Source organism: Pseudomonas sp. MWU12-2020, assembly GCF_023100605.1.
Taxonomy (GTDB): Bacteria; Pseudomonadota; Gammaproteobacteria; order Pseudomonadales; family Pseudomonadaceae; genus Aquipseudomonas; species Aquipseudomonas fluorescens_H.
On record NZ_JALMEX010000009.1, the window covers coordinates 172,505 to 227,139 of the forward strand.

Here is a 54,635-nt window from a genome sequence, read left to right on the forward strand (position 1 = left end):
GATCACAACATCAAGCTGTTGCGATGACTGCATATCCTTGCAAATCACATTTTTTGAAACCCTGAAGATTTTTCCGACATTACAGATCCGCAACACACCCACGGTTCTCACCGTCCCCACGACCCAGTAGGATTCCCACTTCACCCACCACCCTCCCCCTGCGCGGCCATCGACGAATACGCGTTTTGACTTTCGAGGGACTCCATGGCGCGGCCACTGTGCCGCTGATGACCGAACTCAAAAGAGCCACTCACTCATGACGCAAAACATTTACGACGACCCGGAATTTTTTCAGGGTTACAGCCAGATGAACCGCTCGATCGGCGGCCTCGATGCCGCGCCGGAATGGCCGGCGCTCAAAGCGTTGTTGCCGTCGATGCATGATCTTAATGTGGTCGACCTCGGCTGCGGCTATGGCTGGTTCAGCCGTTGGGCCAGTGAACATGGCGCCGCCCATGTGCTGGGGCTGGATGTCTCGGAAAAGATGCTGGAGCGCGCGCGCGAAACCACTGCGGCGGCGAACATCCGCTATGAACGCGCCGATCTTGAGCATCTCGATCTCCCAGCGTGCAGTTTCGATCTCGCCTACAGTTCACTGGCGCTGCATTACATCAAGGATCTGCCAGGGCTGTTCGCTCATCTGTACGCAGCGTTGAAACCGGGTTCGCATTTTGTGTTCTCCATCGAACACCCGATCTTCATGGCCCCGCGCAATCCAGGCTGGTTGATCGACAGCGACGGTCGCAAGCGCTGGCCGCTGGACAGTTATCAGATGGAAGGCGAACGGGTGACCAACTGGCTGGCCGAAGGGGTGATCAAGCAGCACCGCACGATGGGCACGCTGTTGAATTCGTTGATTGCGGCGGGTTTTGCCATTCGCCATGTCAACGAATGGGGGCCGAGCGATGCGGAGGTGGCGGCGCAACCGGCGCTGGCTGAAGAGCGGGAGCGGCCGATGATGATGTTGGTGGCGGTACAGCGCTAACTGGCGAAACATGCATTGTGGCGAGGGAGCTTGCTCCCGCTGGGGCGCGAAGTGCCCCGAAGACCTTGGGCCTGCTTCGCAGTCCAGCGGGAGCAAGCTCCCTCGCCACAGAATTGTTGTTTGCCTTTAGCGAGTCGCGACGATGAATAGCCGTGGAAACGGCAACAGCACCGAACCATCAGGCAACGCCGGATACGCCTCGGCAACAGCCGCCAGATACTGCTGCAGATACTGCGTCCGCTCCTCTTCGCTCAGCGGGCTCAGAAACGGAATCAAGCCACTGCCCTTGAACCACTCCACGATCCCCGCCGCTCCACCGGACAACTGATGGTGATAGGTGGTGCGCCACACATCGACCCGCGAGCAGTGCGGACGCAACATCGAGAAGTATTCGCTGGCGCTGGCCATGTCGGTGCGCTGTCCGGCGGCGCCTGCCAGTTTCGCGGCCCACGGGCCGTTGGCGGCGACTTCGCGCATCAGTCGATGGGAAGGTTCGTCGAGGTTGTCCGGCATCTGGATCGCCAGACTGCCACCGTCCGACAGCTTACCCACCAGCGCCGGCAGCAACGTCCCGTGATCCGGTACCCACTGCAATACCGCGTTGGCGAAAATCACATCGAACGGGCCTTGATCCGCCCAACTATCGATTTCTGCGACCTCGAACTGCAACTGCGGCATGCGCTTGCGCGCGGCGTTGACCATGTCCGGCGAACTGTCGAGGCCCCTGACCTGGGCCTGCTCAAAACGCGGCACCAGCAGCTCGGTGGAGTTACCCGGGCCGCAACCGATATCGACCACCGATCGCGCCTGAACCGTGGGGATCGCCGCCAGCAGATCACGGGCCGGGCGGGTGCGTTCATCTTCGAAAGCGACGTATTGTCTGGCGGACCAACTCATTGCGTTCTCCTGTCGGGACACTTCAGCGGTTCGTCACAATACAGGCAGCCATGCGAGCAGTTCCAGAGCGACTGATTGCAAACGATGTCAGCGGGCGGGCTGCTTATCGCCAATTGGGCGATTCTTATGCAATCAACGACCGTCCGTCGAACCATTAACACGCATTTTTGACAGCTAAAAAATCAAACCTATAGTCAATTTGCGGCAGTCGGAAGGAACCCGACTCATCTGATTTCGTGCAAGGAACACGGCCTGCGCGTCTCTCATGACCGATGGGTTCCCCCAGTAGTGTGCTCGCAAAAGCCATACGGCAAGCAAGCGTCGTCGTGCCTGGATTGCAGTCCGACGTTCACTATGAAAAAGGAGCCTCACCATGTCTCGAGTTACGGATATTCTGGTTTCCATCGACACCGAAACCATTTTGAAAAAGTATCCAAACATCAGTAAAAGCCCTGCCTCACCGACCATGATTGATGTCAATCATGTGTACATGGTCACTAATCAGGACAACGTGGTCAGTGGCCAGGCCGGGGGTGAACTGAACCTCAAGGCTCAAGTCGGCGATCTGATTCGCTGGCGTGAAACCAGTCTGTCGCAGAGTTTCGAAACAGCAGTAATTTTCTACAAATTCATCGGCAACAAAGGTAGTGAACTGATCTCGACACCGACCCCGCGTAAGGCAACAGCCTGCGTTGCAGTACCTAATACCAGCGATCCGTCAGTGCCGAGCTGCCAGAAAGTCGATAACCATTACTGGTCATCCGAGACTCTGGACTGTGGCAGCGTTACCTATCACTTCCACTTCCTGATCGTCGACCGTAGCTGCAAAATCGTCGGCTGCTGCTCCTGGGACCCATTCATTACCATCCGCAATTAATGCTATTCGAGGCCTTTTGGAAACAATGGGCCTCCTCTTTCGATTGACGACCCGTATGGAACAGGATGACTTCCTCGACCGAAGCGATTGCCTTCTCGCGCCACCATCATGAAAGGAATCCATGATGACTTCCGAACCGATCACCTCCCCCTCTTCCACCGTCGACAGCGCGCAGAATGTATTGCTGATCGTCGATGCCGAATCTCTGCTTGCGCACTATCCAACACCCAGCCAGGACCCCGCCAACCCTACAGACATTGCCGATGGATTTATCTTTTTCGCCACGGGTAATAACTCAAAAGAAATAGTTACAAATGACAGCACTAACAAAGTCTTAGTCGTGATGGACCGTGATGTTCACTTTCGCGTCAGAAGCGTCAGCCTGATCGCCGAGCACAGCGTGGTGGCCTGTCGCATGACCGTCGATGACAGCGGCGTTCTTACTGTGCCCAAACTGGAAATCCACACCGGCCTTACCGTCCCCGCGCCCAACCCCGAATCCCCCACCGTGCCGGGCAGCCGCAAGGCAGACGATCATTTTTGGGCCTGCACCCCGAAAACACCTGGCACTGTCCAGTGCGGATTAACGTTCATGCTGGTCAATCAGCAATGTGAAGTGGCGGGGTACTTTCAGTGGCAGGTGGGGGTCGAACTGACGTCCTGAGCCTACTCATGTATGAGCCGGTCGCAAGACCGGTTTTTCATGGACAGGCAACGAAAAACAGAATTTTCGCAACGCCCTCACTGTCTGAATTTCTAGCGTCTCCCAATAAGGAACACCGCAATGAAATTCGCAAAAATATCCCAGACCCTGGCCCTTTGGGCCGGTAGCCCAAAAACCTTCATGGGCGCGTTGATCCTGATTTTTCTGTGGGGGCTGAGTGGGCCGATTTTTCATTTCAATGACACCTGGCAACTGATCATCAACACCTCGACTACCATCATCACCTTTCTGATGGTGTTCCTGATCCAGAACACGCAGAACCGCGATACGGACATCCTGCATCTGAAGCTCGATGAGTTGTTGCGGGTAAACAAGGAAGCGCAAAACGCGATGCTTGGCTTGGAATCGCTGGACCTCAAACAATTGGAGGCGCTGCGCAAGCATTACCGTAGCCTGGGGGAAAGCGAGGTGTTCAATCTTGATGGACTGGGAGAGAAGAGCAAGCCGAAGCAGGATTTGAATGACTGCTGAGTAAAGTCAAAAAAGCAAAAGATCGCAGCCTTCGTCAGCTCCTACATGGAATGGTGCAGGAGTTGCCGCAGGCGGCGATCTTTTGACTTGTAAGCGGGATCAGCGGCTGGCTTGCAGCGCTCGCGCCATTTCCAGATGGTTTTGCAGTTTTGGCAACGTCTCGTCGGCAAATGCCTTGATTTCCGGAACGTCGGTTGACTGCGCTTCCTGCTGGATCTGCTGAATAGCTTCTTCGGTCGCTTTCACCTGGCTTGCGGCGTAGGCCTGATCGAAGGTTTCACCGTCTTTCACCTGCGGGATCATGGTTTTGGCCTTGTCGGCAATTTCTTCACGAGGTGCGACGGGCAAGTCGAGCTTTTTCGCGATCTTTGCCAGATGCTGATTGGCCGTGGTGCGGTCATTGATCACGACGATGGTGTAATCCTTGACCTCTTTGGAGTCGGATTTCTGGTGCGCCAGACGACTGGCTTCGATGTCGGCCATGCCTTTGGCGGACGCATCGTTGATGAAGTCGGCAGGCGACTGGGCGAATGCACTGCCAGCGAACAAACCCAACAGCGTGGCAAAACTGAAACGACGTATCTGGGTGGCCATCCGGCTCATGGTCGCGCCCTCCTATCTCTGCAAATTCAAGCGGGGGCTTGCGCCCCCGCCTCTCAATCAAAACTACCTCACCGACTACTTCGACTTCTGAGCTGGCTTGCGGCCCATTTCGGTTTTCGCAGGCTCTTTGTCGACTGTCGTGGTGGTGGTTTTCCCACCTTTGCGACCGGCTTCAGAGGCCTTGGTTCGATCATTGGCGAAGTTTCCCGAGTTCGAGTTTCTTGAATTAGGCATGATTCTCTTCCTCTTGGTGTTGATCGTTGGCGAGCAGGTGCCCGCCTAGATTGAGAATTGCCGGACCGATAAAGGTTTAGAAAAGTTGCCCGCGCCGCGACGAACGGCGTGCACTGTTTCAGCTATCCACTACCCGGTGATTGAGGCGTTTGGCGGCGTACATCGCCTGGTCGGCGTGCCGGAACAGTTGTTGCTCTTCGCGGCCATGTTCGGGATAACGGGCCACACCGATGCTCGGCTCGATGCACAGGTTGTGACCGTCCAGGCGCATGGGCTGCATCAGCACCTGTCGGATTTTTCCGGCCACGCTGTCGGCGTCTTCAGCGGCATGAACACTGTGCAACAGCACCACGAATTCGTCGCCACCAATGCGCGCCACGGTATCGGTATCGCGTATGCAGCCCTTGAGCCGACTCGCCACCGTTTGCAGCAGCATGTCACCGACCGCATGGCCAAAGGTGTCGTTGACCTGCTTGAAGCGATCCAGATCAACGTACAGCAGCGCCATGTTTCCCGACGCTTCGCGGGCACCGGCCAGCGCAGCTTTGAGGCGGTCTTTGAGCAATCCTCGATTGGGCAGCTGAGTCAATTGATCGTACTGCGCCATGCGCTTGAGCCGCGCGTGCAGTTGCTGGCGCTCGATGGCGGTCGCGACCTGGGCGCAGACGTATTGCAGCAGTTCCTTGTCCTGTTCGGTGTAACGCTCGCCACCCGGCAGGCTTTTGACGATCAGCGCACCGATGGTGCCGTTCTTCGAATTCAGCGGCACACCGAGCCAGCACGGTGAATCCTGCCCCGCCACCAGCGCCGCGAAGTCGGGTGGGGCGTCGGGGCTGTCCGGCGTCAGCAGAATCGGCTGACCGCTGCGGATAACCTCCGCACACAGGCGCCCGGTGACGGTGCCCGGTTGCTCGGGCTGCAATTCGTGATCGTCGACGTGATAGGGAAAATTCAGCTGCGCACAGTGCTCGTCGTACAGCGCCACGGAGAAATTCAGCGCCGGCAACCATTCGCCGATGATCAGGTGAATGCGCTTGAACAGCGCCAGCAAGTCTTCGGCGACATGCGCCGCTTCGGAAATCGCATACAACGCCGCCTGACGTGACTCGGCCTGCTTGCGTTCAGTGATGTCGCGGGCCACGGCGATGCGCAGTTGATCGACCTGCGACCAGCGCGCCGACCAGAGGATGTTGACGATGCGGCCATCCTTGCGCACGTAACGGTTTTCAAAATTGTGTTTGGGTTCGCCGCCCATGATGTCGCGGGCGGCGGCGAGGGTGCGCTGGCGGTCTGCAGGATGCACCAGCTCGATCATCGGCCGACCGATCAACTCGTCAGGCGTATAGCCGAAAATGCGCTCGCAGGCGGCACTGACAAAAACGAAACGGCCCTGCGTGTCCACCGCACAGACGGCATCGAGCAACAGGTCCATATAACTCGCCAACGGCGCGGAATTTCGGCTTTCCATGGTTCAGCGTGGGTGTCCGGACAATGCAGCACTGTTCAACCATCCCTGACCCTTTGTTCACGCATCCCTGCACACAACTTCAAGCCTTGTTCGGCAGCAATCCCGGTAGTGCGTGCACCAGTGCGTTTATGGCAAAACCGATGAACATCACGCCACACAAACGCGTGATCATCAGCTCGTGGCGCTGATACAGCGTGCGCACCCGTCGGGCGCCGACCACGCCGATCAGAATAGCGTAGGCCAGCAAACCGCCGAGGAAACTCAGGGCGATCAGCGCCGGCAGCATCGACCAGTTGAGCAGTTCGGCACGGCTCGACAGCAGCGCGGTAAACGTCGCCACAGCCACCGGATACGCCTTGGGATTGGTCAGGCCAAACAGGATGCCGTGCCAGAACGGCTGACGCGCTGCGCCCTGGGGCTGATCATCGCTGCGCCGTTTGGCCCGCACTGCGCGCCAGCCGAGCCAGAACAGGTACAAACCGCTGAGCACACCCAGCACATCGAACGCGGTGCTGCCGATTTCGCGGGCGCCGACGATAGCGATCAGCGCGGTGCTGCACCAGACCACATCACCGAGCAGGTGCCCGCAGAGAAACCCCGCCCCGGCCCGCCGCCCATGCGCCGCGCCAATGCCGAACACCGCCAGCACGCCCGGCCCAGGCGTGATGCCGTAAATGAAACCCGAGGCCAGAACGGCCATTAGCAGCGATGGAGTCATGAAAAACCTGCTGGCGCCAGTACAAATGATGGCCAGTCTATATCAGCCCGCAACGCCAGATCACGACGCGTCGTAAAAACGCATGCCCGCGTACGGTTTGTGCCGACAGGCTGCCAGTCGCGACGCGAGATCGCCGACGTGAGCCTCGAGCTTGTGGCCATCAGGGTCGAGAAAGTAGAACGATGCGCCTTCACTGCGGTTGTCGCGCCATTCCCTCACATTCGCCGCTTTTAGCGTCTGCACAAACAACGGAAAATCCGCCTCGGCGAGGCTGAACGCGTAATGGGTGTAGTCGACGGACGCCTCGGTGGCGCGCTGCGCATCCAGCGACAGACACAACCACAGCCCCGGCAGCGACAGGTAGGCACCGGCGTCCCATGTGGCTTCGACGCGCAGACTCAGCACATCGCGGTAGAACGCCAGGCTGCGGGGCAAATCACTGACGGCGAGGGTCAGGTGGTTAAGGCCAGTGAGCATGGGGTCAGTAACCTCTGAGGTCTTCAGGAACGTTGTACTGCTGACCATCGTACGTCAGGGTGATCTGTTTTTTCTTCAGCTCGGTGGTGTTCGATACGCACTGATTGCCGGACTTGGTGTTTTTCATTTTGCTGCCGCTGGTGGTGACGATCAGATCGGCGAAACCATTGTGGCTCGTTGGAGCGATCTCGAGGGTTCGGCGGATTTTTTTGCTGTAGCCCTCGCAGTCATTCACGAACTCACCGTTGTCCTTGAAGACCACCAGGCCTTCAAGCACCGGACGTAACTCGTCCCCCTCGCGCACATACAGCGCCAGATCGGTTTTCTCGTAGGGAATGGCATGGGAACTGTGGACGAACTTGGCTCGCAGCCCAAAAGCGCGGATATCCGGCGTCAGTCGGTAGCGCGCAGTGTCGATGCGCACATCATCCAGGCGCACGGCATCAGAGTTGTAGGCGCCCGGTTTACGGTAGGTGGCGATGGGTTTGGCGTTGCTCGCATTGAGCAGCGCCAGATCCAGATCGAACGCCCCGGCATCGTCGCCGCCAGAATCGGCCAGATAGGTGGACTTGACCGAAATCGCCTGACTCGGAAACGCCGGCCAGACGTTGCAGCGCGACATGGATTTGCCGTCGAAACTCTTGGTGGTGCAGGCGGCGTGGGCGTGGGGGGTGATGGCCAGGAATGCAAAAGCCAGGATGAAGGTGTTTCTGCAGGTCATTTTTCTTCCTTGATAAAAGTCATCTGCGCAACCGTTAGACGAATGGCAGGCTGGGGCCAAGTATGACGCTGTAGTATGTTGCACTACAAACCACTACACCGAGACCACCATGTCCGTCATGTCTTTGCGGCTTCCCGACGAAATTGCAGATACTCTGGCCAACCTCGCCAAAGCGACCGGGCGCAGCAAGTCCTATCTGGCAGTCGATGCATTGCGCGAGTACCTGGCCCGTGAAGCCTGGCAAATTGAAGAAATCCAAAAAGCGCTGAACGAAGCCGATGCCGGTGATTTTGCTTCTGCCGATGATGTCAGGGCGATCGCTAACAAATGGAATGCCAATGCGCGTTGAGTGGCTGCGTACTGCACTAAAGAATCTCGATGACGAAGCCGCCTACATCGCGATTGAAAATCCGCAGGCGGCCTCCGAGTTTGTTCAAGCCATTCTCGACTGCGTCGATCAGCTTGCCCGCTTTCCCGCCTCCGGGCGCGAGGGACGTTTGCCCGGAACCAGAGAATGGGCACTCCCTGATCGCCCCTATCTGATTCCTTACCGCGTTCGTCAGGGCAGGCTTCAGGTTCTGCGCGTTTTTCATACTCGCAGGCTTCCTCCCCGCACTTGGTAGCACATTCTCAATCGCAGATCCCGGATCGATCTAACCCCTCCTCAATCCTGCGATTCAACCAGTTCAACGCCTGATCCCCACCCCGGCGCTTATGCCACGCCAGCACAAACGTGAACGGCGCGATCTCGAACGGTGGCGGCAGCACAATCAATTCCTGTTGATCAATCTCGCGCACGCTGCGTGACGACACCGTGAGAATCAAATCCGTACCGCTGATCAACTGCGGCGCGACGTTCCAGTGCGGCAGGCTGATGGCGACTCGGCGGCGTTCGCGCAATGAGGTCAGCGCCCGTTCGATTTCCGGGGTGCCGCTGCCGCGCATTTCCAGCAACACATGCGGGCGCGACAGGTAGGTCGGCAAATCCAGAAGCCCCTCGGCCGGCAGGCTGCGGCGATCCAGCAAACAGACGTAGCGCTCTTCGAACAGCAGCGTGCTGCGCAATTCGTTGGGCATTTCCGGGAACACCCCGGCGGCCAGATCAATGTCGCCGTTGAGCACACCTTCGAGCATGCCTTCGCGACTGGAGTGGCTGATTTGCAGGTCGATGCCCGGTGCCTCGCGACGCAAGGTGCGGATCAGATCGGGCAGGATGATGGCCGCGCCGTAGTCGGACATCGCCACACGAAAGGTCCGCCGCGCAGTGGCCGGATCGAAAGTGTTCGGCGCCAGCAGCGACTGCACCTGAGCCAGTGCTTCGGCCAGCGGTGCGACCAGTTCCAGCGCCCGCGCCGTGGGTACCAGGGTCGAACCGGCGCGCACCAGCAGCGGATCGCCAAGCAAGTCGCGCAGACGCGCCAGCGCATGGCTGACTGCCGGTTGGCTGAGGTGCAGCCGCTCGGCGGCGCGGGTGACATGTTGCTCGCTGAGCAAGGCGTCGAGAACCACCAGCAGGTTGAGATCGATACGGCGCAGATCATTCATCTTGTGCATGTTCTGGATGACAAAACGGAATTTAAATCTGCGCGACGAATACTCTAGAGTCCAGCAAAATCTGTTGGAGAATGATCATGAGTACGTTGCAGTGGGTCGGTTTGTTGCTGCTGGCCGCGTTTGCCGGCGCGGTGGTGCCGTTTCAAAGTGCGATCAACAGCAATCTGGCGCGAGGACTGGGACATCCGCTGTGGGCGACCTTGGCCTCGTTGCTGGTGAGTGTGCTGGTGCTGTTGCCGGTGATTCTGGCGTTGCGCTTGCCGCTGCCGTCGCTGGGGTTTATCAGCAAGGCGCCGTTGTGGATGTGGGCTGGCGGTGCGTTCGGCGTGTGCTTTGTGGCGCTGGCGGTGATGTTGCTGCCCAAACTCGGCGCGTCCGGGTTTGTTGCGCTGGCGTTGGCCGGGCAGGTGATCGCGTCGATGCTGCTCGATCACTTCGGGCTGTTTGGATTGGTGGAGAAACAGCTGACGATGTCGCGGGTTTTGGGCGCGTTGCTGCTGATTGGCGGGGTGGTGTTGATTCAGTTTGGCGGGGTTTTCGAGAGGAATGTGGCGGCGGTTGGCTGATGTGAAAACGCATGGTTTTGTGGTGTTGACGAGTACGTCTTCGCGAGCAAGCCCGCTCCCACAGTTGATCGCATTTCAACTGTGGGAGCGGGCTTGCTCGCGAAGGGGCCATTGAGCTCAGCTAAAAAATATCAGAACGGCGCATCTCAAAACGCGTTACGGAAAATCTCCTCGATCTGCCGCTGATCCGCCGCCCGTGGATTGGTCAGGCCGCATGCATCTTTCAGCGCGTTGCTGGCGAGTACCGGGATGTCGCTGAGCTTGGCGCCGAGTTCACGCAGGCCGCCCGGAATCTCGACGTCCCTGGCCAAACAACGGATCGAGTTGATCGCCGCCTGGGCGCCCTCTTCCGGGCTGAACCCACGAATATCCGCGCCCATGGCGTGGGCGACGTCAGTCAGGCGTTCGGCACAGATCAACGCATTGAAGGTCTGCACGTGCGGCAGCAACACGGCGTTGCACACGCCATGGGGCAAGTCGTAGAAACCGCCCAACTGGTGGGCCATCGCGTGCACGTAACCTAGGGATGCGTTGTTGAACGCCATGCCGGCGAGGAACTGCGCGTAGGCCATGTTCTCCCGCGCCGCGAGATCGCTGCCGTCGCGCACGGCCAGGCGCAGATTGTTGCTGATCAGGGTCATGGCCTTCAGCGCACAGGCGTCGGTGATCGGGTTGGCGGCAGTCGAAACGTAGGCCTCGATGGCGTGGGTCAGCGCGTCCATGCCGGTGGCGGCGGTCAGGCTTTTCGGCATGGCGACCATCAGCGCCGGGTCGTTGACCGACAGCAGCGGCGTGACGTTGCGGTCGACGATGGCCATTTTCACGTGGCGCGATTCGTCGGTGATGATGCAGAAACGGGTCATCTCGCTGGCAGTGCCGGCGGTGGTGTTGATGGCGATCAGCGGCAACTGCGGTTTGCTCGATTGATCGACACCTTCGTAGTCGCGGATCTGCCCACCGTTGGTCGCACACAGGGCGATACCCTTGGCGCAGTCATGGGGCGAACCGCCGCCGAGCGACACCACGAAATCGCAGCGACTGTCCTTGAGCAGCGCCAGTCCGGCCTCGACGTTGGCGATGCTCGGGTTCGGTTTGGCACCGTCGAAGATCACCGAGTCGATGTCCTGCATCGCCAGTTTCTCGGCGACCATGGCCGCCACACCGGCCTTGGCCAGCCCCGCGTCGGTGACGACCAGCGCCTTGCGAAAACCGTAGTTGCGGATCGCAAGCATGGCCTCGTCGAGGCATCCGTTGCCCATGATGTTTACGGCTGGAATGAAAAAGGTGCTGCTCATGCGCGTCTCCTGACTGGGGCCGAATCGACTGCTCCGATACGGCGGATGTGCACAGGATCGACCGATCGGTCACCACCGATGTTGATCTGGCTCAATGCCCGCTCGTGATAAAGTCGCCGCCCATCTGCCCTTTGTTTTGAGACTGCCCACGCAATGACCGATTTTCTGCAAGTCGATGCCACCCTCGAAGACTGGAGCGCCCTGCGCGCCACCGCCGACTTCAACGGTCTGCTGGTGGGCAATGGCGCCAGCCGCGCGGTGTGGGACGATTTCGGCTACGACTCGCTGTTCGAAAACGCGCGCACCGTGGAAGAGAAACCACTGAGTCCGTCGGAGCTGAGCGTGTTCGATGCGATGCAGACGCGCAGCTTCGAGCAGGTGCTCGGTGCGCTGAAAACCACCAGCCGGGTCAACAAGGCGCTGGCGGTCAGCTCGGCCGCACCGCGCAATCGCTACTACGCGATCAAGGAAGCGCTGATCAACACCGTGCATGCGGTGCACATTCCATGGCGACTGGTGCAAGCCTCGACCCTGGCGACGCTCAACGAAGAACTGGCACGTTATCGCACGGTGTTCACCACCAATTACGACCTGCTCAGCTACTGGGCGATCCAGCACCGCAGCGAGGCGATCGACGACCTGTTCAACGGCCCCGACGCCAGTTTTGATCTGAGCGAAAGCGCCAGCGTAAAACCGCGTCTGCTGTATCTGCACGGTGGTCTGCACCTGGTGCGCAATCAGGACGGCACCGCCCGCAAACTGACTTCGACCGAAGGCACCCTGCTCGGCAGTTTCGCGATCAACAACACGATCAAGACCCTCGACGACGTGCCGCTGTTCGTCAACGAAGGGCCGAGTGCGGACAAGCTGAAGACCATTCGCAGCTCGGATTATCTGTCGTTCTGCTATGAGCAGTTATTGGGCCACGCGCAGAACCTGTGCATCTTCGGGCATGCGCTGGGCGAGCAGGATGCTCACATCGTCAAGGCGCTGCGCCTGGCGAAACCGGCGAGCGTGGCCATCTCGATCTATCCGCGCAGTGCGGCGTTCATTCAGCACCAGAAGCGGCATTACGCGAAGGTGTTCGATGGGACCGGGGTTGAGTTGCGGTTTTTTGATGCGAAGACGCATGCGTTGGGGAGTCCGAAGCTTTCGGTGCCCGTCGAAGTCTGAAGCCAATACATCACCTGTGGCGAGGGAGCTTGCTCCCGCTGGGCAGCGAAGCTGCCCCCAAATATCAAGCTGCAAAGCGCTGACTGCTGCGCAGCCAAGCGGGAGCAAGCTCCCTCGCCACAACAGCAGAATCGGCTCATTCTTCCGAGCTGTGCACCACCACCAGCAACTGCGCCTGCACCTCGCCCACCGATCTGATCCGATGCGGCTTCTGCGCATTGAAATGCAGCGCATCGCCGCGCTCCAGCAGCACTCGCTCGTTCATGAAATCCACTTCCACCTGCCCTTCGTGGACGAACAGAAACTCCTCGCCCAAGTGCTCCTTGAAGGTCTTATCGGTGAATTCGCGCGGCGGGTAGATGATGAACGGCAGCAGGTTGCGTTCGCTGACCTGATGCGCCAGCACCGCATACCCCGGGCTCTGATCGTTGGCCGCCAGTGACTGGCGTTCGTGGCTGCGTACCAGGCTATAACTGTCGAGGCTGACGTTGTCTTCGGAGAACAATTCCTCGACCTTCACGTTCAGTGCCTTCGCCAGTTTCAGCGCGGCCGCAATCGACGGGTTGTTCAACCCGCGCTCGACTTTCGACAGATAACTCTTGGTCATGCCGGATTTTTCGGCCAGCGCCTCAAGCGTTACCCCAAGTTTTTTTCTCAATAATTTCAAACGGATAGACATGCGCAGCAGTTATTCCATCAAGGAAACGACGATTGATGCTTGCTTATGACACTTTGTGTCATATAGGCTCTTTAGTGTCATTTACAATCACCCAAAGGACACAGACATGGCCAAGACATTAGCACTACCCAAAGAGCAACTGGTCAAGCAAGCGCTGACCCAGATGCAAAACACCCTGGCGGATAATACGTGGACTGACCGGCAAAAGCTGGCGCTGACCTGCCGGATCCTGTTCGAGAGCGGTCACGACTCCGGTCTGGCCGGACAGATCACCGCCCGTGGCCCGCAACCGGGGACCTATTACACTCAGCAACTGGGCCTGGGTTTCGATGAAATCACCGCGAGCAATCTGCTGCTGGTCAACGAAGACCTGGAAGTGCTCGAAGGCCACGGCATGGCCAACCCGGCCAACCGTTTCCACAGCTGGGTCTACCGCGCCCGGCCGGACGTGAACTGCATCATCCACACCCATCCGACGCACATTGCCGCACTGTCGATGCTGGAAGTGCCGCTGCAGATTTCCCACATGGACCTGTGCCCGTTATACGAGGACTGTGCGTTTCTCGAAGGCTGGCCGGGCGTGCCGGTGGGTAACGAAGAGGGCGAACTGATTGCCGGTGCACTGGGCGACAAGCGTGCGATTCTGCTGTCGCACCACGGCCAACTGTCGACCGGCAATACGATCGAAGAAGCGTGTGTCATCGCCCAACTGATCGAGCGCGCCGCCAGACTTCAGTTGCTGGCAATGGCCGCCGGCACCATCAAACCGATCATTCCGGCGCTGGGGCGCGAGGCCCATGACTGGGTGTCGAAACCCAAGCGCCACGCCGCCGCTTTCAACTACTACGCCCGGCAGAACCTGCGCCAGCACGCCGATTGCCTGAACTGATTTCAGCTTTTCAAGGAGACACCGCATGTCCAACATTCACGGCATCATCGGCTACACCATCACCCCGTTCGGCGCCAAGGGCGAAGGCCTGGATCTGCCCGCCCTCGGCCAATCGATCGATCGTCTGATCGACAGCGGCGTCCACGCCATCGCCCCGCTGGGCAGCACCGGCGAAGGCGCCTACCTGAGCGACGCCGAGTGGGATCAGGTCGCCGAGTTCAGCATCAAATACGTGGCCAAACGGGTGCCGACCATCGTCAGCGTGTCCGACCTGACCACCGCCAAAGCCATGCGCCGCGCGCGCTTCGCCGAAGCGCATGGCGCCGACGTGGTGATGGTGCTGCCGGCCTCGTACTGGAAGCTCAGCGAAGCGGAAATCCTCGCCCATTACCGCGCCATCGGCGACAGCATCGGCGTGCCCATCATGCTCTACAACAACCCGGCCACCAGCGGCACCGACATGTCGGTCGAGCTGATTCTGCGCATCGTCAATGGCGTGGAAAACGTGACCATGGTCAAGGAGAGCACCGGCGACATTCAGCGCATGCACAAACTGCAATTGCTCGGTGAAGGCCAGGTGCCGTTCTACAACGGCTGCAATCCGCTGGCGCTGGAAGCGTTTGCCGCCGGCGCCAAGGGTTGGTGCACTGCCGCGCCGAACCTGATCCCGCAACTGAATCTGGATCTGTACGCGGCATCGCTGGCCGGCGATCTGGAGCGGGCACGTGAGGTGTTCTACCGCCAGTTGCCGCTGCTGGATTTCATCCTCAAGGGCGGTTTGCCGGCGACGATCAAGGCTGGATTGCGCGAGACGGGGCTGGAGGTCGGCGATCCCCGGTTGCCAGTGTTCCCGTTGAGTGACACCGGCAGACATCACCTCAAAGCGCTGCTCGACGTTTCGCGCTGATGAAAAAAATCCCGCCCGGAACACTCCGGGCGGGATTTTTCCTGCCTGTCGGTCAAAGACTGGCGGCGTGCTTCATCGCTTCGCGGTGGAAGGGCTGATCCTTCAGGACCTGCGCAATGAACGTGTCAGTGATCAAGCGCACATGCTCGAACTGCCCGCCCGAGGCGTTGAAGGCGCCCCGCCAGGATTCAGTGTGATTGTGCACGGCATAGACACCCAGTATCTCCTTGCCATGGCTGAGACTGAACACCACTGTGCTGTCGAAGCTCACCGGTACCGGCACCAGGAACAGCGTGAAGGCACTCAGGAACAACTGAGGCTGAAGCGCGCCGACATCGCTGTTGGCGACGACCAGAACGTTGTAGCCATCCTCGCTTCGACCGGCGCGAACTTCGTCGAAAGTGCCGCGCCGACGCAGTTCGTCTCGCAACATCCAGCTCGGCAGACCGAGCACATTGACGTTGATCGCCGGCAGTTGCTGGCCGTAGTCGACGTCGGGGGCCTTGAGGCTGTGGGTCGCCTGACAACCACCCAGCAACATGAGCAATCCCAGAAACAGAAGCTTGAGGCGCATTAGAGTTTTCCTGACAGCATGGCTTTATAGACAGAGGCGCTGGGGCCGTTTTCTTCGCGAATGAACGGCGTGGCGGTGTCCAGATTCGGCAGGTCCAGACGCTGCAACCCCGGTACTTGCGGGTATTTGGCACGAACCAGCGCCGCATCACGTTCAAGATGATCGCTGTGCAGGAACAGGCATGACAGCTGGAGACCGATCAGGCACCCGGCGCGAAAATCGCCGATGTAATAAGCCTTGCCCGCCTCGAGTTGCATACCGATGGTGAAGTCTTCACGGCTCCACGTCACCGACTGCCCATGATCGAAACGCACGTTGTAGATCTCGTAACGACCGGGTTTGAGCGGCATCACAAACAACGTGCCGATGCCGTGATCGGTCTCGCGTACATCTCGCTCGGTTCGGGCGTAAAACTCGTTGTGCAGACGTGCAGTGGCGAAATCATCGCTTCCACGCTTACGGATCATCAGCATTTGTTCCTTCGCCGAAAACCTCGTCTTGGGCCAGATGCCGACCACACCTACCACATAAGCCACGCCGGAATCGGCGGTTGGCTTGAGTTCATCGTCAATGTGGGTCGGTGACATGCTGTAGCAACCACTCAGGCCGAGCAGCGCCGTCAGAACAGCGAAAAAGCGAATCATCAAAGGGAAAACTCTCGCGTAAACATTGAAAAACACACGAAAGAGTATTGAACGCCGCCCCTTCCATGGATTGGTCGCGAAGGATAAGCGATGTAGTGGCACATAGCCAGAATTCAGTCGCCATTGTTTTGGCGACTGAGTCGTGGAGTTATTTCAAAGCACCGGCAACGTCTTGTCCTTGATCACTTTGCTCGGCCCGTTGGCCTTGACGCTGGCGATGCCTTTGGCGCACGCGGCGTCCGTGGAGTAAGACTCGCTGCTGCCGATGATCTGATGGTTGGCGGCCTTGAGGTTGAAGTATGGGTGGCCATCCTTCGTCGATTTCTTCTCGTAGCGTTCATCCAGCGGGCTGTTGGTCTGCACCGAAGCAATGCCGTTGTCGACTGCCGCGCGAGTGGTGTAGAGCTCGCTGGTGAGAATGGTTTCAGCGTTGGCGGCCTTCAGCACAAACCTGAACTGGCCGTTGCTGCTTTTGCTCACTTCGTACCATCCGGACATGCTCGATTCTCCTTGGCGGTTGAGAGGTTTCGCGCCAGTGAGTAAAGACCAGCCCAGGATTTCTGTCGCCTGTGACGGCCTCTTCGCGAGCAAGCCCGCTCCCACATTGGTTACCGAGTGCTCACCTGTTTTTGTGATCACTGGAGATCCACTGTGGGAGCGGGCTTGCTCGCGAAGGGGTCGACCCGCAGTGGGCTATTTCACAACTGCTCGCACCACCGACAACTGCGGCTCCGTCACCCGCCGCTGACTCAGATACCGCGTGCAGCTCACCCGCAGGAAAGAGGCAAAATTCACCACCTCCCCGCGATAGTCCATCACCTCTTCATACAGCTTGGCGATCAACTGGTTAGTGGTCATGCCATCGACTTCGGCGATTTCGCTGAGGATGTCCCAGAACTGGTTTTCCAGACGCAATGTCGTCACCACGCCGCAGATGCGCAGCGAGCGCGAGCGGGATTCGTAGAGAATCGGGTCGGCCTTGACGTAGAGCTCGCACATCGGCGCATCCTCGTTACAGGGTGATTTGGGTGCCAAGCAGGCCGAGGAATCCGGACAGCCAGTTCGGGTGCGCCGGCCACGCCGGAGCAGTCGCCAGATTGCCCTGAACGTGGCCGTCGGTCACCGGGATATCGATGAACGTGCCACCGGCCAGGCGTACTTCCGGCGCACAGGCCGGATAGGCGCTGCATTCGCGACCTTCCAGAACACCCGCCGCCGCGAGCAACTGCGCGCCGTGGCACACAGCGGCAATCGGCTTGCCAGCCTTGTCGAATGCTCTTACCAGCGCCAGCACCTTTTCATTCAGGCGCAGGTATTCCGGCGCACGACCGCCGGGAATCAGCAGCGCGTCGTAATCGGCCTCGGCGACCTTGGCAAAGTCGAAGTTGAGGGCGAACAGGTGACCCGGTTTTTCGCTGTAGGTCTGGTCGCCTTCGAAGTCATGGATCGCGGTGCGCACGGTGCTACCGGATGGCTTGTCCGGGCACACGGCGTGCACGGTGTGACCGACCATTTGCAGGGCCTGGAACGGCACCATCACTTCGTAGTCTTCGACGTAATCGCCGACCAGCATCAGGATTTTTTTCGCGGCCATGGGGAGGACTCCTCTGAGAAAGGGCTTGCAGGAGTATTCAAGGTAGACCTTATCCGTTCGGGCGGGTAACAACCGGCTACTACGCCTCCCCGCCTTTGTGGCGAGGGAGCTTGCTCCCGCTGGGGCGCGAAGCGTCCCCTCGCTTTCCGTGAGTAAAGAATGCATTCAGGTTTGGCGCCTGCTGCGCAGGCGAGCGGGAGCAAGCTCCCTCGCCACAGGACTTGTTCCAACTGTATGGATAACTCTGTGCCTAGCTGTAACAGCCCGACCCGCCCGGTTTATGGCTAGATGAAGCCACCTCCCTGTCACCTTCAATTCTGGTCACTCACATGTCCTCGCGCGAAAACACCGGCATGGCCCTCGGCCTGCTCGGGGTTGTGATTTTCAGCCTGACCCTGCCCTTCACGCGGATCGTGGTGCAGGAACTGCATCCGCTGCTCAACGGCCTCGGCCGCGCGCTGTTCGCGGCGATTCCGGCGGCGGCGCTTTTGTTATGGCGGCGCGAGAAGTGGCCGAGCTGGCAGCAGATCAAAGGCCTGAGCCTGGTGATCGCCGGGGTGATTCTGGGCTTTCCGGTGCTGTCGGCGTGGGCCATGCAGACCTTGCCGGCGTCCCATGGCGCACTGGTCAACGGTTTGCAGCCGCTGTGCGTGGCGCTGTATGCCGCCTGGCTGTCCCACGAGCGGCCGTCGAAAGCCTTCTGGGCCTGCGCCGCACTGGGCAGTGCGCTGGTGCTCGGCTACGCGTTGTACACCGGAGCCGGGAGCATTCAGGCCGGTGACTTGCTGATGCTCGGCGCGATTGCCGTGGGCGGTCTGGGGTATGCCGAGGGTGGTCGGCTGGCCAAGGAGATGGGCGGCTGGCAGGTGATCTGCTGGGCGCTGGTGCTGTCGACGCCGCTGCTGATCGGGCCAGTGTTGTATCTGGCGCTGCAACATCAGGGCGCGGTGTCGGCCAAGACCTGGTGGGCGTTTGGCTACGTGGCGTTGTTTTCGCAGTTTCTCGGCTTCTTCGCCTGGTACGCCGGGTTGGCGATGGGCGGGATCGCGCGGGTCAGTCAGATCCAGTTGCTGCAGATCTTCTTCACCATCGCGTTTTCGGCGCTGTTCTTTGGTGAACATGTCGAGCCGATCACCTGGGTGTTTGCCTGCGGGGTGATCGCAACGGTGATGCTCGGGCGCAAGACCGCCATCAAACCCCATGTGGGAGCGAGCCTGCTCGCGAAGGGGCCATAACAGCCAGCAGCATCCTTGGCTGGCAGTCCGCCTTCGCGAGCAGGCTCGCTCCCACAAGGTCAAGGTCAGGCCAGGTAGCCGTCCGCGCGCAGCAGGGCTTCCAGACAGTGCTCGCTGATGTTGTAGAACGCCTTCAACTCAGCAATCTTCACCAGCAATTGAGCCGGGTCCACCGGCTCGGCGCGTTTCACCGCGAGAATCATCTTGTTCTTGTTGGTGTGTTCCAGCGAGATGAACTCGAACACTTTGGTTTCGTAACCGCAGGCTTCGAGGAACAGCGCACGCAGGCTGTCGGTGACCATTTCCGCCTGTTGCCCCAGGTGCAGACCGTATTGCAGCATCGGTTTAAGCAACGCCGGGCTCTGGATCTGCAGGCGAATCTGTTTGTGGCAGCACGGCGAGCACATGATGATCGACGCGCCGGAACGGATGCCGGTGTGGATTGCGTAGTCGGTGGCGATGTCGCAGGCATGCAGGGCGATCATCACGTCCAGTTCGCTCGGCGCCACGCTGCGCACGTCACCGCACTTGAACACCAGCCCCGGGTGCTGCAGTTTCGCCGCGGCGGCGTTGCACAGGTTGACCATCTCGTCACGCAACTCGACGCCAGTGACTTCGCCTTCGGCCTTGAGCGTATTGCGCAGATAATCGTGAATCGCGAACGTCAGGTAGCCCTTGCCCGAACCGAAGTCCGCGACCCGCACCGGTTTGTCCAGCGCCAGCGGTGACGAGGTCAGGGCGTGGCTGAAGACTTCGATGAACTTGTTGATCTGCTTCCACTTGCGCGACATCGCCGGGATCAGCTCGTGTTGCGCGTTGGTCACGCCCAGGTCCTTGAGGAACGGCCGGCTCAGGTCCAGAAAGCGGTTTTTCTCGCGGTTGTGCTCGGCGGACGGCGCCTCGCGCAATTGCTGAGGTTTGCTCTTGAACAGCGAAGGCTTGCCCTTTTTGCTGTATTCGAGCTGGGCCTCGTCGGTCACGGTCAGCAAATGCGCATTCTTGAACGCCGCCGGCAACAGCTCGGCAATCACCGCCACGCCTTCGCTCAGCGGCAGATTCTTGGTGATGTCGCGGGTCTTGTAGCGATAGACAAACGACAGGTTTGGCTGCGCCTTGACCGTCACCGCTTTGATGATGATCCGCTGCAGATCCGCCTCTTCACCCACGTACTTGGCCAGCACCAGTTTGATGAAGCCGTTGTGTTCGAGGCTGGTTTGCAGCAGCTCGATGAACTGGGCGTGATGATCGGGCGCGGGTTTGGCAGACGGCGCGGATGGGGCGGTAACGGACATGAACAAGCGGCCTCGGGCGGGGCGAAACGGGAATGGCGGGTATTTTAGGGGGGATGGGGGTTGGGGACACGTTCTTATTTACCCAACGGCACAAGAACCCAGTACACCGGGCTTCTGTGGCGAGGGAGCTTGCTCCCGCTCGGCTGCGCAGCAGTCGTTAAAACAGGCGATCACTAACCAGACAAACCGCGTTTACCGGGTTCAGGGCCGCTTCGCGCCCCAGCGGGAGCAAGCTCCCTCGCCACAGGGAATGACTGCGGCCAGAGAATCAACCCAACACAATCAACCGATTGGGCAATTCATTGCGTACCTGCGTCACTGGCACATGCACCTTGAGCAGTTCACCGCAGGCCTCGATGCAGGTCACGAACCCCTCAAGCGTGCGCCCCTGCCGCACTTGCTCGGTGAACGCGGCGACAATCGCGTCCCAGCTCTTGTTGTCCAGCCGCCGGGAAATTCCCTCGTCCACCAGAATCTCCACGTAGCGTTCGGCCTCGCAGACAAAGATCAGCATGCCGGTGCTACCCACGGTGTGGTGCAGATTCTGTTCGAGGAACTGGCGCCGCGCCAGGTTCGACGCACGCCAGTGGCGCACACGGCGCGGGATCAGATGGGTGGTGACTTGCGGCAGACGAAACAGCAGGCACAGGACAATGAACAGCCCCCACTGCACCAGCAACAGGCTGTGCATGGTCAGCCAGCCGGTCAGGTAATGGACGATGCCCGGCACCAGCAGCGCCAACAGGCTGGCCCACAGCAACGGGATGTACGCGTAGTCATCGGCGCGGGCCGCCAGCACGGTCACCAGTTCGGCGTCGGTGTCGCGCTCGACCCGGGCGATCGCCTCGGCGACTTTGCGTTGTTCGTGTTCGCTCAGTAATGCCATGTCGAAAAATGCCTGATCATTATTGTTGTGTGTTCACCAGCCGCCGGACGAACCACCGCCGCCGAAACTGCCCCCGCCGCCGCTGAAGCCCCCGCCTCCACCGCCGCCGCCAAATCCACCACCGCCGAAACCGCCCCCACCGCCGGAGCCGCCACGGCCGGCGGGAAGGATACCGAGCATCTGGCAGACAAACACGGTCAGGATGAACAACACCACCAGAAAAACAAACAACAGCGGATGGCGCGAGACAAAATCGCTTTGCGGATCGCCGCTCGACTCATACACCGTCGAGGGCTCGTCCAGCGGGTTGCCGCCGAGCACCACCAGCATCGCCGCCACGCCGTCACTGATGCCCTTGCTGAAATTGCCGGTCTTGAATGCCGGGGTGATCACTTGATGGATGATCACCGAGGTCTGCGCATCGGTCAGCCGATCTTCCAGCCCGTAACCGACTTCGATGCGCAGCTTGCGCTCATCACGGGCGACGATCAGCAGCGCGCCGTTGTTCTTGTCTTTCTGGCCGATGCCCCAGTGCCGGCCCAGTTGCACGCCGTAATCCTCGATGGTGGTGCCCTGCAGATCAGGCACCGTGACCACCACCAGTTGCTCGCCGGTCGCTTGCTCGTGAGCCTGCAATTGCTGGCTCAACTGGGCGCGAACCGAGGGCTCGATCATCTGCGCTTCGTCCACCACCCGCCCGCTCAGCGCCGGGAACGTCAACTCGGCCCGGGCGCTGACGGCGAACAGCCAGAGCATCAGCACCAGGCCAATCTTCAACACACGCATGGGCAACCTCGAATCAGAACTTCACTTCCGGGGCCTTTTCCGCACCGGGGGTGGTGGCTTCGAAGGTTTCGCGAATCGGCAGATCGCTGTACATCACGCTGTGCCAGAGGCGACCGGGAAATGTGCGGATCTCGGTGTTGTACTTCTGCACCGCCAGAATGAAATCGCGCCGCGCCACGGCAATCCGGTTTTCCGTGCCTTCGAGCTGCGATTGCAGGGCAAGGAAGTTCTGGTTGGCCTTGAGGTCCGGGTAGCGCTCGGAGACCACCATCAACCGGCTGAGCGCACCACTCAACTGATCCTGGGCCTGCTGGAACTGCTTGAGCTTTTCCGGGTTGTCGAGGGTGCTGGCATCGACCTGGATCGAAGTTGCCTTGGCCCGCGCCTCGACCACTGCAGTCAGGGTTGCCTCTTCATGCTTGGCATAGCCTCTGACGGTTTCCACCAGATTGGGAATCAGGTCGGCACGACGCTGGTACTGGTTCTGTACCTGGCCCCAGGCCGCTTTCGCCTGTTCGTCGAGGGTCGGAATGTTGTTGATGCCGCACGCGGTCAACAACGTAGCCATCAGCAGCAGCGTGGCGACCTGCAAACGCGAGCGGTAGGTTGGACTGACATTCATCAAAGTGATGCTCCCTGGCGTATTTCATAAAAAACCGACCGTGAAACCTTCTGCATCGGCGGTTGGGGCATAATCGGCGGCGCCACTGGATTGCAACGGGCCGATGGGCTAAAAAGAGGCCCTGCGCAAACGCTGCCGAAGGTCGGTGGGCGTTTTTGGCTCGGTCATTTTGAGCCTGCACCCGAACAACAATAGTCGCTCCCTAACTTTTGGCTGGCCGGCATTGCATTGCCGCTTTGGCCCTTGAGAAAAATATTCATGAAGAAGCTGTGTTTGCTGGGCCTGTTCGTCAGCCTGGCCAGTCATCAAGTATTGGCCGCCACGACCCCGGTACCCCTGGAAAACAAGGACGCGTTCATCAGCAATCTGATGAAACAAATGACCCTCGATGAAAAGATCGGCCAGTTGCGCCTGATCAGCATCGGCCCGGAAATGCCCCGCGAACTGATCCGCAAAGAGATCGCCGCCGGCAATATCGGCGGAACGTTCAACTCGATCACCCGCCCGGAAAACCGTCCGATGCAGGACGCGGCGATGCGCAGTCGCCTGAAGATTCCGATGTTTTTTGCGTACGACGTGATCCACGGTCACCGTACGATTTTCCCGATTCCGCTGGCCCTGGCATCGAGCTGGGACATGGACGCCATCGGTCGGTCCGGGCGCGTTGCCGCCAAAGAGGCTGCATCTGACAGCCTCGACATCACCTTCGCGCCGATGGTCGACATCTCCCGCGATCCGCGCTGGGGCCGCAGCTCCGAAGGCTTCGGTGAAGACACCTACCTGACCTCGCGCATCGCCAAAGTGATGGTCAAGGCCTACCAGGGCGACACGCCGAGCGCGGCCGACAGCATCATGGCCAGCGTCAAGCACTTCGCCCTGTATGGCGCGGTCGAGGGCGGTCGCGACTACAACGTCGTCGACATGAGCCCGGTGAAGATGTACCAGGACTATCTGCCACCGTACCGCGCGGCGATCGACGCCGGTGCCGGCGGGGTGATGGTGGCGTTGAACTCGATCAACGGCATCCCGGCCACCGCCAATACCTGGCTGATGAACGATCTGCTGCGCAAGGACTGGGGCTTCAAGGGCCTGGCCGTCAGCGACCACGGGGCGATCTTCGAGCTGATCAAGCACGGCGTGGCCGCCGATGGTCGCGAAGCGGCGAAGCTGGCGATCAAGGCCGGCATCGACATGAGCATGAACGACACCCTGTACGGCAAAGAGCTGCCGGGGCTGCTCAAATCCGGCGAGATCGAACAGAAAGACATCGATAACGCGGTGCGCGAAGTGCTCGCCGCCAAGTACGACATGGGCCTGTTCAAGGACCCGTACCTGCGTATCGGCAAGGCCGAGGATGATCCGGCGGACACCTACGCCGACAGTCGTCTGCACCGCGCCGACGCGCGTGACGTCGCGCGTCGCAGCCTGGTGCTGCTGAAGAACCAGAACGACACGCTGCCGCTGAAGAAAACCGCGAAAGTCGCGCTGGTCGGCCCATTGGCCAAGGCTCCGATCGACATGATGGGCAGTTGGGCCGCCGCCGGTAAGCCGGCGCAATCGGTCACGCTGTTCGACGGCATGAGCTCGGTGATTGGCGACAAGGCCAACCTGATCTACGCCCGTGGCGCGAACATCACCAGCGACAAGAAAGTGCTGGATTACCTGAACTTCCTCAACTTCGACGCCCCGGAAGTGGTCGATGACCCACGCCCGGCCAACGTGTTGATCGACGAAGCGGTGAAGGCAGCCAAGGACGCTGACGTGATCGTCGCCGCCGTTGGCGAGTCCCGTGGCATGTCCCACGAATCCTCGAGCCGCACCGACCTGAACATCCCGGAAAATCAGCGCGAGCTGATCCGCGCATTGAAAGCTACCGGCAAACCGTTGGTACTGGTGCTGATGAACGGCCGTCCGCTGACCATTCTCGAAGAGAACCAGTCGGCTGGTGCGATTCTGGAAACCTGGTTCAGCGGCACCGAGGGCGGCAACGCCATCGCTGATGTGCTGTTCGGCGACTACAACCCGTCGGGCAAACTGCCGGTGACCTTCCCGCGCTCCGTGGGCCAGATCCCGACCTACTACAACCACCTGAGCATTGGCCGGCCGTTCACACCGGGCAAACCGGGCAACTACACCTCGCAGTATTTCGATGACACCACCGGGCCGCTGTTCCCGTTCGGTTATGGCTTGAGCTACACCCAATTCGCCCTGAGCGACATGGCGCTGTCCTCGACCACGCTGAACAAGACCGGCAAGCTCGACGCCAGTGTCACCTTGAAAAACACCGGTCAGCGCGACGGCGAAACCGTGGTGCAGCTGTACATTCAGGACGTCACCGGCTCGATCATCCGCCCGGTGAAAGAACTGAAGAACTTCCAGAAAATCATGCTCAAGGCCGGCGAACAGAAAGTCGTGCACTTCACCATCACCGAGGATGACCTGAAGTTCTACAACGCCCAGCTCAAGTACGCGGCCGAGCCTGGCAAGTTCAACGTGCAGATCGGCCTGGATTCGCAGGATGTGACGCAGCAGAGCTTTGAGTTGCTGTAATTTTTCAGGCAACACATAAACCCTGTGGGAGGGGGCTTGCTCCCGAAGGCGGTGTATCAGCTACCTATATGCTGAATGACGCTCCGCCTTCGGGAGCAAGCCCCCTCCCACATTAGATTTCTGTAATTTTCGAAATTGACGTTATCCACGCCGATCGAGAATATTCACCACCACCCGATCCACCCAGCCCCAGATCCTCTGCTTCACCCGCCGCCACAACGGCCGGCGCTGCCACTCCTCCAGACTGACCTGCTGGCTCAGACCGAAATCCTTCTCGAAACTCTGCACCACCGCTGCCGTCAACGACGGGTCCAGCGCCTCCAGATTCGCCTCCAGATTGAAGCGCAGGTTCCAGTGATCGAAGTTGCACGATCCGATACTCACCCACTCGTCCACCAACACCATTTTCAGATGCAGGAAGCACGGCTGGTATTCGAAGATCTGCACCCCGGCCTTGAGCAGGCGCGGGTAGTAGCGATGGCCGGCGTAACGCACCGACGGGTGATCGGTGCGCGGCCCGGTCAGCAGCAGCCGCACGTCAACCCCGCGAGCAGCAGCCTTGCGCAGCGAGCGGCGGATGTTCCAGGTCGGCAGGAAATACGGGGTGGCCATCCAGATGCGTTTCTGCCCGCTGTTCAAGGCGCGGAACAGTGATTGCAGAATGTCACGATGCTGGCGCGCATCGGCGTAGGCCACACGGCCCATGCCCTCGCCCATGTCCGGCATCTTGGGCAGGCGTGGCAGGCCGACATGCGCCGACGGTTTCCAGGCCCGGCGATGGCGGTTGGCGATCCATTGGCGGTCGAACAATATCTGCCAGTCGAGCACCAGCGGGCCGCTGATTTCCACCATCACTTCATGCCATTCGCTGCTGTCCTGCTCCGGCGTCCAGAATTCATCGGTCGCACCGGTGCCGCCGACGAACGCCAGACGCTGGTCGACCAGCAGCAGTTTGCGGTGATCGCGATAGAAGTTGCCGACCCAGCGCCGCCAGCTCAGGCGATTGTAGAACCGCAACTCGACCCCGGCCTGAATCAGGCGCTGACGCAGGTGCAGGGTAAACGCGAGGCTGCCGTAGTCATCGAACAGGCAGCGCACCCGCACACCGCGCTCGGCGGCCTGCACCAGCGCCTGCACCACGGCTTCGGCACAGGCGCCCGCCTCGACCAGATACAACTCCAGCTCGACCTGTTCCTCGGCGCGGGCAATCTCCACCAGCATGCGCGGGAAGAATTGCGGGCCGTCGATCAACAGCTCGAAGCGGTTGCCGTCACGCCACGGGAACACCGCGCCGCGCATGTCAGCGCGCCGTGAAAATCAGCACCGCACCCACCGGCACCGACAGACTGATGGCCGAAAGACCGGCCAGGTTGCGCAGAGTTTCCAAACCCGGCACCAGGTCGAAATCCTCGGCGTTGATCACCAGCGGCTCCAGCGTCACCACTTGAAAACGTCGGTCATCGAGACGGGTGGCCAGCAACTCCGCCGGGTATTCATGTTGCTTGCCGTGCAGGTTGACGGTCAGCGGCAAGCGTAATTCCAGTTGCGCGCCGGGGGCCAGATCGTTGATCGGGCGCAGGTCGATCCGGGTGCTGATGGTCGCTTCGGGGAATTGCTCGATCTGGAACAGCTCCTTGCGCATGCGCTCGTCGCGCAGCGGGATGCCGCTGTTGATCGACTCCAGTTCGACTTCAACCTCGGCCCGACCGCTGGGATCGACCTTGCCGTGCAACACCAGAAAGCGCTGCACTTCGGAAATGTGAGCGTTTTTCGTGCTGACAAACGACAGCCGCGACGACTCGCCATCCAGATACCAATTGGCCTGCGCCGGCAGCGCGGCGGCGGCCAGCAGCAGACTGGCGAAGGCTTTATAGAGGGAGCGGTTGAACATTGAATACTCGTGGGGGCGATAAACCTGCACGAACCTTAACCGCCCACGCCGTTATTGCAAACTGATCGCCGCAAATCCATCGATTGGTGAAACCTCCTGTGGAAGCTGGCTTGCTCGCGAAGGCGGTGAATCAGTCAACACAAATGCTGAATGGCACACCGTATTCGCGAGCAAGCCCGCTCCCACAGGGTTGTTCATTGACTGAAGGATCGAGGATTTCAGGGATTGAGGCGGCAGCCCTGCCGTTCACTCAACCACTGCGCACTATTGCTGCGGCCAATGCCGCTGACGGTGATGGTTTTGCTCGCGCTGTCATCGGTAAAGCGGCTGGTTGGCAGCCACTGTTTCACATAGCCGCGGCAATATTCGGCGTCGTTGTTCATCACATAACGACACGAACAATATTCCTTGGCGGTGTACGCGCTGATGATATCGGGGAAGGCCCACAGGTTGTCCCGCTCGAGCCAGATCCAGCAGAGGAGCACGATCAGCACCAGCAGCAGCGCCCGTTTCAACAGCTTCATGGCTGCACCGCCTTGAGCACGCGCTTGAGCAGTTCGTTATGGCGATAGCTGCCGTCGCGATCATCGGCGTAACGCACGATCACCAGTTTCTCGCTGGGGATCACATACAGTGCCTGCCCCCAATGCCCAAGGGCGGCGAAGGTGTCGGGCGGCGCGTCGGGCCACGGCGCGGCGGCAGCATCCACCGGGCGATTGAGCCACCATTGGCCGCCGGGCACCGCTTCGTCCTGATGCGCCTTGTAGCCGGCGAAGGGAGTGCGGTTGAAGGCGACCCAATCCTTGGGCAGCAATTGCCGGTCACCCCAACGTCCATCGCGCTGCATCAACAGGCCAACCCGCGCCAGATCCCGCGCCGTGAGATACGCGTAAGAAGAGGCGACAAACGTGCCGCCGGCATCGGTTTCCCACACGGCATGGCGGATGCCCAGCGGCTCGAACAGCGCCGTCCACGGATAGTCGGGATAACGCTGGGGGCCAACCATGGCTTTCAACGCAGCAGCCAACAGATTGCTGTCGCCACTGGAGTAACGGAACGCCTGCCCCGGCGGCGCGTAGGCGTCGTGATCGGCGGTGAACCCTGGCATGTCGCGGTGCCCACGGGTGTAGAGCATCGCTACCACCGAGGATTTCAGCGGCGCGTACTCGTAGTCTTCCTGCCAGTCCAGCCCGGAAGCCCAGTGCAGCAGATCCGCCACGGTGATCGCCGGGTGTTTTTCCAGCGCCGGATAAAACCTCGAGACCGGATCATCCAGTTTGAACAGCCCTTCGCCATACGCCACGCCAAGCACCGTGGCCATCAGGCTTTTGCTGATCGACCAGGTCAGGTGCGGGGTCTCGACACGGGTCGGGCCGGCGTAGCGTTCGTAGATCAACTGACCGTCGCGGATGATCAGCAAGGCGTCGGTGCGGATGCCTTGGCGGGTGGTGTCGTCGCGAGGCGGGAAGGCGTAAGTTTCCAATGCCTCGACCGCGGCGCCGCTGATTTTTGCGCCAGTCGGCCATTGTTCATCGGGCCATTGCCCGGCCTGAACCGTGAAGCTGATCAGCAGCAGAAACAGGGACAGGCCTTTGTACATGTTGAGGGCTCTGGGAATGACTTTGCTGAGGGTAGTCGGGGTTTATGACAGGGGTGTGGTGATTTTGCGGCCGCCTTCGCGAGCAAGCCCGCTCCCACAGTTTGATCGCATTCCTGCTGAAGGAACTCGGTCAAATTGTGGGAGCGGGCTTGCTCGCGAAAGGGCCCGTCAGCCCACCGCCAAAGCCTTGGCCAAGCGCTTGGCCCGCGCGCCCGCCGCCAACTGCATCACCGACTGATCACGCTGCCACATCGCCGCCCACTCCGGATTACCCTCGGCCAACGCCCGATCGATCTCGGGTTTGAACGCATCGAACTGCGCAAACAACCCACCCAACAGCACATGTCCGGCCGGGTTGTTCGGCGGCTGGCGACTCGCTTCCGCACACCCACCCAGCAGCGCCAGCAAACGCAACAGCAGCGGCTGCGACCAGCCGCTGTCCTGACCGACGCCATACAGCCACGCGGTCATCGCGCTCAACACGTAAACATCTTCCAGAGTGCGGAACGGCTTCACATAAGCATCCCAGCCGTCCCCCGCGAGCAACTCGCACAAGGCGCCGTCCAGATACAGACGACCGTGGCTGATGTCCGGCATCAGCGGCAACGCCGGGAGTTTTTCCACGCGCACGCCGGGTTCGCCGGGATAGACCACCGCCAGACTCAGGCGCGGCGTTTCGCCGGGTTCGTCACTGCGCGCGGCGATCAATAGCCAATCCGCCGCATCCCCTGCGGTGACGAAATCCTTTTGTCCGTTGAGGCGCAAATCCGTCAGGCGCGTCTGCATGTCCGCCGGGCGCAAGCTGCGCTGTTCGGTCGCACACAACGCGCCAAGACTCGGCGGGGCGCTCGGCCAGAGCATGCGCAATGCCGCCTGATACCCCACCAGAAACGCCAGCCCCGGCGTCGCCATCCGCCGCCCTCCGGCCACCGCCAGTTCGAACGGCGTCACGCTGCCCAGTTGATGCAACAACGTGGCGAAACCTTCCGCCAGATCTGCGACGGCGGGCAGGCGTTCACGACTTTCGAGCAGGGTTGGCCAGGGCATAAGAGGCTCCTTGTGGGCTGTCATACAAGCATCACCAAACGTTCATGGCGATGACACCGGGGCTACATAGCCTGACTTTGCACAACATGGCTGCATAAAGAAAGTCGATCGGCTGCAACCCACGACGGGTTCAAGGCCCGTACGGAGATTCCAATGACTCAGATCGCCCGCATCAGCGACACCGGCAATGAACGCCGCCTGCAAGCCGAACGCCTGATCGGCGCCGAGGCCTTGCAGCAAGCCCAGGCCCTGCGCTTCAACGTGTTCAGCGGCGAGTTCAACGCCAAGCTGAAAGGCGCGGAGCTGGGTCTGGACATGGATGACTATGATGTTCACTGCAGCCACATCGGCGTGCGTGACCTGAACACCGGGCGCCTGGTGGCGACTACCCGTCTGCTCGATCACACCGCTGCCAGCAGTCTGGGCCGTTTTTACAGCGAAGAAGAATTCAGCCTGCATGGCCTCGCCCATCTGCAAGGGCCGATCCTCGAAATCGGCCGCACCTGCGTCGACCCGGCCTACCGCAACGGCGGCACCATCGCCGTGCTCTGGGGTGAACTGGCCGAAGTGTTGAATCAGGGCGGCTACAGCTACCTGATGGGTTGCGCGAGCATTCCGATGCAGGACGGCGGTGTGCAGGCCCACGCGATCATGCAGCGTCTGCGCGAACGTTATCTGTGCACCGAACACTTGCGCGCCGAACCGAAGAATCCGCTGCCGTCGCTGGATATCCCGTCGAACGTGATCGCCGAAATGCCGCCGCTGCTCAAGGCCTACATGCGCCTGGGTGCGAAGATCTGCGGCGAGCCGTGCTGGGACGAAGACTTCCAGGTCGCCGACGTGTTCATCCTGCTCAAGCGCGACGAACTCTGCCCGCGCTACGCCAAACACTTCAAGGCGGCCGTGTGATGAGCCGGTTGCGCGTCTACGCGCGGATCGCGCGGGTGCTGCTGGTGGTGGCGCTGGGCTTGACCATGGCCAGCGTCTTCGGGATGTTCGAACGTCTGGGCCTGGCGCACTCGATGCAACGTCGGCAGCGCTGGTCGCGGTTTTTCATGGCGCGTCTGAGCAATGCCCTGCCCTTTCGCGTAACCGTGCACGGCGAGTTGCCGAAGCAGCCGATGCTGTGGGTCAGCAATCATGTGTCATGGACTGACATTCCGCTGCTGGGCATGCTCACGCCGCTGTCGTTTCTGTCCAAGGCCGAAGTGCGCACCTGGCCGGTTGCAGGTTGGCTGGCGGCGAAAGCCGGCAGTCTGTTCATCCGTCGCGGCTCGGGCGACAGCCAGTTGATCCGCAAACAGATGACCCGTCACCTGCAAACGCAACATCCGCTGCTGATGTTCCCGGAAGGCACCACCACCGATGGCCGTTCGCTGCGCACCTTTCATGGTCGCCTGCTGTCGGCGGCGATTGATTCGGAGGTGATGCTGCAGCCGGTGGCGATCCGTTATCTGCGCGATGGCGAAATCGACACGCTGGCACCGTTCATTGGCGACGATGATTTGCTGTCGCACTTGATGCGTCTGTTCAGCAACGACTGCGGCGATGTCGAGATTCACGTGCTCAAGCCGATTGCCTGCGTGGGTCGCGAGCGTGCAGCACTGGCGTTCGAAGCACAGCAGGCGGTGCAGAAGGCGTTGTTTGGGGATATCGCCAAAGCGGCCGAACCACGGCGTGCCGGCGAATTGATCGCTGCCTGAAACACAGATCCCCCCTGTGGGAGCGGGCTTGCTCGCGAAAGCGGTGGTTCAGCCAATGCACATGTTGAATGACCTACCGCTTTCGCGAGCAAGCCCGCTCCCACAGGGGGTTACTGCGTTGCCGACGTTTGTGCAAATTCTTGAAGCTGCGGATAGAACAAACGGAAATCCTCACTCAGCGGCTCGTACAACCGCCGCAATTCCTGCATAGCCCCCGCCAGCTCCTCTGGCCGAGTCAGACGCCGCGAGATCCCGCGCAGCACCTGGTCCAGCACTTCGAATTGCTGGTACGAACCCAGCCAGTCATTGGCGACCATGTGCGGGGCGATTTTCGCCAGGCGTTCGGGCAATTGCGGCTCGCTCGACAGCACCCGGTAAACGTCGCGGGTGAAGTGCTCCAGCGGCTGCTCGGCGTACTGCGTCCAGTCCCGCGCCAGGCAATGGTCGAAAAACACATCAAGGACAATCCCGGCATAACGCCGCCGGGTCTCGGAGAAACGCCCGAGGGCGATGTCCACCAAAGGGTGGCGATCGGTGAACACATCGATTCGCCGGTGCAGCTGAATCGCCGCTTCGATCTGCGGAGCAAACTGCCCCTGCAGCCGTCCTTTGACGAAATCGCCATACAGGCTGCCAAGTAATTGCTCGGGGCGCTGGCCTCCGAGGTGTAAATGTGCGAGATAGTTCATGGGCGCAGCTTAGCACTGCGCGCTTTCATCGTTACAGCACACATATCGTTATAACCCGATATACCGATTTATGCGGTCGTCAGATCAAATTCATATTGGTATATCGCGAAATACCGATTTAAAGTTCGCCTCATCGCGATATAGCGCTACACATCACGAGCATAAAGCCATGAACCTCGACCTCGACGAAATAATAAAAGCCCTGGCACACCCGGTACGGCGAGACATTCTCATCTGGCTGAAAGACCCCAAAGCCCAGTTTCCTGAGCAGATTCACAACCACGAGTACGGCATCTGCGCCGGGCAGATCGATCAACGCTGCGGTCTGTCGCAGTCGACCGTTTCCGCCCACCTGGCGACCCTGCAACGCGCAGGTCTGATCAGCAGCCAGAAAGCTGGCCAGTGGCACTTCTTCAAACGCAACGAGGACGTGATCCAGGCGTTCCTCGACGCCATCGTCAAAGAGCTCAGCGCTCCCACAAGGAATTGATTCAAATGCCCCTCTCGCTACTCATTCTGGCCTTGAGCGCCTTCGCCATCGGTACCACCGAGTTCGTCATCATGGGCCTGCTGCCCGATGTGGCGGCTGACCTCGGTGTGTCGATCCCGGGCGCCGGCTGGCTGGTGACCGGTTACGCCCTGGGCGTGGCCATCGGTGCGCCGTTCATGGCACTGGCCACCGCCAGACTGCCGCGCAAGGCCGCACTGGTAGCGCTGATGGGCATTTTCATCGTCGGTAACCTGCTGTGCGCCATCGCCAGTGACTACAACGTGCTGATGTTCGCCCGTGTCGTCACCGCGCTGTGCCACGGTGCGTTCTTCGGTATCGGTTCTGTGGTAGCTGCCGGACTGGTAGCGCCGAACAAACGCGCATCCGCCGTGGCGCTGATGTTCACCGGCCTGACCCTGGCCAACGTCCTCGGTGTACCGCTGGGCACGGCACTGGGTCAGGAGGCCGGCTGGCGTTCGACGTTCTGGGCGGTGACCGTGATTGGTGTTGTGGCACTGATCGGTCTGATCCGCTTCCTGCCGGCCAAGCGTGACGAAGAAAAACTCGACATGCGTGCCGAACTCGCCGCCCTCAAAGGCGCCGGCATCTGGCTGTCGCTGAGCATGACCGCGCTGTTCGCCGCGTCGATGTTCACCCTCTTCACCTACGTCGCGCCGCTGCTCGGCGATGTCACCGGCGTCTCGCCCAAAGGCGTGACCTGGACCCTGCTGCTGATCGGCCTCGGTCTGACGGTGGGCAACATCATCGGCGGCAAACTGGCGGACAAGCGTCTCGGCGCGACCCTGATCGGTGTGTTCGTGGCGATGGCGGTGGTCTCCACCGTGCTGAGCTGGACCAGCGTTGCGCTGATCCCGACGGAAATCACTCTGTTCCTCTGGGCCACCGCCTCCTTTGCCGCCGTCCCGGCGCTGCAAGTCAACGTGGTGACCTTCGGCAAGGCCGCACCGAACCTGGTGTCGACCCTGAACATCGGCGCTTTCAACATCGGCAACGCCCTGGGCGCCTGGGTCGGCGGCAGCGTCATCGCCCACGGTTTCGGCCTGACCAGCGTGCCCCTGGCCGCCGCCGCGCTGGCCGTGCTCGCGCTGCTGGTGACCCTGATCACTTTCCGTCAGAACGGCGATGCCGGCCTGGCCCCTGCTACCCACTGATTAACCACTTCACTGACGAGGGTTGTACACATGGCAACTATTTTCGATCCGATCAAACTGGGCGACCTCGAGCTGTCCAACCGCATCATCATGGCCCCGCTGACCCGCTGCCGCGCCGATGAAGGCCGCGTGCCGAACGCACTGATGGCCGAGTACTACGTGCAACGCGCCTCCGCCGGCCTGATCCTGTCCGAAGCCACTTCGGTGACGCCGATGGGCGTTGGCTACCCGGACACCCCGGGCATCTGGTCCAACGATCAGGTGCGCGGCTGGACCAACGTGACCAAAGCCGTGCACGCTGCCGGCGGCAAGATCGTTCTGCAACTGTGGCACGTCGGCCGCATCTCGCACCCGTCGTACCTCAACGGTGAAACTCCGGTCGCGCCGAGCGCCATCCAGCCTAAAGGTCACGTCAGCCTGGTGCGCCCATTGGCCGACTACCCGACTCCACGTGCCCTGGAAACCGCTGAAATCGCCGAGATCGTCGACGCCTACCGCACCGGTGCCGAGAACGCCAAAGCCGCCGGGTTCGACGGCGTTGAAATCCACGGCGCCAACGGCTACCTGCTCGACCAGTTCCTGCAAAGCAGCACCAACCAGCGCACCGACAACTACGGCGGCTCCCTGGAAAACCGTGCACGTCTGCTGCTGGAAGTGACTGACGCGGCGATCGACGTCTGGGGCGCCGGCCGCGTCGGCGTGCACCTGGCACCACGCGCCGACTCCCACGACATGGGCGACGACAATCTGGCCGAGACCTTCACTTACGTCGCTCGCGAGCTGGGCAAGCGTGGCATCGCCTTCATCTGCTCCCGCGAGAAAGAAGGCGCCGACAGCCTCGGCCCACAGCTGAAAGAAGCCTTCGGCGGCGCGTACATCGCCAACGAACGCTTCACCAAGGACAGCGCCAATGCCTGGCTGGCAGAAGGCAAGGCTGACGCGGTGGCATTCGGCGTACCGTTCATTGCCAACCCGGACCTGCCGGCACGTCTGAAGGCCGATGCACCGCTGAACGATCCGCGCCCTGAGCTGTTCTACGGCAAAGGCCCGGTCGGCTACATCGACTACCCGACGCTGTAAACCTTATTCAGGACGCGACAGCAGAAACACAAAAGCCCCCGACTTGTGAAAGTCGGGGGCTTTTTCTTGGGTTTTGCCCCGCAATCGCTGAAGCTCCATTGTGGGAGCGGGCTTGCTCGCGAAAGCGGTATGACCGTCGGCAGATGTATTGAATGTTCAGACGCCTTCGCGAGCAAGCCCGCTCCCACAAGGTGATGCTGTCATTATTGGCGACAGCTAACATTCGTTCACAGCGAAGACACAAAATCCCTACAAAATCCGTAGCTCGCTACGTTTAAACTCGCGGTTCGGGTCTATATAAAAGCAGGCCGATTGACATAACCTGTGCCAATTACGCATTTTGTTTCATTTGCGCAGGCTGGGGCTCAGGCGCAGCATGTCCAGCCCTGTATCGACCCAGCGCTCGGCTTCGGCATGCAATTGAAAGCTGTCCGGCGCCAATAGCCATCCATACAGGAGGCCATCGATATACGCATGAATGCTGATGGCCGCTCGGGCAGTGTCGAGATCTTCCGGCAACTGGCCGCGATTTACCGCATTACGCAAGGTCAGGCCGATGCGCAGGTTGCAATCGAGACTGGCCGTGCGGCGCTGCTGGCGCAGATCGCACATTTCATCGGTGAATTCGCACTTATGAAAAAGAATCTCGTTGATGCGACGGGTCTTCGGATCCAGGGCTACCTGATGGAACAGATGGATCAACAGCTTGCGCATGCACCCCAGTGGGTCGAGTTCGTCCTCGCTCTCGCTGGCCTTCGCCAATTCATCCAGCGGTTCATGCAGGCTGTCGAGCATCGCCTGCACCAGATCCGCCTTGTTGCTGAAATGCCAGTAGATGGCACCGCGCGTGACGCCAGCCAGCGTTGCGATATCCGCCAGGGTCGTGCGGGCCACGCCTCTTTCATAAAACGCTTTCTCGGCCGCTTCGAGAATCTGGCTGCGCGTTTCCTGAGCTTCCTCTTTGGTACGACGGACCATGGCAGTAAAACCTCAAACAGGATGTTTCAGGGATGGCTGAATATCCGCTGAATAAAGAGGGGGCCGATCTCTCACGAATCGGCTCCCCGGCCTACAATTTCAAACCTTGCGACGCATTTTGTAACAGGGTGGGTACGACGCCAAGCTATTTACAAACAACCATGAACGTAAGTATATTCCTTAGCAAGCTACTTATCCACTCGACCCGATTTTTTTACCCTTCCACACTTCTTGTGCGCACTGTGCGCGCCTGACCCGAGGATCTTCATGCAATTCAAGCCAGCTGTTACCGCTCTGGTCACTGCCGTCGCCCTGGCATCGCTGCTCAGCGGATGTAAAAAGGAAGAAGCGGCCCCAGCCGCTCCGCCTCCTCAGGTCGGCGTCGTCACCCTGCAGCCACAAGCCTTTACACTCACGTCCGAACTGCCGGGCCGCACCAGTGCGTACCGCATCGCTGAAGTTCGACCACAGGTCAACGGCATCATTCTCAAGCGCCTGTTCAAGGAAGGCAGCGACGTCAAGGCCGGTCAGCAGCTGTATCAGATCGACCCGGCCGTCTATGAAGCCACCCTGAAAAGCGCCGAAGCCAACCTGCGTTCGACCAAGTCGATCTCCGACCGCTACAAGCAACTGGTTGACGAGCAGGCCGTAAGCCGCCAGGAATACGACACTGCCGTGTCCAACCGCATGGAGTCGGAAGCCTCGCTGCAGAGCGCGCAGATCAACCTGCGTTACACCAAGGTCTACGCACCGCTCTCCGGGCGTATCGGCCGCTCTTCGGTGACTGAAGGTGCGCTGGTCAGCAACGGCCAGGCTGACGCGATGGCGACGATCCAGCAACTGGACCCGATCTACGTCGATGTCACGCAGTCCTCGGTTGAACTGCTGGAACTGCGCCGCGAGCTGGAAAGCGGTCGCCTGCAGAAGGTCGGCGACAACTCGGCAGCGGTCAAACTGACCCTCGAAGACGGCAGCCAGTACAAGCTCGACGGTAAGCTGGAATTCTCCGAAGTGTCGGTTGATCCGACTACCGGCTCCGTGACCTTGCGTGCCGTGTTCCCGAACCCGGATCACACCCTGCTGCCAGGCATGTTCGTCCGTGCCCAGTTGCAGGCCGGGGTCAACGCTGCCGCCATTCTGGCGCCGCAACAAGGCGTGACCCGCGACCTCAAAGGCACCCCGACCGCACTGGTTGTCGGCCCGGACAACAAGGTTGAACTGCGTCAGCTCAAGGCCAGTCGCACCGTCGGCAGCCAGTGGCTGATCGAGGATGGCCTGAAAGCCGGCGATCGTCTGATCACCGAAGGCCTGCAATATGTTCGACCAGGTGTTCAGGTCAACCCGACTGAAGCGACCAACGTAGCCAAGAACCCGGCCCCCGCTCAGGCAGCTGACAAAGCCGCTGGCGGCAAAGGGGAGTAACTCATGTCGAAATTTTTTATCGACCGTCCGATTTTCGCCTGGGTAATTGCCCTGGTGATCATGTTGGTCGGGGCACTATCGATCCTGAAATTGCCGATCAACCAGTACCCGAGCATTGCGCCTCCGGCCATTGCGATCTCCGTGACCTACCCGGGTGCTTCGGCGCAAACCGTGCAGGACACCGTGGTCCAGGTGATCGAGCAGCAACTCAACGGTATCGACAACCTGCGTTATGTGTCCTCGGAAAGTAACTCCGACGGCAGCATGACCATCACCGCGACCTTCGAGCAAGGCACCAACTCCGACACCGCGCAGGTTCAGGTTCAGAACAAGCTGAACCTGGCCACCCCGCTGCTGCCGCAGGAAGTGCAGCAACAGGGTATCCGCGTGACCAAGGCAGTGAAGAACTTCCTGCTGGTGATCGGCGTGGTGTCGCGTGACGGCAGCATGTCCAAGGACGACCTGTCCAACTACATCGTGTCGAACATGCAGGACCCGATCTCGCGGACTGCCGGTGTCGGTGACTTCCAGGTCTTCGGTGCCCAGTACGCGATGCGCATCTGGCTCGACCCGGCCAAGCTGAACAAGTACAACCTGACCCCGGCCGATGTCAGCACCGCGATTTCGGCGCAGAACGTCCAGGTGTCGTCCGGTCAGCTCGGTGGTTTGCCGGCGCTGCCTGGCCAGCAACTGAACGCCACGATCATCGGCAAAACCCGTCTGCAGACTGCCGAGCAGTTCAAGGCGATTCTGCTGAAGGTCAACCAGGACGGCTCGCAAGTACACATCGGTGATGTTGCCGACGTCGGCCTGGGCGGTGAAAACTCGACCATCTCGGCCCAGTTCAACGGCAAGCCTTCTTCCGGTCTGGCGGTAAAGCTGGCCAACGGCGCCAACGCCCTCGACACCGCCAAAGCCCTGCGTAAAACGATCGACGAGCTCAGCCCGTTCTTCCCGCAAGGCATGGAAGTGGTGTTCCCGTACGACACCACTCCGGTGGTGACCGAGTCGATCAAGGGTGTGGTTGAAACCCTGGTCGAAGCGATCGTGCTGGTGTTCCTGGTGATGTTCCTGTTCCTGCAGAACTTCCGCGCCACCGTCATCACCACGATGACCGTGCCGGTGGTATTGCTCGGTACGTTCGGCATCCTCGCGGCGTTCGGTTTCAGCATCAACACCCTGACCATGTTCGGTATGGTGCTGGCCATCGGCTTGCTGGTGGACGACGCCATCGTCGTGGTGGAAAACGTCGAGCGGGTGATGAGCGAGGAAGGCTTGTCACCGAAGGAAGCGACCAAGAAGTCCATGGGCCAGATCCAGGGCGCTCTGGTCGGTATCGCCCTGGTTCTGTCGGCGGTACTGCTGCCGATGGCGTTCTTCAGCGGCTCCACCGGTGTGATCTACAAGCAGTTCTCGATCACCATCGTTTCGGCCATGGCCCTGTCGGTGATGGTGGCGCTGATCTTCACCCCGGCGCTGTGCGCCACCATGCTCAAGGCGATTCCGAAAGGCGAGCACGGCACACCGAAAAAAGGCTTCTTCGGCTGGTTCAACCGCAGCTTTGACCGCGGCGTGAAAAGCTACGAGCGCGGTGTCGGCAACATGCTGTCGCGCAAAGCGCCGTACCTGCTGGCCTACGTCCTGATCGTGGTCGGCATGATCTGGCTGTTCACCCGCATTCCGACCGCGTTCCTTCCGGAAGAAGACCAGGGCGTACTGTTCGCCCAGGTGCAGACCCCGGCCGGTTCCAGTGCCGAACGTACGCAAGTCGTGATCGACGAAATGCGCTCCTACCTGCTGGAAAAAGAGTCCGGTGCGGTGTCCTCGGTGTTCACCGTGAACGGCTTCAACTTCGCCGGTCGTGGTCAGAGCTCGGGTCTGGCATTCATCATGCTCAAGCCGTGGCACGAGCGTGATGCGAGCAACAGCGTGTTCGCCCTGGCCCAACGCGCCCAGCAGCACTTCTTCAGCTTCCGTGACGCGATGGTGTTTGCCTTTGCCCCGCCTGCGGTACTGGAGCTGGGTAACGCCACCGGTTTCGACGTGTTCCTGCAGGACCGCGCCGGTATCGGTCACGAAAAACTGATGGAAGCGCGTAACCAGTTCCTCGGTATGGCCGCGCAGAGCAAGGTGCTCTACCAGGTCCGTCCGAACGGTCTGAACGACGAGCCGCAATACCACTTGGAAATCGACGATGCGAAGGCCCGCGCCCTGGGCGTGAGCATTACCGACATCAACAGCACCCTGTCGATTTCCTTCGGTAGTAGCTACGTCAACGACTTCATCGACCGCGGTCGTGTGAAGAAGGTGTACGTGCAAGGCCAGGCCGGTTCGCGCATGAGCCCTGAAGACCTGAAGAAGTGGTACGTGCGCAACAGCGCCGGGACCATGGTGCCGTTCTCCGCGTTCGCCAAGGGCGAGTGGATCTACGGTTCGCCGAAACTGGCGCGTTACAACGGTGTGGAAGCGATGGAGATCCTCGGTTCTCCGGCGCCGGGTTACTCCACCGGTGAAGCGATGGCCGAAGTCGAAGCGATTGCCAAGAAGCTGCCGGCCGGTGTCGGTATCTCCTGGACGGGTCTGTCCTACGAGGAACGTCTGTCCGGTTCGCAGGCGCCAGCGCTGTACGCCCTGTCGCTGCTGATGGTGTTCCTGTGTCTGGCGGCACTGTATGAAAGCTGGTCGATTCCGATCGCGGTCATGCTCGTGGTACCGCTGGGGATCATCGGTGCGCTGATGGCCACCAGCCTGCGCGGCCTGTCCAATGACGTGTACTTCCAGGTGGGCCTGTTGACGACCATCGGTCTGGCAGCTAAAAACGCCATTCTGATCGTCGAATTCGCCAAGGAGCTGCATGAGCAAGGGCGCAGTCTGCGCGATGCGGCGATCGAAGCCTGCCGCATGCGTCTGCGACCGATCATCATGACCTCGCTGGCATTCGTCCTCGGTGTAGTACCGTTGGCGATCTCCACCGGCGCCGGCTCGGGCAGTCAACACGCAATCGGTACAGGTGTGATTGGCGGTATGCTCACGGCCACGATCCTGGCAATTTTCTGGGTCCCCCTGTTCTTCGTCACCGTGTCGTCCATGGGCCAGCGCAAAAATGCGGACCAGGATGACACCACAGAAACTCCTAAAGAGGCTGGCCAATGAGCAAGTCGCTACTCTCCATCGCGGTCGCAGCCTTCGTGCTGAGCGGTTGCTCGCTGATTCCTGATTATCAGCGACCAGAAGCACCGGTTGCGAACCAGTTCCCGCAGGGCCCGGCGTACTCGCCGGCCCAGGCACCGGCGCAAGCCGCTGCCGAGCAAGGCTGGAAGCAGTTTTTCCATGATCCTGCCCTGCAACAGCTGATCCAGGTCTCGCTGGAAAACAACCGCGACCTGCGCGTCGCGGCGCTGAACATCGACGCCTACGCCGCTCAGTACCGCATCCAGCGGGCCGATCTGTTCCCGGCGGTTTCGGCGAACGCCACCGGCAGCCGCCAGCGCGTTCCGGCACGGGCTTCGCAGACCGGTGAAGCGGGCATCACCAGCTCCTACTCCGCCACCGTCGGCATCAGCGCCTACGAACTCGACCTGTTCGGTCGGGTGCGCAGCCTGAGCGAACAAGCACTGCAACAATACTTCGCCACTGAAGAAGCGCGTCGCAGCACCCAGATCAGCCTGGTGGCCAGTGTGGCCAACGCCTACCTGACCTGGCAGGCCGACAAGGAACTGCTCAAGCTGACGCAGGACACCCTCGGTGCCTTCGAAGAAAGCTACAAGCTGACCAGCCGCAGCAACGAAGTCGGTGTCGCCTCGGCGCTGGACCTGGCGCAGTCGCGTACCTCGGTGGAAAACGCCCGGGCGCAACTGGCCAAGTACACCCGTCAAGTGGCTCAGGACGAAAACAGCCTGACCCTGCTGCTCGGCACCGGTATCCCGGCCAACCTGCAAGCGGCCAAACCGCTGTCGGATGACCTGCTCAGCGACGTACCGGCCGGCCTGCCTTCGGACCTGCTGCAACGTCGTCCGGACATCCTGCAAGCCGAGTACAACCTGAAAGCGGCCAACGCCAACATCGGCGCGGCCCGTGCCGCGTTCTTCCCGAGCATCAGCCTGACGGCCAACGCCGGTACGCTGAGCCCGGACCTGTCCGGTCTGTTCAAGGGTGGTTCGGGGACCTGGCTGTTCTCGCCGCAGATCAACCTGCCGATCTTCAACGCCGGCAGCCTGCGCGCCAGCCTCGACGCGGCGAAGATCCAGAAAGACATCGACGTGGCGAACTACGAGAAGTCGATTCAGACCGCCTTCCAGGAAGTCGCCGACGGCCTGGCCGCCCGCCAGACCTACACCGAGCAGTTGCAGGCGCAACGTGACTTCGTCGCGGCCAACCAGGATTACTATCGCCTGGCCGAGCGTCGTTACCGCATCGGTGTCGACAGCAACCTGACCTTCCTCGACGCCCAGCGTCAGTTGTTCAGCGCGCAACAGGCGCTGATCACCGACCGCCTCGCGCAGCTGACCAGTGCGGTCAACCTGTACAAGGCCTTGGGCGGTGGCTGGAATGCACAGACCGCGCAGAACGAACCGCTGAAAGAAGAAGCACCGAAGATGAAGCTGTTCTGATCATCCGGTGAACACAGGGAGCCCGCCACTTGGCGGGCTTTTTGTTGCCTGCCAGAAAAGTGTGTGGTTTGGGCTGGCCCCTTCGCGAGCAGGCTCGCTCCCACAGGGGATCGCATTCCAAATGTGGGAGCGAGCCTGCTCGCGAAGAGGCCCTCACAGACACCCTGAAACCCAACTGAATCTTGCGTTCGATAATCGCCCAGAACCCGCTTTTACCAATTGAATCAAAACATCCGCCCCCCGCACCATTCGCTCCACAAAACCAATAACAACAGGTTCGACACCATGCTCCCGCGCCCTGTCCCGTCCGGCTGATCGCCGCCGCTGCATCCCAGATTCTGCAAGCGCTTGCCTGCCCCGAAAGTGGCGGCAACGGACCCGTTCGCCCCAAAAAAAATAACAAGAGACCCTGCGATGACTCATCCAACTGCGCCGTACGCCCTCCCCGGCCTGATCGCCCTCGCACTGACCGGCGCTGCCCTGCCTGTCGCAGCCGAAGAAGCCGGATTTGTCGAAGGCGCCAGCGCCAACCTGAACCTGCGCAACTTCTACATCAACCGCAATTTCACCAACCCGACCAAGGCTCAGGGCAAGGCTGAAGAGTGGACGCAGAACTTCATCCTCGACGCCAAATCCGGCTTCACCCAAGGCACCGTCGGCTTCGGCATGGACGTGCTCGGCCTGTATTCGGTAAAGCTCGATGGCGGCAAAGGCACCGGTGGCACGCAATTGCTGCCACTGGATCACGACGGGCGCCCGGCGGACAATTTCGGCCGTACCAACGTCGCGTTCAAGGCCAAACTGTCGCAGACCGAAATCAAGGTGGGCGAATGGATGCCGGTGCTGCCGATCCTGCGTTCGGACGACGGCCGTTCGCTGCCGCAAACCTTCCGTGGCGGACAGATCACCTCGAAGGAGATCAACGGTCTGACCCTTTACGGCGGGCAGTTCCGCGCCAACAGTCCGCGCGACGACAGCAGCATGAGCGACATGTCGATGTTCGGTAAGCCGGCGTTCACCTCGGACCGCTTCAACTTTCAGGGCGGTGAATACGTTTTCAACGAAAAGCGCACGCAGATCGGCCTGTGGAACGCCGAACTCAAGGACATCTACAGCCAGCAATACGTCAACCTGACCCACAGCCAGCCACTGGGCGACTGGACCCTGGGCGCCAACCTCGGCTTCTTCTATGGCAAGGATGACGGCAGCGCCCGCGCCGGCGAACTCGACAACAAGACCTGGTCGGGGATGTTCTCGGCCCGCTACGGCGGCAACACCTTCTACGTCGGCCTGCAGAAACTCACCGGCGACAGCGCCTGGATGCGCGTCAACGGCACCAGCGGCGGCACCCTGGCCAACGACAGCTACAACTCCAGCTACGACAACGCTCAGGAGCGATCCTGGCAGGTGCGCCACGACTACAATTTTGCCGCCCTGGGCATCCCCGGCCTGACCCTGATGAACCGCTACATCAGCGGCGACAACGTGCACACCGGAACCATCACCGATGGCAAGGAATGGGGCCGCGAATCGGAACTGGGCTACACCGTGCAGAGCGGCGCCTTGCGCGACCTGAACGTGCGCTGGCGCAACTCGACCATGCGCCGCGACTTCAGCAACAACGAGTTCGACGAAAACCGCCTGATCATCAGCTATCCGATCAGCTTGCTGTAAACACCAAGTCCCTGTGGGAGCGGGCTTGCTCGCGAAAGCGGTTTATCAGTCACTTCAATGCTGCCTGACCCTCCGCCTTCGCGAGCAAGCCCGCGCCCACAGGGGTGTTGTGCCATCCGTCAGGATCTGTAGCGCTTCGCAAAGCCTCGGGTAGAGTAGGAAACACCTGAAGGACTCAGGCGCCACACCCTCCCCGCTTCCGCTATCCAAAGTTGTTGGTCCTCAAGATTTGGCCAGGTTGTCATCGGAAGACACTGCTGATCATCGGAGGACCACCTCATGATCAACCCACTCAACGCAGCCCTCGACTGGGACGCCAAGGCGTACCAGCAGTTTTCCCGTCAACGCCAGCGCCCGGTCAACGAATTGCTCGATCGCGTCGAACTGGATAACCCCAAACACATTTACGACCTGGGCTGCGGCACCGGCATTGCCACGCAGTTGCTGGCCGAACGTTGGCCGCGAGCGCAGTTGCTGGGCGTCGACAGTTCGCGGCAGATGCTGGATCAGGCCCGATGTCTGTCGATCAACGCCCGCTGGCAAGAGTGCGACCTGCTCGAATGGCAACCCAGACAACCCGCCGACCTGCTGCTCGCCGCGGCGGTGCTGCATTTCATTGGCGATCATCAACAACTGCTGCCGCGCCTGCTGGGGCATCTGAACCCCGGCGGCTGTCTGGCGGCGCACATGCCGGACTGGCGCGATGCCTTGTGGTATCGACTGATGCTCGACACCCTGGAAGACGCCGGCCCGGGTCACACCCCCATCGGCACGCCGCAACTGCGCCAGCACATGGCGGCGCGACCGCTATTGTCGCTGGAGGATTACTACCGCTTGCTGGCGCCGCTGACCACGTCACTGGACATCTGGGAAACCGAGCAATTGCAGGTGGTCGGCGGCAAGTCGCCGATCTACGACTGGGTGAAGGTCTCGGCACTGCGGCCGGTGATGCAGGCGCTGAGTTCAGAAGAACAGGCGCGCTTCATCTATCACTATCTGATGCGGGTGCATAAGCATTATCCGCCGGAGAAAAACGGGCAGACGCTGTTTCCGTTCAAGCGGATTTTCATTGTCGCCAGGGTCTGAGTGCCTGTGCTGATTAATGCATCACGGCTTCTGCCGCTTTCGCGAGCAAGCCCGCTCCCACAGGGGAAATGTATTCCAAATGTGGGAGCGGGCTTGCTCGCGAAGGCGTCAGTTCAGGCACCATCACTCCCGAGACTCGCCCCCCAGCTCATCCCACACCGACTCCGCCAGATGGAACGTGGCATTCGCCGCCGGGATCCCGCAATAGATCGCACTCTGCATGATCACTTCCTTGATCTCGCCCCGGCTCACACCGTTGTTGGCCGCCGCACGCAAATGCAGTTTCAGCTCGGCCTCGCGGTTCATCCCGATCAGCATGGCGATGGTGATCAGGCTGCGGGTATGCCGAGGCAGGCCCGGGCGGGTCCAGATGTCGCCCCAGGCGTGACGGGTGATCATCTCCTGGAATTCCGAGTTGAACTCGGTCAGCGCATTCAGGCTGCGATCGACATGGGCATCGCCCAAGACCGCGCGGCGTACTTGCAAACCTTCGTCGTAACGTTGTTTCTCGTCCACAAATCTTCCCTCACTGAGCGTTCAGAAACGCCAACACCCGATCACTGAAAGCGGCACCGGCCTGCACGTTGGACAGGTGCGCGACATAGAACTCGGCGTACTCGGCGCCGCGCACATGCTCCTGAATGAAATGCCCGCCGGACGGTGGCGTCACCGCATCTTCGGTGCCGGCGATCACCAGCAGCGGCAGGTTGATCGACGCCAGTTGCTCACGGAAATCGGCATCGCGCACCGCCGCGCAATTGGCCGCATAACCTTCAGGTGACGTCGCCGCGAGCATGTCGGTGATCTTCTTCGCCGCGGCCGGATTGGCCGTGGAAAAGTCCGGGGTAAACCAACGGGCAATCGATGCATCACGCAGTGCGACCATCGCTGCCGGGCCGTCACGCAACACGGTTTCGATGCGCGGATTCCACACCGACGGGTCGCCGATCTTCGCGGCGGTGTTGCACACAATCAGTTTGTGCAGACGATGACCGGCATTGATCCCCAGCCACTGGCCGATCAACCCGCCCATCGACAATCCGCAGAAATGCGCACGCTCGATGTGCAGCGCATCCAGCAGACCCAGCACGTCGCGCCCCAGTTGCTCGATGCTGTAGGGCCCCGGCGTCACCAGCGACTGGCCGTGTCCGCGAGTGTCGAAACGCAGCACCCGGAAGTGCTCGGTGAACGCCGGTATCTGCGCGTCCCACATGTGCAGGTCGGTGCCCAGCGAGTTGGACAGCACCAGCACCGGCGCATCGACCGGCCCATCCAATTGATAGTGCAGTTCGCCATCGGCGAGTTGAACGAAAGCCACAGCCCTCTCCTTCAGACAGTCAAAGCATTGTGTTCGGCGACTGCGCGCTCGACCCAGGTTTGCGCCTGGCCGAGGTAATGCGCAGGGTCGAGCAGATGATCGAGTTCGGTGCTGCTCAGTTCGGCAGTCACTTGCGGCTCGTCGCCGAGTACCGCACGCAGGTGGCGCTGTTCGGCCACCGCGCGTTTGCAGCATTGTTCGAGCAAATGGTGCGCGGTGTCGCGTCCGACCCGCTGCGCGAGGACGATGCTCACCGCTTCGGCGAGCACCAGCCCTTGGGTCAATTGGAGATTGCGCGCCATGCGCTCGGCGTCGACTTCCAGACCATCGGCCAGCAGGCGCGCCTGTTGCAACGCACCGGACACCAGGCAGCAGATGTCCGGCAGGGTTTCCCATTCGGCATGCCACAGACCGAGGCTGCGCTCGTGCTCCTGCGGCATGGCGCTGAACAGCGTCGAAACCAGCCCCGGCACCCGCGTCGCGGCACCGATCAACACTGCCGCGCCGACCGGATTGCGCTTGTGCGGCATGGTCGACGAACCGCCCTTGCCCGGCGCCGACGGTTCGAATACTTCCGCCGCTTCGGTCTGCATCAACAGACTGATGTCGCGCCCGAGTTTGCCGAGGCTGCCGGCGATCAAACCGAGTACCGCGCCGAACTCGACAATGCGATCACGCTGGGTGTGCCACGGTTGCTCGGGCAGCGTCAGTCGCAGTTCTTCCGCCAAGGCCTGAGCGATCGGTAATGCTTGCCCGCCGAGTGCCGCGAGGGTGCCGGACGCTCCGCCGAATTGCAGCACCAGCAGCCGTGGCTTGAGTTCGCGCAGACGCTGACGACTGCGGGTCACCGCACCGAGCCAACCGGCAATCTTCATCCCGAGCGTGACGGGCGTGGCGTGCTGCAGCCATGTGCGCCCGGCCAGTGGCGTCGCCGCATGACGTTGGGCTTGGGCGGCGAGCGAGTCGGCGAGCGCTGCCAGATCGCTTTCAATCAGCTCCAGCGCCTGACGCAATTGCAGCACCAGCCCGGAATCCATCACGTCCTGACTGGTCGCCCCCAGATGCACATAGCGCTCGGCCTCGGCACTGCTCGCGGCGATCTGCTTGCCCAACGCCTTGACCAGTGGAATCGCCGAGTTACCGGCCGTGGCAATCGCCTCGCCCAGCGCCGCGAAGTCATACAGGCTGGCGTTGCAGGCGGCGGCAATCGGTGCGACGGCGGACGCCGGAATCACCCCGACCCGCGCTTCGGCCCGGGCCAGTGCCGCTTCGAAATCGAGCATCGCCTGCACCCGGCCCTGATCGCAGAACACGTCGCGCATATCGCGGGCAGTGAAGTAGGCATCGAACAATTGATTGCCCGGTCGCTGAGTCATAAACAGTCCTTGCCGGCGCGGGCCTTCACAGCCCGCGCTCATCGGTTTACAGATCGTGATGCAAGTACGCCGCCTGTTTCGGCAGGCGCAGGCTGAACAGGAACGCCACCGCCATCATCACCGTGACGTACCAGTAGAAGGCATTTTCCATGCCCCCGGCCTTGAGGCTCAGGGCCACGTATTCAGCCGAGCCGCCGAAGATCGCGTTGGCCACCGCGTAGGCCAGACCGACGCCGAGGGCGCGGACTTCCGGCGGGAACATTTCGGCTTTCACCAGGCCGCTGATCGAGGTGTAGAAACTGACAATCGCCAGCGCCACGGTGATCAGCACAAAGGCCAGCACCGGGCTGCTGATGCTTTTCAGGCTCAACAGGATCGGAACGGTGAACAGCGTGCCGAGCGCGCCGAACCAGAGCATCGAATTACGTCGGCCGATCTTGTCGGCGAGCATGCCGAACAGCGGCTGCATGCACATATACAGGAACAGCGCGCCAGTCATGATGTAGCTGGCGGTCTTCGCGTGCATGCCGGCGGTGTTCACCAGGTACTTCTGCATATAGGTGGTGAAGGTGTAGAAAATCAGCGAGCCACCGGCGGTGTAACCGAGCACGGTGATGAACGCGGCTTTGTGATCACGGAACAGCGCGCGGATGCTGCCGGCGTCCTTGTTCTCGCGCATTTCCTTGCTGGTGGTTTCTTTCAGGGAGCGACGCAGGAACAGCGAGATCACCGCCGCCACCGCACCGACCACAAACGGAATCCGCCAGCCGTAAGCACGCAGTTCATCTTCACTGAGGAACTGCTGCAGGATCACTACCAGCAACACCGCCAGCAGTTGTCCGCCGATCAGCGTCACGTACTGGAACGAAGCGAAAAAGCCGCGCTGGCCCTTGAGCGCAACTTCACTCATGTAGGTCGCGGTGGTGCCGTATTCGCCACCCACCGACAAACCTTGCAGCAGACGCGCGAACAGCAACAACAGCGGTGCCCACACGCCGATGCTGGCGTAGGTCGGCAGACAGGCGATGAGCAGCGAGCCGAAGCACATCATCAGCACCGAAATCATCATCGAAGTCTTGCGGCCCTTCTTGTCCGCCAGCCGTCCGAAAATCCAGCCGCCAATCGGGCGCATCAGGAACCCGGCGGCGAATACACCGGCGGTGTTGACCAGTTGCACCGTGGGGTTGTCGGAGGGGAAAAACGCCGGGGCGAAATAGATCGCGCAGAAGGCATAGACATAGAAGTCGAACCATTCGACCAGATTGCCGGACGAGGCACCGACAATGGCGAAGATGCGCTTACTGCGCTCTTCGCCGGTGTAATGAGCGGTGGTAGTTGTCATTGTTTTTACTCTGAGGGGACAGGTGAGAGTCTAGACACACTTCGCAACAGTCCCGTTCCACATCGAATCGGCCATACAGTTTCCCTGTGGGAGCGGGCTTGCTCGCGAAGAGGGCGTGTCAGGCAATATTAATGTTGACTGACCCACCGCCTTCGCGAGCAAGCCCGCTCCCACATGGGATGTGTGTTGCCCCTTCAATAATCGAAGAACACCGTCTCCGCCTCAGTGCCCTGCAAAATCACATTCCACTGATAAACCCCCGCCGCATCCGGCTTCGCCAGCAACGTCCCGCGGCGCTCGGCCGGCACACATTCCAGCAGCGGATCATTGACGTTCGCCGGATCGCCTTCGAAGTAGATGCGTGTCAGCAAGTGTTTGACCAGGCCGCGGGCAAACACCAGCACCACCAGGTGCGGGGCCTGGGTCGAGCCCTTCAGGCCTTCGACCGTGCCCGGTTTGATCGTGGTGAAACGGAAGCGCCCTTCGGCGTCCACCGGCACCCGGCCGAAACCTTCGAAGTGCGGGTCCAGCGGTTTGTCCTGCTCGTCTTCCGGGTGCGCGTATTTGCCGGCGGCGTTGGCCTGCCAGACTTCGAGCATCGCGTCGTTGACCACATCGCCGTTGCCGTCAACGACTTGGCCGGTGATCGCCACGCGCTCGCCGAGGGTTTGTTCGACCGCGAGGTTTTCGCGGTTCAGCCAGGTCAGGCCGATGTGGTAGTACGGCCCGACGGTATGGGACGTGGTGGCAGTCAGCGTCATCTTATTTCTCCATCGGCGTGGCGTCGCGGCCGCGCAAGACGATGTCCCAGCGATAGCCGAGGGCGTAGGACGGAATGGTTTTTTCCAGATCGAAAGCGGCGATCAGACGTTCCTTCGCGGAGGTGTCCGGCACGCAGTTGTAGATCGGGTCGTAGGCCAGCAGCGGGTCGCCGGGGAAATACATCTGCGTCACCAGACGGGTGAGGATGCTCGGCCCGAACAGCGAGAAATGGATGTGCGCCGGGCGCCACGCGTTGTGGTGGTTGCCCCACGGATAGGCGCCGGGCTTGATGGTCTGGAACTGGTACCAACCGTCGGCGTCGGTCACGGTGCGGCCGGTGCCGGTGAAGTTCGGGTCAAGCGGCGCGTCGTGCAGATCGCGTTGGTGGTTGTAGCGGCCGGCGGCGTTGGCCTGCCAGATCTCCACCAGAATCCCCGGCACCGGCAGACCGTTTTCATCGAGCACACGGCCGTGAATGATGATGCGCTCGCCCAACGGCTCGCCGTCGTGCTGGGCGGTCAGGTCGTTGTCTTTTTCGGCGATGCGTTCGGCACCGATGGTCGGGCCGGTGATCTCCGACAACGAATGCGGCAGAAACACCAACGGCTTGGACGGCGAGCGCAGGTTGGTGGATTGATACGTCGGGTGCAGGTACTCAGGCTGGGTGCCTTCCTGCGGACGACGGTAGCCAGGCTTGTCAGTCATTTCGCTTTCCTCAGTTCTTATTCGTGCAGCTGTGCGTCAGACGCGTTCGATGGCCAGCGCCAGACCCTGCCCGACGCCGACGCACATGGTTGCCAGACCTTTCTTGCCGCCGGTCTTTTCCAACTGATGCAACGCGGTCAGCACCAGTCGCGCGCCGCTCATGCCCAACGGGTGACCCAAGGCAATCGCGCCACCGTTCGAGTTGACCTGCGGCGCATCATCCGCCAGACCCAACTCACGCAGCACCGCCAGGCCTTGGCTGGCGAAGGCTTCGTTGAGTTCGATCACGTCGAAATCACTGACCGCGACCCCGAGACGCTCGATCAGTTTGCGCACCGCTGGCACCGGGCCGATGCCCATCACCCGTGGCGCGACGCCGGCACTGGCCATGCCCAGCACTTTGGCGCGGGCGGTCAGGCCGTGTTTCTTCACCGCTTCAGCCGAAGCGAGAATCAGCGCAGCAGCACCGTCGTTGACCCCGGACGCGTTGCCGGCGGTGACGGTCTTGTCCGGGCCGTTGACCGGTTTGAGTTTGCTCAGGGCTTCAAGCGTGGTGTCGGCGCGTGGATGTTCGTCCTGGCTGACCACGGTTTCGCCCTTCTTGTGGGCGATCCGCACTTCGACGATTTCCTCGGCGAAGTAGCCCGCCGCCTGCGCGGCGGCGGTGCGTTGCTGACTGCGCAGGGCGAACGCGTCCTGGTCGGCCCGCGACACGTTATAGTCATCGGCCACGTTGTCGGCGGTCTGCGGCATCGCATCGACGCCGTACTGCGCTTTCATCAACGGGTTGATGAAACGCCAGCCGATGGTGGTGTCTTCCAGTTTCATGTTGCGTGAGAACGCCGCGTCAGCCTTGCCCATCACGAACGGCGCGCGGGACATCGACTCGACGCCACCGGCAATCGCCAGCTCCATCTCGCCACTGGCAATGGCGCGGAACGCGGTGCCGATCGCGTCCATGCCCGAAGCACAGAGACGGTTGAGGGTCACGCCCGGCACGCTCTCCGGCAGGCCGGCCAGCAGCAGCGCCATGCGCGCCACGTTGCGGTTGTCTTCACCGGCCTGGTTGGCGCAGCCGAGGAACACTTCGTCGATCGCGTTCCAGTCCACCGAGGGATTGCGTTCCATCAGCGCCTTGATCGGCACGGCGGCCAGATCGTCGGCGCGCACGCCGGCCAGACCACCGCCGAAACGGCCGATGGGGGTGCGAATCGCGTCGCAGATATACACGTCACGCATCATGCTTCTCCCGGTGCCTGGCCGTGGGCGGCGGCGGTGCGCGCTTCGAGATCACGCAGGGCGGTCAGTTCGACCTCGGTCGGCGCCGCCGTGGTTTCAACGTTGTCGGCAAAGCGGATCGCCCAACCGGTGGCTGCGATCACCTGCTCGCGGGTCACGCCCGGGTGCAGGGCGGTGACCACGAATTCGTGGGTGCCCGCTTCCGGCTCCATGATGCACAGGTCGGTGATGATCCCGACCGGACCGGCCCCCGGCAGGCCCAGACGCTTGCGTGAATCGCCGCCCTCGCCGTGACCGACCGAGGTAATGAAGTCGAGCTTGTCGACGAACGAACGCGCCGACTGTTTGAGGATGATCAACACGCTTTTCGCCGAACCGGCGATTTCCGGCGCGCCACCGGCACCCGGCAGGCGCACTTTCGGCGCGTGATAGTCGCCGACCACGGTGGTGTTGATGTTGCCGAAACGGTCGACCTGCGCCGCGCCGAGAAAACCGACGTCGATGCGCCCGCCCTGCAGCCAGTAGCGAAAAATCTCACCGGTCGGCACGACGGTGTCGGCAGTTTCCGCCAATTCGCCGTCACCGATCGACAGCGGCAACACGCTTGGCTTGGCGCCAATCGGGCCGGATTCGTAGATCAGCACCACGTCCGGCGACGAGGTCAGGCGCGCGAGGTTGGCGGCTTTCGACGGCAGGCCGATGCCGACGAAGCACACCGAGCCGTTTTTCAGGCGACGGGCCGCAGCGACGGTCATCATTTCGTTGGTGGTGTAAGTCATTACTTGGCCTCCGAAGCAGCGGCCAACTTGGCCTGGAACTCGCTGAAGTCAGCGCAGCCATGGATGTATTCGTTGATCCACGCGGTAAACGTCTCACGGTCACGGGCGATCGGATCCCACGCCTGATAGAAACGATTGTCACGCTCGGTGTAACCGTGGGCGTAGGACGGATGCGCACCGCCCGGCACGTGACAAACCGCGCTCAAGGCCCAGGTCGGCAGCACGCAGGCATTCATCGGGGCGTTGAGGTTATCGACGATCTCCTCGACGGTGACGATGCAACGCTTGGCCGCCAGTGCGGCTTCTTTCTGCACACCGAGAATGCCCCACAGCAGCACGTTGCCTTGGCGGTCGGCCTTCTGCGCGTGGATCACGGTCACGTCCGGACGTACCGACGGCACCGCCGCCAGCACTTCACCGGTGAACGGGCAGGTCACGGATTTGATCAGCGGATTGACCTTAGGCAGGTCGGAACCGGCGTAGGCCCGCAGCACGGCGAAAGGCAGGCCGGAAGCGCCGGCGACGTAGGCGTTAGCCAGGTCAGCGTGGCTGTGCTCTTCGATTTCCAGCGCATGCGGCCACTGCTTCTCGACCGCATCGCGCAGGCGGTGCAGCGAACCCACACCCGGGTTGCCACCCCAGGAAAAGATCAGCTTGCGTGCACAACCGGCACCGATCAGTTGGTCGTAGATCAGGTCAGGCGTCATCCGCACCAGGGTCAGATCTTTCTTGCCCTGACGAATGATTTCATGACCTGCGGCTGTCGGAATCAGGTGAGTGAAGCCTTCGAGCGCGACGGTGTCGCCGTCGTTGACGAATTGCTTCACCGCGTCGTGCAGCGAAAGGATCTCAGCCATGGAGCAGGCTCCCGTTTTTGTAGTGAATCGCCAGTGAGAAAAAGGCGCGAGGTTCAGCGCCGGAGTCACTGCAGATTAAGCCGCTGAAAATCGCCAAACAATCCGATAATCGACTGAGTGTTCGTTTATCGAACAGATTGTTACCACCCTATCAATCACAAGCAAAAGCTTCGCGAGCAAGCCCGCTCCCACATTTGAAATGTGTTTTCCCTGTGGGAGCGGGCTTGCTCGCGAAGGCGTCGGAACATTCAACGCAAATCAAAATGACTCGACTCAAGTCGCATCCGCATGACTCACCACGCCTTTAATCACCACCGCCGTCGTCGCCAACGCCGCCGGAATCACCAACGCCGTCAACACCTGCTCAAAGTTCCAGCCCAACCCCAGCAACGTCGCGCCCATCCACGCCCCGAGAATCGCGCCAAACCGGCCGATCCCGAGCATCCACGACACCCCGGTTGCGCGGCCCTGGGTCGGATAAAACCGCGCCGCCAGCGACGGCATCGCCGATTGCGCGCCGTTGACGCACATCCCCGCCACCAGCACCAACGTCGCGAGCAAGGTGATGTTGCCCAGGCTCTGCCCCACCGCGTAGGCAAACACCCCGGCCAGCAGGTAGAACGTGCCGATGACCTTGTGCGGATTGAAGCGGTCCATCGCCCAGCCCACAGCGACCGCGCTCAACACCCCGCCGAACTGGAACAACGCGCCGATGAACGCCGCCTGCTCCATGCTCGCGCCGCTGTCACGCATCAGGGTCGGCAGCCAACTGGTCAACAGGTAGACGATGACCAGGCCCATGAAGTAGGTCAGCCACAGCAGCAAGGTGCCGGCGCTGTAGGTGCCGGAGAAAATCACCGCGAACACGTTGCGCGCCTTGACGGTTTTCTGTTCCGGCACGCTGAAGCTCGAGGCCTGCGCGACGGTGACCGGATCGATCGGCGACAAGGTCTTGCGCACTTTGTCGGTGCCGCGATTACGCACCACTAGATAGCGCGCGGATTCCGGCAGCCAGAACAGCAGCACCACCGCGAGGATCAGCGGCAGGATCCCGCCGATCAGCAACAGGCTGTGCCAGCCGAACGCCGGGATCAGCTTCGCCGAAATGAATCCGCCGCCGGCCATGCCGAGGTTGAAACCGCAGAACATGCTGGTCACCAGCAAGGATTTCTTGCGCTCCGGGGTGTATTCCGAAAGCAGTGTGGTGGCGTTGGGCATGCCGGCGCCCAGACCGAGGCCGGTGAGGAAGCGCAGCACCAGCAATTGTTCGACGTTGGTGCTGTAGGCCGAAGCCAGACTGAAAGCGCCAAACAGCAGCACCGCGCCGACCAGTACCACTTTGCGCCCGAAGCGGTCAGCCAGTGGGCCGGAACCCAGTGCGCCGAACACCATGC

59 protein-coding genes (2 of these 59 running past the window's edge) are annotated in these 54,635 nt (G+C 61.0%); 23 read left to right on the forward strand and 36 right to left on the reverse strand.

Annotated elements, in window-relative coordinates:
• Positions 1-27 carry the 3' end of a type II toxin-antitoxin system HipA family toxin gene (locus M0814_RS20580; RefSeq protein ID WP_103485692.1) on the forward strand. It extends 1,233 nt beyond the left edge of the window, so the window shows 27 of its 1,260 coding nt (coding positions 1,234-1,260); its start codon lies off the left edge, out of view; the stop codon is at positions 25-27.
• Between the two features lie 229 nt (positions 28-256).
• Positions 257-985, forward strand: coding sequence for a class I SAM-dependent methyltransferase (locus M0814_RS20585; protein ID WP_103485691.1), 729 nt, complete (start codon positions 257-259; stop codon positions 983-985).
• A 126-nt stretch (positions 986-1,111) separates the two neighbouring features.
• Here M0814_RS20585 and tam read toward each other — a convergent pair whose 3' ends face one another.
• Positions 1,112-1,882, reverse strand: coding sequence for a trans-aconitate 2-methyltransferase (gene tam / locus M0814_RS20590; RefSeq protein ID WP_103485690.1), 771 nt, complete (start codon positions 1,880-1,882; stop codon positions 1,112-1,114).
• Between the two features lie 373 nt (positions 1,883-2,255).
• On the opposite strand from tam, the gene M0814_RS20595 reads away from it, so the two are divergent.
• From M0814_RS20595 to M0814_RS20605, 3 genes are all read left to right on the forward strand, one after another.
• Positions 2,256-2,759, forward strand: coding sequence for an inclusion body family protein (locus M0814_RS20595; protein WP_003222506.1), 504 nt, complete (start codon positions 2,256-2,258; stop codon positions 2,757-2,759).
• A 124-nt stretch (positions 2,760-2,883) separates the two neighbouring features.
• Positions 2,884-3,423, forward strand: coding sequence for an AidA/PixA family protein (locus M0814_RS20600; RefSeq protein WP_103485689.1), 540 nt, complete (start codon positions 2,884-2,886; stop codon positions 3,421-3,423).
• A 120-nt stretch (positions 3,424-3,543) separates the two neighbouring features.
• On the forward strand, positions 3,544-3,954 hold the full coding sequence (locus M0814_RS20605) for a low affinity iron permease family protein (protein WP_003222503.1): 411 nt from the start codon (positions 3,544-3,546) through the stop codon (positions 3,952-3,954).
• Positions 3,955-4,053: 99 nt separating this feature from the next.
• Here the strand turns inward: M0814_RS20605 and M0814_RS20610 are convergent, their stop codons facing one another.
• The 6 genes from M0814_RS20610 to M0814_RS20635 form a co-directional block, all read right to left on the reverse strand.
• Entirely contained in the window at positions 4,054-4,557 is a 504-nt protein-coding gene (locus M0814_RS20610; protein ID WP_003222501.1) for a DUF4142 domain-containing protein, read from the reverse strand.
• 75 nt (positions 4,558-4,632) lie between these two features.
• Complete coding sequence (locus tag M0814_RS20615; protein ID WP_003222499.1) at positions 4,633-4,791, reverse strand: KGG domain-containing protein; 159 nt, start codon at positions 4,789-4,791, stop codon at positions 4,633-4,635.
• 118 nt (positions 4,792-4,909) lie between these two features.
• Positions 4,910-6,259, reverse strand: a complete 1,350-nt coding sequence (locus tag M0814_RS20620; protein ID WP_103485688.1) for a sensor domain-containing diguanylate cyclase — start codon at positions 6,257-6,259, stop codon at positions 4,910-4,912.
• Positions 6,260-6,338: 79 nt separating this feature from the next.
• Entirely contained in the window at positions 6,339-6,977 is a 639-nt protein-coding gene (locus M0814_RS20625; protein WP_103485687.1) for a LysE family translocator, read from the reverse strand.
• A gap of 60 nt (positions 6,978-7,037) precedes the next feature.
• A complete protein-coding gene (gene fos, locus M0814_RS20630) occupies positions 7,038-7,454 on the reverse strand; it encodes a fosfomycin resistance glutathione transferase (RefSeq protein ID WP_103485686.1) in 417 nt (138 codons plus the stop codon).
• A 4-nt stretch (positions 7,455-7,458) separates the two neighbouring features.
• Positions 7,459-8,175: a hypothetical protein gene (locus tag M0814_RS20635; protein WP_103485685.1), complete on the reverse strand. Its 717-nt coding sequence runs from the start codon at positions 8,173-8,175 to the stop codon at positions 7,459-7,461.
• A 109-nt stretch (positions 8,176-8,284) separates the two neighbouring features.
• Here M0814_RS20635 and M0814_RS20640 point away from each other — a divergent pair, with 109 nt between their 5' ends.
• Entirely contained in the window at positions 8,285-8,524 is a 240-nt protein-coding gene (locus M0814_RS20640) for a ribbon-helix-helix protein, CopG family (RefSeq protein WP_103485684.1), read from the forward strand.
• Entirely contained in the window at positions 8,514-8,798 is a 285-nt protein-coding gene (locus M0814_RS20645; RefSeq protein WP_103485683.1) for a type II toxin-antitoxin system RelE/ParE family toxin, read from the forward strand. Before M0814_RS20640 ends, M0814_RS20645 begins: the two co-directional genes overlap by 11 nt.
• 7 nt (positions 8,799-8,805) lie before the next feature.
• Here the strand turns inward: M0814_RS20645 and M0814_RS20650 are convergent, their stop codons facing one another.
• Positions 8,806-9,729 carry a LysR family transcriptional regulator gene (locus M0814_RS20650; protein ID WP_177434759.1) on the reverse strand — a complete coding sequence of 308 codons (924 nt, stop codon included), beginning with the start codon at positions 9,727-9,729 and terminating at the stop codon, positions 8,806-8,808.
• 77 nt (positions 9,730-9,806) lie between these two features.
• On the opposite strand from M0814_RS20650, the gene M0814_RS20655 reads away from it, so the two are divergent.
• The gene (locus M0814_RS20655; protein WP_103485681.1) at positions 9,807-10,295 is read left to right on the forward strand and encodes a DMT family transporter; all 489 of its coding nucleotides are present in this window, start codon (positions 9,807-9,809) and stop codon (positions 10,293-10,295) included.
• A gap of 146 nt (positions 10,296-10,441) precedes the next feature.
• Here M0814_RS20655 and yiaY read toward each other — a convergent pair whose 3' ends face one another.
• Complete coding sequence (gene yiaY / locus M0814_RS20660; RefSeq protein WP_003222483.1) at positions 10,442-11,590, reverse strand: L-threonine dehydrogenase; 1,149 nt, start codon at positions 11,588-11,590, stop codon at positions 10,442-10,444.
• Between the two features lie 153 nt (positions 11,591-11,743).
• Between yiaY and M0814_RS20665 the strand changes: the two genes are divergently transcribed.
• Positions 11,744-12,763 (forward strand): DUF4917 family protein, encoded by a 1,020-nt coding sequence (locus M0814_RS20665; protein WP_103485680.1) that lies wholly within the window; start codon positions 11,744-11,746, stop codon positions 12,761-12,763.
• A 136-nt stretch (positions 12,764-12,899) separates the two neighbouring features.
• Here the strand turns inward: M0814_RS20665 and M0814_RS20670 are convergent, their stop codons facing one another.
• The gene (locus M0814_RS20670) at positions 12,900-13,442 is read right to left on the reverse strand and encodes an XRE family transcriptional regulator (RefSeq protein ID WP_103485679.1); all 543 of its coding nucleotides are present in this window, start codon (positions 13,440-13,442) and stop codon (positions 12,900-12,902) included.
• A gap of 106 nt (positions 13,443-13,548) precedes the next feature.
• Between M0814_RS20670 and M0814_RS20675 the strand changes: the two genes are divergently transcribed.
• Positions 13,549-14,331 (forward strand): aldolase, encoded by a 783-nt coding sequence (locus M0814_RS20675; protein WP_103485678.1) that lies wholly within the window; start codon positions 13,549-13,551, stop codon positions 14,329-14,331.
• A 25-nt stretch (positions 14,332-14,356) separates the two neighbouring features.
• Entirely contained in the window at positions 14,357-15,238 is an 882-nt protein-coding gene (locus M0814_RS20680) for a dihydrodipicolinate synthase family protein (protein WP_103485677.1), read from the forward strand.
• 52 nt (positions 15,239-15,290) lie between these two features.
• Here M0814_RS20680 and M0814_RS20685 read toward each other — a convergent pair whose 3' ends face one another.
• The 5 genes from M0814_RS20685 to M0814_RS20705 all read right to left on the reverse strand — a co-directional run bounded on the left by M0814_RS20685 (position 15,291) and on the right by M0814_RS20705 (position 18,050).
• Positions 15,291-15,812 carry a hypothetical protein gene (locus M0814_RS20685; protein WP_103485676.1) on the reverse strand — a complete coding sequence of 174 codons (522 nt, stop codon included), beginning with the start codon at positions 15,810-15,812 and terminating at the stop codon, positions 15,291-15,293.
• The gene (locus tag M0814_RS20690) at positions 15,812-16,456 is read right to left on the reverse strand and encodes a hypothetical protein (RefSeq protein ID WP_045122715.1); all 645 of its coding nucleotides are present in this window, start codon (positions 16,454-16,456) and stop codon (positions 15,812-15,814) included. Before M0814_RS20690 ends, M0814_RS20685 begins: the two co-directional genes overlap by 1 nt.
• Before the next feature lie 153 nt (positions 16,457-16,609).
• Positions 16,610-16,954 (reverse strand): YegP family protein, encoded by a 345-nt coding sequence (locus M0814_RS20695; protein ID WP_003222469.1) that lies wholly within the window; start codon positions 16,952-16,954, stop codon positions 16,610-16,612.
• A gap of 195 nt (positions 16,955-17,149) precedes the next feature.
• Positions 17,150-17,455, reverse strand: coding sequence for a ribbon-helix-helix domain-containing protein (locus tag M0814_RS20700; protein ID WP_003222468.1), 306 nt, complete (start codon positions 17,453-17,455; stop codon positions 17,150-17,152).
• 13 nt (positions 17,456-17,468) lie between these two features.
• Entirely contained in the window at positions 17,469-18,050 is a 582-nt protein-coding gene (locus tag M0814_RS20705; protein WP_103485675.1) for a DJ-1/PfpI family protein, read from the reverse strand.
• A gap of 329 nt (positions 18,051-18,379) precedes the next feature.
• Between M0814_RS20705 and M0814_RS20710 the strand changes: the two genes are divergently transcribed.
• Complete coding sequence (locus tag M0814_RS20710) at positions 18,380-19,285, forward strand: DMT family transporter (protein ID WP_086792057.1); 906 nt, start codon at positions 18,380-18,382, stop codon at positions 19,283-19,285.
• A gap of 65 nt (positions 19,286-19,350) precedes the next feature.
• Here the strand turns inward: M0814_RS20710 and M0814_RS20715 are convergent, their stop codons facing one another.
• The 4 genes from M0814_RS20715 to M0814_RS20730 form a co-directional block, all read right to left on the reverse strand.
• Complete coding sequence (locus M0814_RS20715) at positions 19,351-20,577, reverse strand: SAM-dependent methyltransferase (RefSeq protein WP_103485674.1); 1,227 nt, start codon at positions 20,575-20,577, stop codon at positions 19,351-19,353.
• 268 nt (positions 20,578-20,845) lie between these two features.
• A complete protein-coding gene (locus M0814_RS20720; protein ID WP_103485673.1) occupies positions 20,846-21,463 on the reverse strand; it encodes a hypothetical protein in 618 nt (205 codons plus the stop codon).
• 33 nt (positions 21,464-21,496) lie between these two features.
• Positions 21,497-22,249: a TPM domain-containing protein gene (locus M0814_RS20725; protein ID WP_103485672.1), complete on the reverse strand. Its 753-nt coding sequence runs from the start codon at positions 22,247-22,249 to the stop codon at positions 21,497-21,499.
• A gap of 13 nt (positions 22,250-22,262) precedes the next feature.
• Positions 22,263-22,871 (reverse strand): LemA family protein, encoded by a 609-nt coding sequence (locus tag M0814_RS20730; RefSeq protein ID WP_003222455.1) that lies wholly within the window; start codon positions 22,869-22,871, stop codon positions 22,263-22,265.
• 258 nt (positions 22,872-23,129) lie between these two features.
• Here M0814_RS20730 and bglX point away from each other — a divergent pair, with 258 nt between their 5' ends.
• Positions 23,130-25,421: a beta-glucosidase BglX gene (bglX, locus tag M0814_RS20735; protein WP_103485671.1), complete on the forward strand. Its 2,292-nt coding sequence runs from the start codon at positions 23,130-23,132 to the stop codon at positions 25,419-25,421.
• A gap of 141 nt (positions 25,422-25,562) precedes the next feature.
• Here bglX and M0814_RS20740 read toward each other — a convergent pair whose 3' ends face one another.
• The 5 genes from M0814_RS20740 to M0814_RS20760 form a co-directional block, all read right to left on the reverse strand.
• Positions 25,563-26,720 carry a phosphatidylserine/phosphatidylglycerophosphate/cardiolipin synthase family protein gene (locus M0814_RS20740; RefSeq protein WP_103485670.1) on the reverse strand — a complete coding sequence of 386 codons (1,158 nt, stop codon included), beginning with the start codon at positions 26,718-26,720 and terminating at the stop codon, positions 25,563-25,565.
• 1 nt (position 26,721) lies between these two features.
• On the reverse strand, positions 26,722-27,312 hold the full coding sequence (locus M0814_RS20745) for a YceI family protein (RefSeq protein ID WP_103485669.1): 591 nt from the start codon (positions 27,310-27,312) through the stop codon (positions 26,722-26,724).
• Between the two features lie 218 nt (positions 27,313-27,530).
• Entirely contained in the window at positions 27,531-27,836 is a 306-nt protein-coding gene (locus tag M0814_RS20750) for an amidase (RefSeq protein WP_103485668.1), read from the reverse strand.
• Positions 27,833-28,912 (reverse strand): serine hydrolase, encoded by a 1,080-nt coding sequence (locus M0814_RS20755; protein ID WP_103485667.1) that lies wholly within the window; start codon positions 28,910-28,912, stop codon positions 27,833-27,835. Before M0814_RS20755 ends, M0814_RS20750 begins: the two co-directional genes overlap by 4 nt.
• 168 nt (positions 28,913-29,080) lie before the next feature.
• A complete protein-coding gene (locus M0814_RS20760; protein WP_103485666.1) occupies positions 29,081-29,959 on the reverse strand; it encodes an acyl-CoA dehydrogenase family protein in 879 nt (292 codons plus the stop codon).
• Between the two features lie 153 nt (positions 29,960-30,112).
• On the opposite strand from M0814_RS20760, the gene olsB reads away from it, so the two are divergent.
• Both olsB and M0814_RS20770 read left to right on the forward strand, forming a co-directional pair.
• The gene (gene olsB / locus M0814_RS20765; RefSeq protein WP_003222441.1) at positions 30,113-30,868 is read left to right on the forward strand and encodes an L-ornithine N(alpha)-acyltransferase; all 756 of its coding nucleotides are present in this window, start codon (positions 30,113-30,115) and stop codon (positions 30,866-30,868) included.
• Positions 30,868-31,662 carry a lysophospholipid acyltransferase family protein gene (locus M0814_RS20770; protein WP_103485665.1) on the forward strand — a complete coding sequence of 265 codons (795 nt, stop codon included), beginning with the start codon at positions 30,868-30,870 and terminating at the stop codon, positions 31,660-31,662. The genes olsB and M0814_RS20770 overlap by 1 nt, the downstream gene beginning before the upstream one ends.
• Positions 31,663-31,772: 110 nt before the next feature.
• Here M0814_RS20770 and M0814_RS20775 read toward each other — a convergent pair whose 3' ends face one another.
• On the reverse strand, positions 31,773-32,351 hold the full coding sequence (locus M0814_RS20775; protein ID WP_103485664.1) for an ACP phosphodiesterase: 579 nt from the start codon (positions 32,349-32,351) through the stop codon (positions 31,773-31,775).
• Between the two features lie 169 nt (positions 32,352-32,520).
• Here M0814_RS20775 and M0814_RS20780 point away from each other — a divergent pair, with 169 nt between their 5' ends.
• From M0814_RS20780 to M0814_RS20790, 3 genes are read left to right on the forward strand one after another with little or no spacing between them, the layout of a single operon-like run.
• Positions 32,521-32,841, forward strand: coding sequence for a helix-turn-helix transcriptional regulator (locus tag M0814_RS20780; RefSeq protein ID WP_003222436.1), 321 nt, complete (start codon positions 32,521-32,523; stop codon positions 32,839-32,841).
• Between the two features lie 5 nt (positions 32,842-32,846).
• Positions 32,847-34,013, forward strand: coding sequence for an MFS transporter (locus tag M0814_RS20785; protein WP_003222434.1), 1,167 nt, complete (start codon positions 32,847-32,849; stop codon positions 34,011-34,013).
• Positions 34,014-34,043: 30 nt separating this feature from the next.
• Positions 34,044-35,093 (forward strand): alkene reductase, encoded by a 1,050-nt coding sequence (locus M0814_RS20790; protein WP_003222432.1) that lies wholly within the window; start codon positions 34,044-34,046, stop codon positions 35,091-35,093.
• A gap of 345 nt (positions 35,094-35,438) precedes the next feature.
• On the opposite strand, the gene emhR is transcribed toward M0814_RS20790, so the two are convergent.
• A complete protein-coding gene (emhR, locus tag M0814_RS20795; RefSeq protein WP_045122322.1) occupies positions 35,439-36,071 on the reverse strand; it encodes an efflux system transcriptional repressor EmhR in 633 nt (210 codons plus the stop codon).
• A gap of 267 nt (positions 36,072-36,338) precedes the next feature.
• Between emhR and emhA the strand changes: the two genes are divergently transcribed.
• From emhA to M0814_RS20820, 5 genes are all read left to right on the forward strand, one after another.
• On the forward strand, positions 36,339-37,493 hold the full coding sequence (gene emhA / locus M0814_RS20800; protein WP_003222427.1) for an efflux RND transporter periplasmic adaptor subunit EmhA: 1,155 nt from the start codon (positions 36,339-36,341) through the stop codon (positions 37,491-37,493).
• Between the two features lie 3 nt (positions 37,494-37,496).
• Positions 37,497-40,646, forward strand: coding sequence for an efflux RND transporter permease subunit EmhB (gene emhB, locus M0814_RS20805; protein WP_003222425.1), 3,150 nt, complete (start codon positions 37,497-37,499; stop codon positions 40,644-40,646).
• On the forward strand, positions 40,643-42,103 hold the full coding sequence (emhC, locus tag M0814_RS20810; RefSeq protein ID WP_003222424.1) for an efflux RND transporter outer membrane subunit EmhC: 1,461 nt from the start codon (positions 40,643-40,645) through the stop codon (positions 42,101-42,103). The genes emhB and emhC overlap by 4 nt, the downstream gene beginning before the upstream one ends.
• A 414-nt stretch (positions 42,104-42,517) precedes the next feature.
• On the forward strand, positions 42,518-43,777 hold the full coding sequence (locus M0814_RS20815) for an OprD family porin (protein WP_103485662.1): 1,260 nt from the start codon (positions 42,518-42,520) through the stop codon (positions 43,775-43,777).
• A gap of 279 nt (positions 43,778-44,056) precedes the next feature.
• Complete coding sequence (locus M0814_RS20820; protein ID WP_103485661.1) at positions 44,057-44,863, forward strand: methyltransferase domain-containing protein; 807 nt, start codon at positions 44,057-44,059, stop codon at positions 44,861-44,863.
• A 123-nt stretch (positions 44,864-44,986) separates the two neighbouring features.
• Here M0814_RS20820 and pcaC read toward each other — a convergent pair whose 3' ends face one another.
• From pcaC to M0814_RS20870, 10 genes are all read right to left on the reverse strand, one after another.
• Complete coding sequence (gene pcaC, locus M0814_RS20825; RefSeq protein ID WP_103485660.1) at positions 44,987-45,379, reverse strand: 4-carboxymuconolactone decarboxylase; 393 nt, start codon at positions 45,377-45,379, stop codon at positions 44,987-44,989.
• Between the two features lie 10 nt (positions 45,380-45,389).
• Complete coding sequence (pcaD, locus tag M0814_RS20830) at positions 45,390-46,181, reverse strand: 3-oxoadipate enol-lactonase (RefSeq protein WP_103485659.1); 792 nt, start codon at positions 46,179-46,181, stop codon at positions 45,390-45,392.
• 11 nt (positions 46,182-46,192) lie between these two features.
• Complete coding sequence (locus tag M0814_RS20835) at positions 46,193-47,557, reverse strand: 3-carboxy-cis,cis-muconate cycloisomerase (protein ID WP_103485658.1); 1,365 nt, start codon at positions 47,555-47,557, stop codon at positions 46,193-46,195.
• A 46-nt stretch (positions 47,558-47,603) separates the two neighbouring features.
• The gene (locus tag M0814_RS20840; RefSeq protein ID WP_003222414.1) at positions 47,604-48,899 is read right to left on the reverse strand and encodes an MFS family transporter; all 1,296 of its coding nucleotides are present in this window, start codon (positions 48,897-48,899) and stop codon (positions 47,604-47,606) included.
• 194 nt (positions 48,900-49,093) lie between these two features.
• Entirely contained in the window at positions 49,094-49,660 is a 567-nt protein-coding gene (gene pcaG / locus M0814_RS20845) for a protocatechuate 3,4-dioxygenase subunit alpha (RefSeq protein ID WP_003222412.1), read from the reverse strand.
• A gap of 1 nt (position 49,661) precedes the next feature.
• Positions 49,662-50,366, reverse strand: a complete 705-nt coding sequence (gene pcaH, locus M0814_RS20850) for a protocatechuate 3,4-dioxygenase subunit beta (RefSeq protein ID WP_103485657.1) — start codon at positions 50,364-50,366, stop codon at positions 49,662-49,664.
• A gap of 36 nt (positions 50,367-50,402) precedes the next feature.
• The gene (gene pcaF, locus M0814_RS20855; RefSeq protein ID WP_177434760.1) at positions 50,403-51,608 is read right to left on the reverse strand and encodes a 3-oxoadipyl-CoA thiolase; all 1,206 of its coding nucleotides are present in this window, start codon (positions 51,606-51,608) and stop codon (positions 50,403-50,405) included.
• The gene (locus M0814_RS20860) at positions 51,605-52,384 is read right to left on the reverse strand and encodes a CoA-transferase subunit beta (protein WP_103485655.1); all 780 of its coding nucleotides are present in this window, start codon (positions 52,382-52,384) and stop codon (positions 51,605-51,607) included. Before M0814_RS20860 ends, pcaF begins: the two co-directional genes overlap by 4 nt.
• Positions 52,384-53,241: a CoA transferase subunit A gene (locus M0814_RS20865; RefSeq protein WP_003222404.1), complete on the reverse strand. Its 858-nt coding sequence runs from the start codon at positions 53,239-53,241 to the stop codon at positions 52,384-52,386. Before M0814_RS20865 ends, M0814_RS20860 begins: the two co-directional genes overlap by 1 nt.
• Positions 53,242-53,514: 273 nt before the next feature.
• On the reverse strand, positions 53,515-54,635 hold the 3' portion of the coding sequence (locus tag M0814_RS20870; RefSeq protein WP_103485654.1) for an MFS transporter. 226 nt of this gene lie beyond the right edge of the window; only the last 1,121 of its 1,347 coding nucleotides appear in the window; the start codon falls outside the window, past its right edge; it ends in the stop codon at positions 53,515-53,517.

What these genes read in the sequence shown, in the direction of transcription:
- M0814_RS20585 (WP_103485691.1), top strand. Translation starts at nt 257, where the DNA reads ATGACGCAAAACATTTACGACGACCCGGAATTTTTTCAGGGTTACAGC.
- tam (WP_103485690.1), bottom strand. Translation starts at nt 1,882, where the DNA reads ATGAGTTGGTCCGCCAGACAATACGTCGCTTTCGAAGATGAACGCACC.
- M0814_RS20595 (WP_003222506.1), top strand. Translation starts at nt 2,256, where the DNA reads ATGTCTCGAGTTACGGATATTCTGGTTTCCATCGACACCGAAACCATT.
- M0814_RS20600 (WP_103485689.1), top strand. Translation starts at nt 2,884, where the DNA reads ATGACTTCCGAACCGATCACCTCCCCCTCTTCCACCGTCGACAGCGCG.
- M0814_RS20605 (WP_003222503.1), top strand. Translation starts at nt 3,544, where the DNA reads ATGAAATTCGCAAAAATATCCCAGACCCTGGCCCTTTGGGCCGGTAGC.
- M0814_RS20610 (WP_003222501.1), bottom strand. Translation starts at nt 4,557, where the DNA reads ATGAGCCGGATGGCCACCCAGATACGTCGTTTCAGTTTTGCCACGCTG.
- M0814_RS20615 (WP_003222499.1), bottom strand. Translation starts at nt 4,791, where the DNA reads ATGCCTAATTCAAGAAACTCGAACTCGGGAAACTTCGCCAATGATCGA.
- M0814_RS20620 (WP_103485688.1), bottom strand. Translation starts at nt 6,259, where the DNA reads ATGGAAAGCCGAAATTCCGCGCCGTTGGCGAGTTATATGGACCTGTTG.
- M0814_RS20625 (WP_103485687.1), bottom strand. Translation starts at nt 6,977, where the DNA reads ATGACTCCATCGCTGCTAATGGCCGTTCTGGCCTCGGGTTTCATTTAC.
- fos (WP_103485686.1), bottom strand. Translation starts at nt 7,454, where the DNA reads ATGCTCACTGGCCTTAACCACCTGACCCTCGCCGTCAGTGATTTGCCC.
- M0814_RS20635 (WP_103485685.1), bottom strand. Translation starts at nt 8,175, where the DNA reads ATGACCTGCAGAAACACCTTCATCCTGGCTTTTGCATTCCTGGCCATC.
- M0814_RS20640 (WP_103485684.1), top strand. Translation starts at nt 8,285, where the DNA reads ATGTCCGTCATGTCTTTGCGGCTTCCCGACGAAATTGCAGATACTCTG.
- M0814_RS20645 (WP_103485683.1), top strand. Translation starts at nt 8,514, where the DNA reads ATGCGCGTTGAGTGGCTGCGTACTGCACTAAAGAATCTCGATGACGAA.
- M0814_RS20650 (WP_177434759.1), bottom strand. Translation starts at nt 9,729, where the DNA reads ATGCACAAGATGAATGATCTGCGCCGTATCGATCTCAACCTGCTGGTG.
- M0814_RS20655 (WP_103485681.1), top strand. Translation starts at nt 9,807, where the DNA reads ATGAGTACGTTGCAGTGGGTCGGTTTGTTGCTGCTGGCCGCGTTTGCC.
- yiaY (WP_003222483.1), bottom strand. Translation starts at nt 11,590, where the DNA reads ATGAGCAGCACCTTTTTCATTCCAGCCGTAAACATCATGGGCAACGGA.
- M0814_RS20665 (WP_103485680.1), top strand. Translation starts at nt 11,744, where the DNA reads ATGACCGATTTTCTGCAAGTCGATGCCACCCTCGAAGACTGGAGCGCC.
- M0814_RS20670 (WP_103485679.1), bottom strand. Translation starts at nt 13,442, where the DNA reads ATGTCTATCCGTTTGAAATTATTGAGAAAAAAACTTGGGGTAACGCTT.
- M0814_RS20675 (WP_103485678.1), top strand. Translation starts at nt 13,549, where the DNA reads ATGGCCAAGACATTAGCACTACCCAAAGAGCAACTGGTCAAGCAAGCG.
- M0814_RS20680 (WP_103485677.1), top strand. Translation starts at nt 14,357, where the DNA reads ATGTCCAACATTCACGGCATCATCGGCTACACCATCACCCCGTTCGGC.
- M0814_RS20685 (WP_103485676.1), bottom strand. Translation starts at nt 15,812, where the DNA reads ATGCGCCTCAAGCTTCTGTTTCTGGGATTGCTCATGTTGCTGGGTGGT.
- M0814_RS20690 (WP_045122715.1), bottom strand. Translation starts at nt 16,456, where the DNA reads ATGATTCGCTTTTTCGCTGTTCTGACGGCGCTGCTCGGCCTGAGTGGT.
- M0814_RS20695 (WP_003222469.1), bottom strand. Translation starts at nt 16,954, where the DNA reads ATGTCCGGATGGTACGAAGTGAGCAAAAGCAGCAACGGCCAGTTCAGG.
- M0814_RS20700 (WP_003222468.1), bottom strand. Translation starts at nt 17,455, where the DNA reads ATGTGCGAGCTCTACGTCAAGGCCGACCCGATTCTCTACGAATCCCGC.
- M0814_RS20705 (WP_103485675.1), bottom strand. Translation starts at nt 18,050, where the DNA reads ATGGCCGCGAAAAAAATCCTGATGCTGGTCGGCGATTACGTCGAAGAC.
- M0814_RS20710 (WP_086792057.1), top strand. Translation starts at nt 18,380, where the DNA reads ATGTCCTCGCGCGAAAACACCGGCATGGCCCTCGGCCTGCTCGGGGTT.
- M0814_RS20715 (WP_103485674.1), bottom strand. Translation starts at nt 20,577, where the DNA reads ATGTCCGTTACCGCCCCATCCGCGCCGTCTGCCAAACCCGCGCCCGAT.
- M0814_RS20720 (WP_103485673.1), bottom strand. Translation starts at nt 21,463, where the DNA reads ATGGCATTACTGAGCGAACACGAACAACGCAAAGTCGCCGAGGCGATC.
- M0814_RS20725 (WP_103485672.1), bottom strand. Translation starts at nt 22,249, where the DNA reads ATGCGTGTGTTGAAGATTGGCCTGGTGCTGATGCTCTGGCTGTTCGCC.
- M0814_RS20730 (WP_003222455.1), bottom strand. Translation starts at nt 22,871, where the DNA reads ATGAATGTCAGTCCAACCTACCGCTCGCGTTTGCAGGTCGCCACGCTG.
- bglX (WP_103485671.1), top strand. Translation starts at nt 23,130, where the DNA reads ATGAAGAAGCTGTGTTTGCTGGGCCTGTTCGTCAGCCTGGCCAGTCAT.
- M0814_RS20740 (WP_103485670.1), bottom strand. Translation starts at nt 26,720, where the DNA reads ATGCGCGGCGCGGTGTTCCCGTGGCGTGACGGCAACCGCTTCGAGCTG.
- M0814_RS20745 (WP_103485669.1), bottom strand. Translation starts at nt 27,312, where the DNA reads ATGTTCAACCGCTCCCTCTATAAAGCCTTCGCCAGTCTGCTGCTGGCC.
- M0814_RS20750 (WP_103485668.1), bottom strand. Translation starts at nt 27,836, where the DNA reads ATGAAGCTGTTGAAACGGGCGCTGCTGCTGGTGCTGATCGTGCTCCTC.
- M0814_RS20755 (WP_103485667.1), bottom strand. Translation starts at nt 28,912, where the DNA reads ATGTACAAAGGCCTGTCCCTGTTTCTGCTGCTGATCAGCTTCACGGTT.
- M0814_RS20760 (WP_103485666.1), bottom strand. Translation starts at nt 29,959, where the DNA reads ATGCCCTGGCCAACCCTGCTCGAAAGTCGTGAACGCCTGCCCGCCGTC.
- olsB (WP_003222441.1), top strand. Translation starts at nt 30,113, where the DNA reads ATGACTCAGATCGCCCGCATCAGCGACACCGGCAATGAACGCCGCCTG.
- M0814_RS20770 (WP_103485665.1), top strand. Translation starts at nt 30,868, where the DNA reads ATGAGCCGGTTGCGCGTCTACGCGCGGATCGCGCGGGTGCTGCTGGTG.
- M0814_RS20775 (WP_103485664.1), bottom strand. Translation starts at nt 32,351, where the DNA reads ATGAACTATCTCGCACATTTACACCTCGGAGGCCAGCGCCCCGAGCAA.
- M0814_RS20780 (WP_003222436.1), top strand. Translation starts at nt 32,521, where the DNA reads ATGAACCTCGACCTCGACGAAATAATAAAAGCCCTGGCACACCCGGTA.
- M0814_RS20785 (WP_003222434.1), top strand. Translation starts at nt 32,847, where the DNA reads ATGCCCCTCTCGCTACTCATTCTGGCCTTGAGCGCCTTCGCCATCGGT.
- M0814_RS20790 (WP_003222432.1), top strand. Translation starts at nt 34,044, where the DNA reads ATGGCAACTATTTTCGATCCGATCAAACTGGGCGACCTCGAGCTGTCC.
- emhR (WP_045122322.1), bottom strand. Translation starts at nt 36,071, where the DNA reads ATGGTCCGTCGTACCAAAGAGGAAGCTCAGGAAACGCGCAGCCAGATT.
- emhA (WP_003222427.1), top strand. Translation starts at nt 36,339, where the DNA reads ATGCAATTCAAGCCAGCTGTTACCGCTCTGGTCACTGCCGTCGCCCTG.
- emhB (WP_003222425.1), top strand. Translation starts at nt 37,497, where the DNA reads ATGTCGAAATTTTTTATCGACCGTCCGATTTTCGCCTGGGTAATTGCC.
- emhC (WP_003222424.1), top strand. Translation starts at nt 40,643, where the DNA reads ATGAGCAAGTCGCTACTCTCCATCGCGGTCGCAGCCTTCGTGCTGAGC.
- M0814_RS20815 (WP_103485662.1), top strand. Translation starts at nt 42,518, where the DNA reads ATGACTCATCCAACTGCGCCGTACGCCCTCCCCGGCCTGATCGCCCTC.
- M0814_RS20820 (WP_103485661.1), top strand. Translation starts at nt 44,057, where the DNA reads ATGATCAACCCACTCAACGCAGCCCTCGACTGGGACGCCAAGGCGTAC.
- M0814_RS20835 (WP_103485658.1), bottom strand. Translation starts at nt 47,557, where the DNA reads ATGACTCAGCGACCGGGCAATCAATTGTTCGATGCCTACTTCACTGCC.
- M0814_RS20840 (WP_003222414.1), bottom strand. Translation starts at nt 48,899, where the DNA reads ATGACAACTACCACCGCTCATTACACCGGCGAAGAGCGCAGTAAGCGC.
- pcaG (WP_003222412.1), bottom strand. Translation starts at nt 49,660, where the DNA reads ATGACGCTGACTGCCACCACGTCCCATACCGTCGGGCCGTACTACCAC.
- pcaH (WP_103485657.1), bottom strand. Translation starts at nt 50,366, where the DNA reads ATGACTGACAAGCCTGGCTACCGTCGTCCGCAGGAAGGCACCCAGCCT.
- pcaF (WP_177434760.1), bottom strand. Translation starts at nt 51,608, where the DNA reads ATGATGCGTGACGTGTATATCTGCGACGCGATTCGCACCCCCATCGGC.
- M0814_RS20860 (WP_103485655.1), bottom strand. Translation starts at nt 52,384, where the DNA reads ATGACTTACACCACCAACGAAATGATGACCGTCGCTGCGGCCCGTCGC.
- M0814_RS20865 (WP_003222404.1), bottom strand. Translation starts at nt 53,241, where the DNA reads ATGGCTGAGATCCTTTCGCTGCACGACGCGGTGAAGCAATTCGTCAAC.